This is a genomic window from Stenotrophomonas sp. YJH_SMC_64, assembly GCF_059371375.1.
The window spans coordinates 1-54655 of the sequence record NZ_JCAFUN010000017.1 but is presented as its reverse complement, the minus strand read 5'-3'; the positions used below and the strand labels follow the sequence as shown (position 1 = coordinate 54655).

54 protein-coding genes (1 of these 54 cut by a window edge) are annotated in these 54655 nt (G+C 67.6%); 32 read left to right on the top strand and 22 right to left on the bottom strand.

Annotated features, from left to right (window positions below; all coding sequences use genetic code 11):
- The 3 genes from aqpZ to AC5P9L_RS17900 form a co-directional block, all read right to left on the bottom strand.
- Positions 1-213, bottom strand: the start of a protein-coding gene (gene aqpZ, locus AC5P9L_RS17910) for an aquaporin Z (protein ID WP_005414195.1). Its footprint begins 507 nt before the window's first position; the window shows 213 of its 720 coding nt (coding positions 1-213); its start codon is at positions 211-213; the stop codon falls past the left edge of the window.
- A gap of 121 nt (positions 214-334) precedes the next feature.
- Positions 335-1198, bottom strand: coding sequence for a pirin family protein (locus AC5P9L_RS17905; protein ID WP_005410608.1), 864 nt, complete (start codon positions 1196-1198; stop codon positions 335-337).
- 635 nt (positions 1199-1833) lie between these two features.
- On the bottom strand, positions 1834-3897 hold the full coding sequence (locus tag AC5P9L_RS17900; RefSeq protein WP_024958698.1) for a 3-hydroxyacyl-CoA dehydrogenase NAD-binding domain-containing protein: 2064 nt from the start codon (positions 3895-3897) through the stop codon (positions 1834-1836).
- Between the two features lie 235 nt (positions 3898-4132).
- On the opposite strand from AC5P9L_RS17900, the gene rpoE reads away from it, so the two are divergent.
- From rpoE to recO, 9 genes are all read left to right on the top strand, one after another.
- Positions 4133-4753 (top strand): RNA polymerase sigma factor RpoE, encoded by a 621-nt coding sequence (gene rpoE / locus AC5P9L_RS17895; RefSeq protein ID WP_005414197.1) that lies wholly within the window; start codon positions 4133-4135, stop codon positions 4751-4753.
- Positions 4750-5631, top strand: coding sequence for a sigma-E factor negative regulatory protein (locus AC5P9L_RS17890; protein ID WP_005414198.1), 882 nt, complete (start codon positions 4750-4752; stop codon positions 5629-5631). The genes rpoE and AC5P9L_RS17890 overlap by 4 nt, the downstream gene beginning before the upstream one ends.
- Positions 5632-5705: 74 nt before the next feature.
- Entirely contained in the window at positions 5706-7241 is a 1536-nt protein-coding gene (locus AC5P9L_RS17885) for a DegQ family serine endoprotease (RefSeq protein ID WP_005410604.1), read from the top strand.
- Positions 7242-7421: 180 nt separating this feature from the next.
- Positions 7422-9215, top strand: a complete 1794-nt coding sequence (gene lepA / locus AC5P9L_RS17880) for a translation elongation factor 4 (protein WP_005410603.1) — start codon at positions 7422-7424, stop codon at positions 9213-9215.
- Between the two features lie 54 nt (positions 9216-9269).
- Positions 9270-10064, top strand: a complete 795-nt coding sequence (gene lepB, locus AC5P9L_RS17875) for a signal peptidase I (RefSeq protein WP_005410602.1) — start codon at positions 9270-9272, stop codon at positions 10062-10064.
- Positions 10065-10116: 52 nt separating this feature from the next.
- Positions 10117-10500, top strand: coding sequence for a DUF4845 domain-containing protein (locus AC5P9L_RS17870; protein WP_005410601.1), 384 nt, complete (start codon positions 10117-10119; stop codon positions 10498-10500).
- Entirely contained in the window at positions 10490-11170 is a 681-nt protein-coding gene (gene rnc, locus AC5P9L_RS17865) for a ribonuclease III (RefSeq protein WP_005410600.1), read from the top strand. The genes AC5P9L_RS17870 and rnc overlap by 11 nt, the downstream gene beginning before the upstream one ends.
- Positions 11167-12063 (top strand): GTPase Era, encoded by an 897-nt coding sequence (era, locus tag AC5P9L_RS17860; protein ID WP_005410599.1) that lies wholly within the window; start codon positions 11167-11169, stop codon positions 12061-12063. Before rnc ends, era begins: the two co-directional genes overlap by 4 nt.
- A gap of 18 nt (positions 12064-12081) precedes the next feature.
- On the top strand, positions 12082-12801 hold the full coding sequence (gene recO, locus AC5P9L_RS17855) for a DNA repair protein RecO (RefSeq protein WP_005410598.1): 720 nt from the start codon (positions 12082-12084) through the stop codon (positions 12799-12801).
- A gap of 679 nt (positions 12802-13480) precedes the next feature.
- Here the strand turns inward: recO and AC5P9L_RS17850 are convergent.
- On the bottom strand, positions 13481-14209 hold the full coding sequence (locus tag AC5P9L_RS17850) for a response regulator (protein WP_005410597.1): 729 nt from the start codon (positions 14207-14209) through the stop codon (positions 13481-13483).
- A 127-nt stretch (positions 14210-14336) separates the two neighbouring features.
- Here AC5P9L_RS17850 and rlmD point away from each other — a divergent pair, with 127 nt between their 5' ends.
- The 9 genes from rlmD (at position 14337) to AC5P9L_RS17805 (ending at position 21667) form a co-directional block, all read left to right on the top strand.
- Positions 14337-15671, top strand: a complete 1335-nt coding sequence (rlmD, locus tag AC5P9L_RS17845; protein ID WP_111198234.1) for a 23S rRNA (uracil(1939)-C(5))-methyltransferase RlmD — start codon at positions 14337-14339, stop codon at positions 15669-15671.
- 34 nt (positions 15672-15705) lie between these two features.
- A complete protein-coding gene (locus tag AC5P9L_RS17840) occupies positions 15706-16191 on the top strand; it encodes a CYTH domain-containing protein (RefSeq protein WP_012480971.1) in 486 nt (161 codons plus the stop codon).
- A gap of 113 nt (positions 16192-16304) precedes the next feature.
- Complete coding sequence (locus tag AC5P9L_RS17835) at positions 16305-17000, top strand: DsbA family oxidoreductase (protein WP_100438813.1); 696 nt, start codon at positions 16305-16307, stop codon at positions 16998-17000.
- Between the two features lie 160 nt (positions 17001-17160).
- The gene (gene nagZ / locus AC5P9L_RS17830; protein WP_005410593.1) at positions 17161-18168 is read left to right on the top strand and encodes a beta-N-acetylhexosaminidase; all 1008 of its coding nucleotides are present in this window, start codon (positions 17161-17163) and stop codon (positions 18166-18168) included.
- Positions 18168-18722: a hypoxanthine-guanine phosphoribosyltransferase gene (locus tag AC5P9L_RS17825; RefSeq protein ID WP_005410592.1), complete on the top strand. Its 555-nt coding sequence runs from the start codon at positions 18168-18170 to the stop codon at positions 18720-18722. Before nagZ ends, AC5P9L_RS17825 begins: the two co-directional genes overlap by 1 nt.
- An 82-nt stretch (positions 18723-18804) precedes the next feature.
- A complete protein-coding gene (locus AC5P9L_RS17820; protein WP_005410591.1) occupies positions 18805-19551 on the top strand; it encodes an S-methyl-5'-thioinosine phosphorylase in 747 nt (248 codons plus the stop codon).
- 88 nt (positions 19552-19639) lie between these two features.
- On the top strand, positions 19640-19846 hold the full coding sequence (locus AC5P9L_RS17815; RefSeq protein ID WP_005410590.1) for a cold-shock protein: 207 nt from the start codon (positions 19640-19642) through the stop codon (positions 19844-19846).
- A gap of 102 nt (positions 19847-19948) precedes the next feature.
- Positions 19949-21217 carry an FAD-dependent oxidoreductase gene (locus AC5P9L_RS17810; RefSeq protein WP_099527385.1) on the top strand — a complete coding sequence of 423 codons (1269 nt, stop codon included), beginning with the start codon at positions 19949-19951 and terminating at the stop codon, positions 21215-21217.
- Between the two features lie 180 nt (positions 21218-21397).
- Positions 21398-21667, top strand: a complete 270-nt coding sequence (locus tag AC5P9L_RS17805) for a hypothetical protein (RefSeq protein WP_024958257.1) — start codon at positions 21398-21400, stop codon at positions 21665-21667.
- A 1-nt stretch (position 21668) separates the two neighbouring features.
- Here the strand turns inward: AC5P9L_RS17805 and pdeM are convergent, their stop codons facing one another.
- Genes pdeM through AC5P9L_RS17785 form a run of 4 tightly spaced genes read right to left on the bottom strand, consistent with a single transcriptional unit; the run spans position 21669 to position 27358 of the window.
- Complete coding sequence (gene pdeM / locus AC5P9L_RS17800; protein ID WP_197613944.1) at positions 21669-22310, bottom strand: ligase-associated DNA damage response endonuclease PdeM; 642 nt, start codon at positions 22308-22310, stop codon at positions 21669-21671.
- The gene (locus tag AC5P9L_RS17795) at positions 22300-24759 is read right to left on the bottom strand and encodes a ligase-associated DNA damage response DEXH box helicase (RefSeq protein ID WP_279915758.1); all 2460 of its coding nucleotides are present in this window, start codon (positions 24757-24759) and stop codon (positions 22300-22302) included. Before AC5P9L_RS17795 ends, pdeM begins: the two co-directional genes overlap by 11 nt.
- Entirely contained in the window at positions 24756-26363 is a 1608-nt protein-coding gene (locus tag AC5P9L_RS17790; protein ID WP_279915757.1) for an ATP-dependent DNA ligase, read from the bottom strand. Before AC5P9L_RS17790 ends, AC5P9L_RS17795 begins: the two co-directional genes overlap by 4 nt.
- Complete coding sequence (locus AC5P9L_RS17785) at positions 26360-27358, bottom strand: ligase-associated DNA damage response exonuclease (RefSeq protein WP_262101769.1); 999 nt, start codon at positions 27356-27358, stop codon at positions 26360-26362. Before AC5P9L_RS17785 ends, AC5P9L_RS17790 begins: the two co-directional genes overlap by 4 nt.
- Before the next feature lie 113 nt (positions 27359-27471).
- On the opposite strand from AC5P9L_RS17785, the gene AC5P9L_RS17780 reads away from it, so the two are divergent.
- Positions 27472-29109, top strand: coding sequence for an acyl-CoA dehydrogenase family protein (locus AC5P9L_RS17780; RefSeq protein WP_262101770.1), 1638 nt, complete (start codon positions 27472-27474; stop codon positions 29107-29109).
- A 236-nt stretch (positions 29110-29345) separates the two neighbouring features.
- Here AC5P9L_RS17780 and AC5P9L_RS17775 read toward each other — a convergent pair whose 3' ends face one another.
- The 3 genes from AC5P9L_RS17775 to AC5P9L_RS17765 all read right to left on the bottom strand — a co-directional run bounded on the left by AC5P9L_RS17775 (position 29346) and on the right by AC5P9L_RS17765 (position 31554).
- On the bottom strand, positions 29346-29756 hold the full coding sequence (locus AC5P9L_RS17775; RefSeq protein ID WP_005410582.1) for a hypothetical protein: 411 nt from the start codon (positions 29754-29756) through the stop codon (positions 29346-29348).
- A gap of 156 nt (positions 29757-29912) precedes the next feature.
- Positions 29913-30254, bottom strand: coding sequence for a hypothetical protein (locus AC5P9L_RS17770; protein WP_005410581.1), 342 nt, complete (start codon positions 30252-30254; stop codon positions 29913-29915).
- Between the two features lie 124 nt (positions 30255-30378).
- Complete coding sequence (locus AC5P9L_RS17765) at positions 30379-31554, bottom strand: thiolase family protein (RefSeq protein ID WP_111189523.1); 1176 nt, start codon at positions 31552-31554, stop codon at positions 30379-30381.
- 183 nt (positions 31555-31737) lie between these two features.
- On the opposite strand from AC5P9L_RS17765, the gene AC5P9L_RS17760 reads away from it, so the two are divergent.
- Positions 31738-34584: an autotransporter serine protease gene (locus tag AC5P9L_RS17760; RefSeq protein WP_165710774.1), complete on the top strand. Its 2847-nt coding sequence runs from the start codon at positions 31738-31740 to the stop codon at positions 34582-34584.
- 45 nt (positions 34585-34629) lie between these two features.
- Here AC5P9L_RS17760 and AC5P9L_RS17755 read toward each other — a convergent pair whose 3' ends face one another.
- Positions 34630-35727 carry a Glu/Leu/Phe/Val dehydrogenase dimerization domain-containing protein gene (locus AC5P9L_RS17755; protein ID WP_100438806.1) on the bottom strand — a complete coding sequence of 366 codons (1098 nt, stop codon included), beginning with the start codon at positions 35725-35727 and terminating at the stop codon, positions 34630-34632.
- Between the two features lie 279 nt (positions 35728-36006).
- Here AC5P9L_RS17755 and AC5P9L_RS17750 point away from each other — a divergent pair, with 279 nt between their 5' ends.
- Positions 36007-37083 (top strand): HDOD domain-containing protein, encoded by a 1077-nt coding sequence (locus AC5P9L_RS17750; RefSeq protein ID WP_005410577.1) that lies wholly within the window; start codon positions 36007-36009, stop codon positions 37081-37083.
- Between the two features lie 3 nt (positions 37084-37086).
- Here AC5P9L_RS17750 and AC5P9L_RS17745 read toward each other — a convergent pair whose 3' ends face one another.
- The 3 genes from AC5P9L_RS17745 to AC5P9L_RS17735 form a co-directional block, all read right to left on the bottom strand.
- Entirely contained in the window at positions 37087-38679 is a 1593-nt protein-coding gene (locus AC5P9L_RS17745) for a phospholipase D family protein (RefSeq protein WP_262101771.1), read from the bottom strand.
- Between the two features lie 130 nt (positions 38680-38809).
- Entirely contained in the window at positions 38810-39508 is a 699-nt protein-coding gene (locus tag AC5P9L_RS17740; RefSeq protein ID WP_111117698.1) for an RNA pseudouridine synthase, read from the bottom strand.
- 47 nt (positions 39509-39555) lie between these two features.
- Complete coding sequence (locus tag AC5P9L_RS17735) at positions 39556-40056, bottom strand: M48 metallopeptidase family protein (protein ID WP_043035443.1); 501 nt, start codon at positions 40054-40056, stop codon at positions 39556-39558.
- Positions 40057-40118: 62 nt separating this feature from the next.
- Here AC5P9L_RS17735 and AC5P9L_RS17730 point away from each other — a divergent pair, with 62 nt between their 5' ends.
- Both AC5P9L_RS17730 and AC5P9L_RS17725 read left to right on the top strand, forming a co-directional pair.
- Positions 40119-40676, top strand: coding sequence for a DUF2058 domain-containing protein (locus AC5P9L_RS17730; protein WP_005414218.1), 558 nt, complete (start codon positions 40119-40121; stop codon positions 40674-40676).
- Between the two features lie 170 nt (positions 40677-40846).
- Complete coding sequence (locus AC5P9L_RS17725; protein WP_005414219.1) at positions 40847-41113, top strand: DksA/TraR family C4-type zinc finger protein; 267 nt, start codon at positions 40847-40849, stop codon at positions 41111-41113.
- Between the two features lie 262 nt (positions 41114-41375).
- Here the strand turns inward: AC5P9L_RS17725 and AC5P9L_RS17720 are convergent, their stop codons facing one another.
- Both AC5P9L_RS17720 and AC5P9L_RS17715 read right to left on the bottom strand, forming a co-directional pair.
- Positions 41376-41969, bottom strand: coding sequence for a mechanosensitive ion channel family protein (locus tag AC5P9L_RS17720; RefSeq protein WP_005410571.1), 594 nt, complete (start codon positions 41967-41969; stop codon positions 41376-41378).
- Between the two features lie 36 nt (positions 41970-42005).
- Complete coding sequence (locus tag AC5P9L_RS17715) at positions 42006-42185, bottom strand: hypothetical protein (RefSeq protein WP_024958248.1); 180 nt, start codon at positions 42183-42185, stop codon at positions 42006-42008.
- A gap of 126 nt (positions 42186-42311) precedes the next feature.
- Here AC5P9L_RS17715 and AC5P9L_RS17710 point away from each other — a divergent pair, with 126 nt between their 5' ends.
- Genes AC5P9L_RS17710 through AC5P9L_RS17700 form a run of 3 tightly spaced genes read left to right on the top strand, consistent with a single transcriptional unit; the run spans position 42312 to position 44312 of the window.
- The gene (locus tag AC5P9L_RS17710; protein ID WP_005414221.1) at positions 42312-42890 is read left to right on the top strand and encodes an RNA polymerase sigma factor; all 579 of its coding nucleotides are present in this window, start codon (positions 42312-42314) and stop codon (positions 42888-42890) included.
- Positions 42887-43420, top strand: coding sequence for a hypothetical protein (locus tag AC5P9L_RS17705; protein ID WP_005414222.1), 534 nt, complete (start codon positions 42887-42889; stop codon positions 43418-43420). The genes AC5P9L_RS17710 and AC5P9L_RS17705 overlap by 4 nt, the downstream gene beginning before the upstream one ends.
- Before the next feature lie 10 nt (positions 43421-43430).
- Positions 43431-44312 carry a DUF4097 family beta strand repeat-containing protein gene (locus AC5P9L_RS17700; protein WP_043035445.1) on the top strand — a complete coding sequence of 294 codons (882 nt, stop codon included), beginning with the start codon at positions 43431-43433 and terminating at the stop codon, positions 44310-44312.
- Between the two features lie 49 nt (positions 44313-44361).
- Here the strand turns inward: AC5P9L_RS17700 and AC5P9L_RS17695 are convergent, their stop codons facing one another.
- The 3 genes from AC5P9L_RS17695 to AC5P9L_RS17685 all read right to left on the bottom strand — a co-directional run bounded on the left by AC5P9L_RS17695 (position 44362) and on the right by AC5P9L_RS17685 (position 46440).
- Positions 44362-44544 carry a hypothetical protein gene (locus AC5P9L_RS17695; RefSeq protein WP_005410566.1) on the bottom strand — a complete coding sequence of 61 codons (183 nt, stop codon included), beginning with the start codon at positions 44542-44544 and terminating at the stop codon, positions 44362-44364.
- 11 nt (positions 44545-44555) lie between these two features.
- Positions 44556-44849 carry a YkgJ family cysteine cluster protein gene (locus tag AC5P9L_RS17690; RefSeq protein WP_053462562.1) on the bottom strand — a complete coding sequence of 98 codons (294 nt, stop codon included), beginning with the start codon at positions 44847-44849 and terminating at the stop codon, positions 44556-44558.
- A 229-nt stretch (positions 44850-45078) separates the two neighbouring features.
- On the bottom strand, positions 45079-46440 hold the full coding sequence (locus AC5P9L_RS17685; RefSeq protein ID WP_012480950.1) for an Hsp70 family protein: 1362 nt from the start codon (positions 46438-46440) through the stop codon (positions 45079-45081).
- A 182-nt stretch (positions 46441-46622) separates the two neighbouring features.
- On the opposite strand from AC5P9L_RS17685, the gene AC5P9L_RS17680 reads away from it, so the two are divergent.
- The gene (locus AC5P9L_RS17680; protein WP_005414225.1) at positions 46623-46958 is read left to right on the top strand and encodes a zinc ribbon domain-containing protein YjdM; all 336 of its coding nucleotides are present in this window, start codon (positions 46623-46625) and stop codon (positions 46956-46958) included.
- Positions 46959-46964: 6 nt separating this feature from the next.
- Here AC5P9L_RS17680 and AC5P9L_RS17675 read toward each other — a convergent pair whose 3' ends face one another.
- Positions 46965-48116, bottom strand: a complete 1152-nt coding sequence (locus tag AC5P9L_RS17675; protein WP_099485078.1) for a transglutaminase-like domain-containing protein — start codon at positions 48114-48116, stop codon at positions 46965-46967.
- A gap of 240 nt (positions 48117-48356) precedes the next feature.
- Here AC5P9L_RS17675 and AC5P9L_RS17670 point away from each other — a divergent pair, with 240 nt between their 5' ends.
- From AC5P9L_RS17670 to AC5P9L_RS17655, 4 genes are all read left to right on the top strand, one after another.
- Positions 48357-48959, top strand: a complete 603-nt coding sequence (locus tag AC5P9L_RS17670) for an HD domain-containing protein (protein ID WP_005410561.1) — start codon at positions 48357-48359, stop codon at positions 48957-48959.
- Between the two features lie 34 nt (positions 48960-48993).
- A complete protein-coding gene (locus AC5P9L_RS17665; protein WP_012480947.1) occupies positions 48994-49182 on the top strand; it encodes an oxidoreductase-like domain-containing protein in 189 nt (62 codons plus the stop codon).
- Entirely contained in the window at positions 49179-49796 is a 618-nt protein-coding gene (locus AC5P9L_RS17660; protein WP_099530202.1) for a DUF998 domain-containing protein, read from the top strand. Before AC5P9L_RS17665 ends, AC5P9L_RS17660 begins: the two co-directional genes overlap by 4 nt.
- A gap of 78 nt (positions 49797-49874) precedes the next feature.
- Positions 49875-51221, top strand: coding sequence for a virulence factor family protein (locus AC5P9L_RS17655; protein WP_262101788.1), 1347 nt, complete (start codon positions 49875-49877; stop codon positions 51219-51221).
- A 98-nt stretch (positions 51222-51319) separates the two neighbouring features.
- On the opposite strand, the gene mprF is transcribed toward AC5P9L_RS17655, so the two are convergent.
- A complete protein-coding gene (gene mprF / locus AC5P9L_RS17650) occupies positions 51320-53884 on the bottom strand; it encodes a bifunctional lysylphosphatidylglycerol flippase/synthetase MprF (RefSeq protein WP_279915851.1) in 2565 nt (854 codons plus the stop codon).
- A gap of 192 nt (positions 53885-54076) precedes the next feature.
- On the opposite strand from mprF, the gene AC5P9L_RS17645 reads away from it, so the two are divergent.
- Entirely contained in the window at positions 54077-54424 is a 348-nt protein-coding gene (locus AC5P9L_RS17645) for a RidA family protein (protein ID WP_005410556.1), read from the top strand.
- Positions 54425-54655 lie beyond the last annotated feature (231 nt).

The window sequence follows — 54655 nt, the reverse complement described above, 5'->3', positions numbered from 1 at the left end:
CGCCGGATTGAAGTGCGCGCCGGAGATATGGCCGAACGCATAGGCGCCGGTCACCACGGTCAGGCCGAAGGCGAGCGCCACGCCGAGGAACCCGATACCCAGCGGATTGCTGTCACCGCCGAACTTGGCGGCCAGCACCGCACTGCCGCAGCCACCCAGAACCAGCCAGAACGTGCCGAGGAATTCGGCGGACAAGCGTTTACCCATGCTCATGTGTTGCACTCCTTTGACGGTCGAAAATGTGATTTATGTCACATTTCAATGATCAGCGGGTGACTGTAGCGTCAACGCCGGGTGCAGGCATACACCTTCGGATGTGTGCAACACGCGATGTTCAGTACTGCGGCAGCGGGATGAATTCCTTGTCGTCGCCCGGAATGGTCCCGAAGCGGCCGGCCTCCCAATCGTGCTTGGCCTGCTCGATGCGTTCCTTCGAGCTGGACACGAAGTTCCACCACAGGTGACGCGGGCCATCCAGCGGCTCGCCACCGAACAGCATCGCCTTCACCGGCGTCTTCGCGCGCAGGCGGCCACGTGCGCCGGCTTCGGGAATCACCAGATGCTGTGCAGGGATGTCCACGCCATCCAGCTGTGCGTCGCCTTCGAGGATGTACAGCGCGCGCTCGCGGTGGCCGTCGTCGATATCGATTTCCGCATCCGGGTCGAGATCGATTGCCACGTTGAGGGTGTCGGCGAACACCTTCACCGGCGATTCCTCGCCATAGGCGCGGCCGGCGATGACGCGCAGCCAGGCACCGTTGCGGCGCTGCTCGGGCAGGGTGGCCGCGGCGTGGTGGTAGAACGCCGGCTCGATCTCTTCATGTGACTTCGGCAGCGCCACCCAGGTCTGCATGCCGTGGATCGGGTTGTCGTGATCGCGGTCCGGCTGCGGCGTGCGCTCGGAATGGGCGATGCCGCGGCCAGCGGTCATCCAGTTGACGTCTCCGGGTCGGATCACCTGGTCCGAACCGAGTGTGTCGCGATGGCCGATGGCGCCCGACCACAGATAGGTGACGGTGGCCAGGCCGATATGCGGATGCGGGCGCACGTCGATGGCCGTGCCGGGATGCATGAGCGCCGGGCCCATCTGGTCGACGAACACGAACGAGCCGATGCTGCGCGCCTGCAGGGTGGGGACGGCGCGACGGACTTCGAGTCCGCCGATGTCGTGCACGCGCGGGGCGATGATGGTGGTCATGCGGGCGTTCTCGCTGGCAGGGATCAGGCGGTCAGCATCGCATGCAGCTGTGACGGGCACATGCCCCGTATGGGTAACAGGGTGTTCCAGCCAACGGCGCAGCCCCTCGTGGCTGTGGGGGTGGTCGCGTAAAGCAAAAGCCGCGCTTGGCCGGGCGGGGTGGGTTCGCGGGGGACGCCGTGAATCCGTCCGTGGAGGCTTGGCCGCGGCATCCATGCCGCGGACACCCCCGCGAATCCACCCCGCCCGACCTCTGACAGTTTCCGTGTGCGTCCAGCCACGGAGAAGAAAAAAGAAAATCAAAGTCAAAATCAAACGCTGGTTGCTTCGCTCCTGGTGGCGGCCCAGGTAGCCACCCACCCGTTCGTAGTGATCCACACCGGAATCGAGATTCACCGACCGTCACCGGGAAACTGTCAGGGGTGGGGCGGTGTGGGCAGGCAGGACCGTTGGCGCCATGGATGGCGCCATCGAGCCCCCATGGATGGGTTTACGGCGTGTCCTGCCTGCCCACACCGCCCCGCCCAACAAACAGAAAAGCCAGAGCCGGCTGTTGCTCCGGCTCTGGCTTTTGAGGTTGCCGGCCAGCGGCCGGCACTACCGCGGGTGCCGGGCCGCAGGCCCGGCCGATAAACTCAAACCACTGGTTCGCGCAGGGTGGGGTTGTCCCAGCCCGGGCGCGGGGCGAAACGGTCGCCGTGACGCTGCTGCAGTGCCTTCAGCCGCTCGACGATCGCATCGGCACCGACCGCACGGATGTGCTGGATCGGACCGCCGCGGAACGGGGCAAAGCCGGTACCGAAGATCACGCCGGCATCCAGCAGGTCCGCATCGGCCACAACGCCTTCGTGCAGGCACGCCACCGCCTCGTTCAACAGCGGCAGGATCAGGCGGTCCTCAAGATCGGCCGGGGCCTGGTAATCGCTGGCCACGTCCGGCTTCTTCGGCTTGCCGTTTTCCCAGGTGTAGATGCCCTGGCCGTCCTTCTTGCCGCGCTTGTCCGGCTCCACCGTCTGCAAGGCTGCTGGAATCTGCAGGCCCAGGAACGGCGCCAGTTCGCGGCCGACGCCGGCGGCCACGTCCAGGCCGACGGTGTCGATCAGTTCGATCGGGCCCATCGGCATGCCGAACTTCACCGCGGCCCTGTCGATCACCGGGCCCGGAATGCCTTCGGCATATGCGGTGGCGGCTTCCAGCATGTACGGGAACAGCACGCGGTTGACCAGGAAGCCCGGGCTGCCGGCCACCGGTACCGGGAACTTGCCCAGCGCCTTGCAGAACGCGGCCAGGCGGCGCTCGGTCTCCGGCGCCATGCCGTCGTGGTGGATGATCTCCACCAGTGGCATCTGCGCCACCGGGTTGAAGTAGTGCAGGCCAGCGAACTGCGCCGGGCGCTGGATGTGGTCGCGCAGTTCCACCAGCGGAATCGACGAGGTGTTGGTGGTCAGCAGCGCGTCCAGCTTCATCTTCGGTTCCAGCGTCTGGTACAGCGCACGCTTGGCTTCCGGGTTCTCGATGATCGCTTCGATCACCAGGTCGGCCTCGGCCACGCCGTTGCCTTCCAGGTCGGCACGCAGGCGCGCGGCCACGGCGGGGCGCTTGCTCTCGTCGCGCACCTTCTTGGCGAACAGCGCCTGCGCGCGCTCCATGGCGGGGTCGATGAAGCGCTGCTCGCGGTCCTGGAGAGTCACTTCAAAGCCCTTGTAGGCGGCCCAGGCGGCGATGTCACCGCCCATCACGCCGGCGCCGACCACGTGCACGTGGCGGATGCCGGAATCACCACCACCGAGGCCCTTCAGGCGTTCGGTGAGGAAGAAAATGCGGATCAGGTTGCGCGCGGTCGGGGTGCTGGCCAGCTTCACCACCGCGCGGCGCTCGGCGTCCAGACGCGCCTGGATCGGCTTGCCGCCACTGCGCTGCCAGGTGCTGATCAGCGCGTAGGGCGCCGGATACTGGTCCTTCTTGGCCTTGCGTGCGACCTGCTTGACCATCTGCGGTGCCAGCAGCGTGCGTGCCAGCCAGGTGTTGGTGGCCCAGGCCGTTGCGCGCTGCTTGAACGGGCGCGTGGTGCCGGACAGCGCCAGCGCCACGGCGGTGTCGAGCACCACGGCCGGTGCCACCACCTTGTCGACCAGCCCGATGCCACGCGCGGCCGAGGCCGACAGCGTACGGCCGGTCAGCATCATGTCCATTGCCGCTGGCGCGCCGACCAGCTGCGGCAGGCGCGCGCTGCCGCCCCAGCCCGGGAAGATGCCCAGCTGGGTTTCCGGCAGGCCGATGCGGGTGCTGCTGTCATTGGAGGCCACGCGATAGCGGCAGGCCAGCGCCAGCTCGGTGCCGCCGCCCAGGCAATGGCCGTGGATGGCCGCCACGGTGGGGCAGGGCAGCTCGGCCAGCTTCTGGTAAGTAGCCTGGCCGCGGCGGATGGCGTCGTTGACGGTGCCGCGACGGTCGAACTCCTGGAACTCCTTCAGGTCCGCCCCGGCAATGAAGCCGGCTTTCTTCAGCGACTGGATCACCACGCCCTTGGGCGGGTCCAGTGCAATGCGCTCAAGCAGGTCACCCAGCTCCAGCAGCACATCCTGCGACATGGCATTGACGCTGCTGTCCTGGCGATCCAGGGAGAGGACCACCACGCCGTCGTCGCGGATCTCGGGGTGCCAGTGGCTGAAGCGGAGACCATCGAAGCCTGAGAGCATGGACGTTCCATCCGGTTGTGTATGGAGAAGCGGCTATGATCCAGAGGTTGTTTCCCCCGCGTCAAATCCCAATAGCAGGGGAGTGGCGACCCCGGATCCATGGCCGTGGACCGGAACGCTAACGGAACGGTGGTTAAAAGCTGGTGCGGCGCCGGGTGATCGGCGACTGAACTTTTCCCGGGATTGGCAGTCTCATTGCCCGACGTCGGTTGGGCTGACAGGAGTGCGGCCCCTCATGGCCGAGGTTGATACACCACAGGAGCTGGATCTGGAACTGGTCCGGCGCGTGCAGCACGGCGAGAGCGCCGCGTTCGATGTCCTGGTGCGCAAGTACCAGCATCGCGTGGTGGCCCTTGTCGGCCGCTACATCGCCGACTGGAGCGAATGTCAGGACGTCGCCCAGGACACTTTCATCCGCGCCTATCGCGCGATCGGAAGTTTCCGTGGCGACGCCCAGTTCTCAACCTGGTTGCATCGAATCGCCGTGAATACCGCCAAAAACTACCTGGCTTCACACAATCGACGGCCACCGACCGATGACATCGACATCGGCGATGCCGAACAGTTCGACAGTGGTACGCGCCTGCGCGACACCGACACGCCCGAACGCGAGTTGATGCGCCAGGAGCTGGAACAGACGGTGATGAAGGCCGTCAACGCGCTGCCGGAAGAGCTCCGGTCGGCGATCACCCTGCGCGAGGTGGAAGGCCTGAGCTACGAGGAAATCGCGCAGAAAATGGGGTGCCCGATCGGCACCGTGCGTTCACGGATCTTCCGGGCGCGCGAGGCGATCGACACCGAACTCCGGCCGCTGTTGGACATCGGCAGCGCCACCCGTGAGAAGAGCCGCGTATGACCAGTAACCCGTTCAACGAATCGCAGAACCATCAATCGCCCGCCGGGCAGCGCCTGGACCAGCGCCATCGCGAGCAGCTGTCGGCCCTGGTCGATGGCGAGCTGGGCGCCGATGAAGCGCGCTTCCTGCTGCGGCGGATGGAGCATGACCCCGAACTGGCCGGCTGCCAGGAGCGCTGGCAGCTGCTGGGCGACGTGATGCGTGGGCAGGCGTCGGCACTGGCCCCGGCCGGGTTCAGTTCCGCCGTGGCTGCTGCCATCGCCGCCGAGCCTGCGCCGCAGGCCGAGCCGCGCCGTCAGGTGCGTCGCAGTGGCTGGCGGGCCTGGGGCGGTGGTGCCGCACTGGCCGCTTCAGTGGCAGCGGTGGCGCTGTTCATGGGCGGTGAGAAGCTGAAGGAAGCCACCCCGGGCGAGCCGTTGGCACCTCAGGTGATCGCCAGCCAGGCGGAGCTGCCGACCGTGCCGACCGATCCTGCCCCGGTTACCGAAGCCTCTGCAGACACGGCCGCGATGGCTGTGGCGGCGGCTCCCGCCCTGGCGATGGCCACTGCCGGTCGCCGCCAGGACACCCGCCGCGCCAGTGCTACCCGCAGCCAGCAGGCCGCGCGTGCCGCCCAGCGTGAGGACGTGCCGCAACGCGCGGTGGCTGCTGCGCAGGCGCCGCTGACCCCGACCGTACCCGCCAATGGCAGCCGCAACATGCCGTTTGGCGAGGTCGGTGGGCTGCAGGCGCGGCCGTGGCCGCGTTCCAGCCTGGCGCCTGCCGCCGGCGGCGCGCTCAATGCCAGCTTCCCGGCCCATACCGGTGGCGCCGCGTTCTACCCGTTCGAGCCGCGCCTGCAGGACGACCTGCCGGTGCCGCCGCGCCCGCGCGACTGAGCCGGGCGCTTTCACGCCCCGCCGTCAGCGGGGCCCGTATTCCTCTTTCCATCCGATCCGGAGGTTGCCGTCCGATGACTCCCCGACTCCGCACGCAGGCCATGGGCCTGTTGGCCCTGACCCTGCCGCTGGTGGCCTGCGCGCAGGCACCGGCTCCGGCCGCCCCGACCCAGGCTGCTCCAGCCACCGCGCCAAGGGCACCGGCACAGCCGCTGGTTACCGGCCTGCCTGATTTCACCAACCTTGTTGAACAGGTCGGTCCGGGTGTGGTCAACGTCGACACCACCATCGTCCGCACCAACCGCCAGGCTTCGCGGGGCCCGATGGGCGGTGACGACGACATGCCGGAATTCTTCCGTCGCTTCTTCGGCCCGGACTTCCCGATGCCGGGGCAGGGCCCGGGCGGCCCGGACGGTGGCCCCAGCATCAAGGGCCGCGGCATGGGCTCGGGCTTCATCATTTCGCCCGATGGCTATGTGCTGACCAACTACCACGTGGTGGCCGATGCCAGCGACGTGAAGGTCAAGCTGGGCGACAGCCGTGAGTTCAACGCCAAGGTGGTGGGCAGCGACCAGCAGTACGACGTGGCGCTGCTGAAGATCGATGGCAAGAACCTGCCGACCGTGCGCGTGGGTGATTCCAATACGCTGAAGCCCGGCCAGTGGGTTGTCGCGATCGGCTCGCCGTTCGGTCTCGACCATTCGGTCACCGCCGGTATCGTCAGTGCACTGGGGCGTAGCACGGGTGGCGCCGACCAGCGCTACGTGCCGTTCATCCAGACCGACGTGGCGATCAACCAGGGCAACTCCGGCGGTCCGTTGTTGAACACCCGCGGCGAAGTGGTCGGCATCAACTCGCAGATCTTCTCCGCCTCCGGCGGCTACATGGGCATCAGCTTCGCGATCCCGATCGACCTGGCGATGAGCGCGGTCGAGCAGATCAAAAAGAGTGGCAAGGTCACCCGTGGCCAGCTGGGTGCGGTGGTCGAGCCGATCGATGCGCTGAAGGCGCAGGGCCTGGGCCTGCCCGACAGCCGTGGCGCGCTGGTCAACCAGATCGTCGCCGGCAGTGCCGCAGAGAAGGCCGGTGTGCAGATCGGCGACGTAGTGCGTTCGGTCAACGGCAGCCCGGTCAACAGCTGGTCCGACCTGCCGCCGCTGATCGGTGCGATGGCACCGGGCAGCCGGGTCACGCTGGGGGTGATCCGCGACGGCAAGCCGCGCGACCTCAGCGCCACGCTCACGGCGCTGAGCGAAGACGGTCAGGGCAATGCCCGTGCGGCGTCTGCCGCCAGGCCCGATGCGGCACCGCAGGCCGGCGCCAATGCCCTGCTGGGCCTGGACGTGAGCGACCTGACCGCACCGCAGCGCAAGCAGTTCGGCCTGGATGGCAACGAAGGCGTGCGCATCACCGGAGTCAAGGGCCAGGCGGCGCGTGATGCCGGCCTGTCCCCGGGCATGGTGATCCTGCAGGTCGGCCGTACCCCGGTCGGCAGCGTGGAGAGCCTGAACCGGGCGCTGTCCAGCTACAAGAAGGACGACGTGGTGATGCTGCTGGTGCGCACCGGCAACGGCAACAGCGCCTTCGTGGCGGTCAAGGCCGGCCAGTAAGGCCTGCCGGGGCCGCTTCGGCGGCCCCTGTGTCTCCCCTGAAGCCCCGCCCTGGCGGGGCTTCGGCCTTTCCGGGCGGGGCCCGAGCAGTCCGCTTTCGCGGTGGGGCGCCGGGCATGCGATAATCGACCGTTACCCTGACGACGCCGCGCGCCGCCGCCACCTATGTCTTCTGATTCGATGCGGAACATCCGCAACTTCTCCATCATCGCCCATGTCGACCACGGCAAGTCCACGCTGGCCGACCGCATCATCCAGCTCTGTGGTGGCCTGCAGGCCCGCGAGATGGAAGCGCAGGTGCTCGACTCCAACCCGATCGAGCGCGAGCGCGGCATCACGATCAAGGCGCAGTCGGTGTCGTTGCCGTACCTGGCCAAGGACGGGCAGACCTACCATCTGAACTTCATCGACACCCCCGGCCACGTCGACTTCTCCTATGAAGTCAGCCGCTCGCTGGCCGCCTGCGAAGGCGCGCTGCTGGTGGTCGATGCGGCCCAGGGCGTGGAAGCGCAGTCGGTGGCCAACTGCTACACCGCGGTGGAGCAGGGCCTGGAAGTGGTGCCCGTGATCAACAAGATCGACCTGCCGACCGCCGACATCGAGCGCGCCAAGGCCGAGATCGAGGCCGTGATCGGCATCGACGCCTCCGACGCCGTGCCGGTCAGTGCCAAGACCGGCCTGAACGTGCAGGACGTGCTGGAAGCGATCGTGCATCGCATCCCGCCGCCGACACCGCGCGACACCGAGAAGCTGCAGGCGCTGATCATCGACTCCTGGTTCGACAACTACCTGGGCGTGGTCTCGCTGGTACGCGTGATGCAGGGCGAGATCAAGGCCGGTGACAAGCTGCAGGTGATGTCCACCGGCCGCAACCACCAGGTCGACAACGTCGGCGTGTTCACGCCGAAGCGGAAAGTGCTGCCTGCGCTGCGTGCCGGTGAAGTGGGCTGGGTCACCGCCAGCATCAAGGACGTGCACGGTGCGCCGGTCGGCGACACCCTGACCCTGGCTGGCGACCCGGCACCGAAGCCGCTGCCGGGCTTCCAGGAAATGCAGCCGCGCGTGTTCGCCGGTCTGTTCCCGGTCGATGCCGAAGATTACCCGGACCTGCGCGAAGCGCTGGACAAGCTGCGCCTGAACGATGCCGCGCTGCGTTTCGAGCCGGAAAGCTCCGAGGCGATGGGCTTCGGCTTCCGCTGCGGCTTCCTGGGCATGCTGCACATGGAAATCGTGCAGGAACGCCTGGAGCGCGAGTACAACCTGGACCTGATCAGCACCGCGCCGACGGTGGTGTATGAAGTCCTGAAGACCGATGGCTCGATCATCAACATGGACAACCCGGCCAAGCTGCCGCCGGTGAACCAGGTCGAGGAGATCCGCGAGCCGATCATCCGTGCCAACGTGCTCACTCCCGAGGAGTACATCGGCAACATCATCAAGCTGTGCGAAGAAAAGCGGGGCAGCCAGATCGGCATCAACTACCTGGGCAGCCAGGTGCAGATCAGCTATGAGCTGCCGATGGCCGAGGTGGTGCTGGACTTCTTCGACAAGCTGAAGTCGGTCAGCCGTGGCTACGCCTCGCTGGACTATCACTTCGTGCGCTTCGACGCCGGCCCGTTCGTGCGCGTGGACGTGCTGATCAACGGCGACAAGGTCGATGCACTGTCGCTGATCGTGCACCGCAGCCATGCCGACCGTCGTGGCCGCGAGCTGTGCGAGAAGATGAAGGACCTGATTCCGCGCCAGATGTTCGACGTCGCCATCCAGGCTGCGGTCGGCTCGCAGATCATCGCCCGTACCACGGTCAAGGCCATGCGCAAGAACGTGCTGGCCAAGTGCTATGGTGGCGACGTTTCGCGCAAGAAGAAGCTTCTGGAAAAGCAGAAGGAAGGCAAGAAGCGCATGAAGCAGGTCGGCCGCGTGGAGATCCCGCAGGAAGCGTTCCTGGCCGTGCTGCAGATGGACAACAAGTAATCCCGCACCGGCCCTGCGGGGCCGGTCGTCCGGTGACGTTGCAAAGGACCCTGAATGAAACTGTTTGAGATCCTCCTGGTCGTGCTGACCCTGGCCTCGGGCCTGATCCTGCTTGCGGACAAGCTGTACCTCGCCAAGCGTCGCGCCCAGCGCGCCGGCCTGCTCGATTCCGAGCCGGTGCTGGTGGATTACTCGCGTGCGTTCTTCCCGGTGCTGGCGATCGTGCTGATCGTGCGCAGCTTCATTGCCGAACCGTACAAGATCCCGTCCAGCTCGATGATGCCGAACCTGCTGATCGGCGATTTCATCCTGGTCAACAAGTTCTCCTACGGCCTGCGCCTGCCGATCAGCAACACCAGGATCGTGCCGTTCGGCGAGCCCTCGCGTGGCGACGTGGTGGTATTCCACTTCCCCGGCCACAGCGACAACGACCCGGCCAAGGGCGAGAACTTCATCAAGCGCGTGATCGGCGTGCCGGGTGACACCGTGGTCTTCGAAGGCGACGGCGTGATCCTCAATGGCGAGCCGCTGAAGTACGACAACAAGGGCATCTACGCCGGCCACAAGGGCCAGGGCGAAGGCGCCAACCTGCTGGTCGAGCACCTGCCGGGCCGCACCCACACCGTGCTGGAGACCGACTACCCGCGCGGCCAGGGCCAGTGGACGGTGCCGGCCGGCAAGTACCTGGTGATGGGCGACAACCGCGACAACAGCGACGATGGCCGTTTCTGGGGCCTGCTGCCGGAAGAGAACCTGCGCGGCAAGGCCTTCCTGATCTGGCTGAACTGCCAGGGCTGGTTCTGCAAGGATGGCTTCGAGCCGTCGCGGATCGGCTCGAGCATCAACTGATCGGGCATCAACTGAGTACCTTCACATCCAACGCGTATCTGGGGAGAACGCAATGAAGACGATGAACACGCAGCGCGGCATGACCCTGACCTCGTTCCTGACGGTCCTGATCGTGGTCGGTTTCTTCCTCTACATCGGCATGAAGCTGTTCCCGATGTACCAGGAGTACTACGCCGTGCGCTCGGCGATGAAGAGCCTGGCCAACGAGCCGGGCGTGGGCAGCATGGAGCCGTCGCGGATCCAGGACCTGTTCTTCAAGCGCCTGTACATCAACTACTCGGACAATGTGAAGCCGGCCAACGTGAAGTTCGACCGTCGCGACAATGGCTGGACCCTCAAGGTCAACTACGAAGTGCGTCGCCAGCTGATCGGCAACCTCGATGTGGTTGGCAAATTCGATTCTTCCCAGGACCTGACACGAAGCGGTGCCCAGTAAATTCATCCAACGTGGCGACCTGATCGGTCATGCCTTCAGCGACCCGGCCCTGCTCAAGCAGGCGCTGACGCATCGCAGTGCTGGTGCGCCGCACAACGAGCGCCTGGAGTTCCTCGGCGACAGCATCGTCAACATGATGGCGGCCGAGGCGTTGTACCGACGCTGGCCCAAGGCTGACGAAGGGGCGATGACCCGTGCCCGTGCCGAACTGGTGCGCGAAGGCGCGTTGGCGGTGATCGCGCGCACCCTGCAGTTGGGCGAGCGGCTGACCCTGGGCCCGGGCGAAATGAAGTCCGGCGGTCATCGCCGCGACTCGATCCTGGCCGACGCAGTGGAAGCCGTGGTGGCTGCGATCTACCTGGATGCCGGCTTCGAGGCCTGCCGGGCGGTGGTACTGCCCTGGTTCAGCGCTTCGATCGAAGCGCTGCCGGCCTCCGGCCGTCCCGAGAAGGACCCCAAGACCCGCCTGCAGGAATGGCTGCAGGCCCGACAGAAGGCGTTGCCGCAGTATGAACTGGTGTCAGAATCCGGTGACGACCATGCCAAGCACTTCCGGGTACGCTGCAACGTAGCCGACCCGGCCGCCAGCACCGAGGGCGAAGGCGCCTCGCGGCGGCTTGCCGAACAACAGGCGGCTGCGGCCGTCCTAGAACAACTGGATTCCAAGTGAGCGAACAAACTCCTCATCATTGCGGCAGCGTGGCCGTCATCGGCCGCCCGAACGTGGGCAAGTCGACCCTGACCAATGCCCTGGTCGGTGCGAAGGTCAGCATCGTTTCCAACCGTCCGCAGACCACGCGCCATCGCCTGCTGGGCATCGCCACCTACCCGGAAGGCCAGCTGGTGCTGGTTGATACCCCCGGCCTGCACAAGGTGCAGAAGCGGGCGATGAACCGGGTGATGAACCGTGCCGCGCGCGGCTCGCTGGAGGGCGTCGATGCCGGCCTGCTGGTGATCGAGGCCGGTCGCTGGGATGAAGAAGACAGCCTGGCCTTCAATGTGCTGCGCGATGCCGGCATTCCGGTGGTGCTGGTGGTCAACAAGATCGATCGCCTGAAGGAAAAGGGCGCGCTGCTGCCGTTCCTGCAGCAGGTGACCGAAGGCCGTGATTTCGCTGCCGTGCATCCGATCTCGGCGCAGAAGCGCAATGGCCTGGAAGCGTTGGTGCGCGACGTGCTGAAGCTGCTTCCGGAAGCGCCGCCGATGTTCGGCGAGGACGAGATCACCGACCGCAGCCAGCGTTTCCTGGCCGGCGAGCTGGTACGCGAGCAGCTGATGCGCCAGCTCGGCGAAGAGCTGCCGTACGCCACCACCGTTGAGATCGAGCGCTTCACCGAGGACGGCAACCTGCTGCGCATCGGCGCGGTGATCTGGGTCGAGCGCGAAGGCCAGAAGGCCATCGTGATCGGCAAGGGCGGCGCCCGCCTCAAGGAGATCGGCGCCAAGTCCCGCCTGCAGATGGAGCGTCTGTTCGGGGCCAAGGTGTTCCTTGAGACCTGGGTGCGCGTGCGTGAAGGCTGGTCCGATGACGAGGCCGCGCTGAAGGCCTTCGGTTACGAGTAAGCCGTTGCGGTCGCTTCGATGATGATCGAGGACGACACCGGCTTCGTGCTGCATGCGCGGGCCTACCGCGAGACCAGCCTGCTGGTCGAGGTGTTGAGCGCGCAGCATGGCCGCGTTGGCCTGCTCGCGCGTGGTGTGTCAACCGCGAAGGGCCAGGTGCTGCGCGCTGCCCTGCAGCCATTGCAGTGGATCCGCTTCAGCGCCCAGCAGCGCGGTGAACTGGCCCAGTTGCGCGGCGCTGAAGCGCTGGATGCGGCCCCGCGCCTGGTCGGCCAGGCGATGCTGGCCGGCTTCTATCTGAGTGAACTGACCCTGCGCCTGGCACCTCGCCAGGATCCGTTGCCTGAGTTGTATCTGGCCTATGGCGAAGCGCGCGCACGGCTGGCGGTCGGTGCCGGCCTGGCCTGGACGCTGCGTCGTTTCGAGCGCGAGCTGCTGACCGCGCTGGGCCTGGGTTTCGAACTGGACAGTGCCAGCGACGGCCAGCCGATCGACCCGGCCGCGCGCTACGAGCTGGACCCACAGGAAGGCGCGCAGCGCCTGCTCAGTGAGCGCGGTGGGGAACGCCGGGCGGCGGCCACTGGCTCGGCGCTGCTGGCGTTGGCGGCCGACGAAGAGCCCGCTGCCGCCGACCTGGCCAGCCTGCGCCTGCCGATGCGGCGGGTGCTGGCCCATCACCTCGGGCCACGCGGCCTGAAGTCCTGGGAAATGCTCGAGCAGCTCGCGCCCCGCAGGTAGGGGGTGTTCGGCAGGGCTTGCAGCCCTGCACCTGCCGAGGCCAAAGCGACAGCAACAGCAACAGCATGCATTCCGTGGGATGGCGGGGTGGGTCCGGTTGAGGGGGGCGCTGCAAGTCCCCCTCCGGGGTCCGGCCCAGCCGCTGGCGGCTGTGCGTTCGGGCGCTTGCGAAGCAGTGCTTCGCAAGCAAAGCGCCCTCACCCATGTAAGCTCGGTCGCCGCTTGCTCGTGTGCGCTGTCCTGCGCACACGGCAAGACCGGGGTTGGGCGTCCTGCCCAACCCGCCCGAGGCATGCCTCGGGCCCATGCGGCTCACGCCTCCGCAACCGGACTCACCCCGCCTTCGACAGATTCTTGCGAGCTGTCGGAATGGCATGGGGTCGGATCCGTTTTCCACAGGAAAACGGATCCGACCCCAGATTGATTTGGATATCTGACAGAAATTCATCCACGCATGGCGTGGATCTACCCGATCGCGGAAAACTGTCAGAGGTGGGGCGGAGTCGGAGGGCGGGGTGTCAGCCGCATGGATGCGGCTGCCAAGCCCCCATGGACGGGTTTACGGCGTCCCCGCACTCCGATACCGCCCCGCCAACCTACGGAATGCCAGCTTTTGCTTTTGCTGTTGCCTTGGCCTGAAGCCTCTGCGGGTGCAGGGCGCAGCCCTGCCGACCAACCCTCAATGCAGCAGGGCCGCTACCGCGTCGCGGAACCCCGCCTGGGCCTGCCCGGACTCGGGCGCATGATGCAGCTGCCGCACCGCCCGTCCCAGCCGTGCCGCGCCGACAAACCCACAGCTCGCCTGCAACCGGTGCAGCTGGCTGCGCAGCTGGCGCTCGTCGTGCTGGTCCACCGCCTGCTCGACCGCGTCGCGTACGCCCGGCAACTCGGCCAGGAACAGCTCGCGCAGCGCGATCAAGTGGTTGCGCTGGCCATTGAGCGCGGCCAGTGCCGCGGTCTCGTCCCAGTCCTGCACCTGCAGCTCGACCGCTGCCGGAGCCGGGGCAACGGAGATCCCCGCCGGGCTGTTCACCAGTGCCCGGCGCACGGCCTTCAGCAACTGGTCGCGGCCCAGCGGCTTGACCAGCGTGTCGCTGAAGCCAGCTTCGCGCAGGCGGGCATGGATGGAGGTGTCGCCATCGGCGGTATGCGCCAACGCCGGGGTATCGGGGTGCGAACGGCGCAGTTCACGCAGCAGCTGCGCGCCGTTGCCGTCCGGCAGGTTGACGTCGATCAGCCACAGGTCATGCGCGCCGGGCTCGGCGCTGGCCAGCGCACTGGCCAATGAATCTGCGGTGTCCACGTCCGCCGGTAACGTTTCCAACGCCGCTTTGAAAAAACCGCGGCTGATGATGTCGTCCTCGACAAGCAGGAAGCGGGGCCGGCTGGCCCGCGGGGTCATCTGCATCAGGGCTGCCTCCATGTCAGCTGCTGCAATCATCAAGCACGGCGGCGGCGGGCGCAAGCGGGTCCGGACCCTGCCAGTCAGGATCTGCGACAATGTGCCCCCATTTTTGCCCGCAGCCTGTTGCCACGTGGCCCGATCCCGCTCCCGCATCGACCGTACCCCGTTCCAGACCGAGATCCTCGACCTCAGCCATGATGGTCGCGGCGTCGCCCGCCGTGAAGGCGAGGGCGGCAAGGTCACCTTCGTCAGCGGCGCCCTGCCGGGCGAGGTGGTCATGGCCGAACAGACCGCCCGCAGCCGCCATTTCGACGAGGCACGCACGGTGGAAGTGCTGCAGGCCTCGCCCCAGCGCGTGACCCCGAAGTGCCCGCATTTCGGTACCTGCGCCGGATGCGTGCTGCAGCACCTGGGCGAAGACCAGCAGATCGTCGCCAAGCAGCGCGTGCTGATGGACAACCTGGAGCGGATCGGCCATGTGAAGCCGGGCAAGGTGCTGGCGCCGCTGGTCGGCGAGAGCTGGGGTTATCGCCGCAAGGGCCGCTTCTCGGTGCGCCGGGTCGAGAAGAAGGACAAGACCCTGGTCGGTTTCCGTGAACAGGACCCGCGTTTCGTCGCCGACCTCAGCCAGTGCCTGACCGTGATCCCCGAGATCGGTACCAAGGTCGAGGCGCTGTCGACCTTCATCGAATCGCTCGATGGCAAGCGCGACATCCCGCAGATCGAGTTCATCGCCGGCGATCAGGCGGTGGTGCTGACCGTACGTCACCTGCAGCCGCTCAGCGATGCCGACCGCGCCGCCTGGGCCGCCTTTGGCCAGCAGCATGGTTTCGTGATCTACCTGCAATCCGGCGGCGTGGACACCGTGCAGCCGCTGGACGGGCAGGGCGTGCCGCTGTCGTTCCGGTTGGCGCCTTGGGACGTGGAACTGGCGTTCCGCCCGCTGGACTTCATCCAGGTCAACGCCAAGCTCAACGAAAAGATGATCGCCCACGCCCTGGACCTGCTTGAGCCGGGCGAGGACGAACGCGTGCTTGACCTGTTCTGCGGCCTGGGCAACTTCACCCTGCCGCTGGCCCGCCGAGTGCGCGAAGTGGTGGGTGTGGAAGGCGATGCCGGCCTGGTCGCGCGTGCCCGTGAGAATGCCGTGCGCAACGGGCTGGCCAACGCCCAGTTCTTCAGCGCCGACCTGACCCAGGACCAGCGCAGCACGCCGTGGATGCGCCAGGGCTTCGACAAGCTGCTGCTGGACCCGCCGCGCTCGGGCGCCATCGAAGTGCTGCAGCAGCTGCCGCTGAAGCAGTTCAAGCGCATCGTCTACGTCAGCTGCCACCCGGGTTCGCTGGCGCGCGATGCCGGCTATCTGGTCAACGAACAGGGCTTCACCCTGGTCAGTGCCGGTGCGATGGACATGTTCCCGCACACCGCGCACGTGGAAAGCATCGCGGTGTTCGAGAAGCGCTGAGCGGCTGTCATCACCCATGGCGCATAATCGCGCCATGGGCATTGAAATCGAACGCAAATTCCTGGTCATCAACGATGGCTGGCGATCCGCTGCGCACCGGGTGATCCCGATGGCGCAGGGCTACATCAACGACATGGGCGCGCTGGATCGCGGTACCCAGAACGCCTCGGTGCGCGTGCGTATCGAGGGCGACCATGCTGCGCTGAACCTGAAGTCGCGCACCATCGGCCACACCCGGCAGGAATTCGATTACCCGATTCCGGTGGAGGACGCGCGCGCGCTGCTGGCGCTGTGCGTGGGTGGCCTGATCGACAAGCGCCGCCATCTGGTCGAGCACGCCGGCCTGACCTGGGAAGTGGACGAGTTCCTCGGCGACAACGCCGGCCTGGTCGTGGCTGAGGTGGAACTGGACAGCGCCGACCAGGCCATCGAGCTGCCGGACTGGGCCGGCGCGGAAGTCACCGACGACGCCCGCTACTACAACGTCGCGCTCGCCAGTCATCCCTATTCACAGTGGTGAAACCCTGAAAAGGGGACGGAGGGGATTAAGTCGTCTTTACCCCACCTGTGCGGAAAGCGACTTAATCCCCTCCGTCCCCTTTTTTCGGCGGGGGCGGGCCCCATGTCGGTGGGATGAGAATCGACATCTACTCCGACGTGGTCTGTCCCTGGTGCTGGATCGGCAAGCATCGTTTCCAGCAGGGCGTGCAGTTGCTGGGCGCCGATGCGCCTGAACTCGATATCCACTGGCAGCCGTTCCAGCTGGACCCGGACGCGGACGACACCCCGGTGCCGCTGCGCGAGGCCTATGTGCGCAAGTTCGGTGGCGTCGAGCGCACCGAGCAGATCCTCGGCCAGACCCAGACCACGGCGCGTGCGGAAGGCCTGCCGATGGACTTCAGCCGGGGCCAGGTGCGGGTGACCACGCTGCCGGCACATCGGGTGCTGTGGCTGGCCGGCCAGCACGGCGTGCAGGACGCGGTCGGGGAGGCGCTGTTCCGCGCCCACTTCGAGCTTGGCCAGAACCTGGCGGACAGCGCGGTGCTGATCAAGGCCGGTGTGGCGGGCGGCCTGGACGGCGGCGAAATCGCGCAGATGCTGGCCTCCGACCGCGGCCTGGCCGAGGTCAAAGCCAAGCTGGCGGAGGCGCATGCGCTGGGCATCTCCTCGGTGCCGACCTTCGTCATCGATGGAAAGTGGGCCATTTCCGGGGCGCAGCCCCCCGAGGCCTTCGCCAACGCCCTGCGCCAGATTGCCGCCGAACAGGGCGCCCCGGCCACCCCGGCTGGCGACGACGAGGCCTGCGGCCCGGACGGCTGCAAGGTCTGAGCAGATCGGGGTCAGAGCCCCTGCGGGGATCCGGCCCCGGGGTCAGATCCCCGCAGGGGCTCTGACCGCACACTCCCCTTTTTCTGACCACTGCGCCTGTCGGCCGGTTCTGCGACAATGCGGCACTGCGCCATGCGGGCGCGCGTTGTGGAGATCGACCATGCTGCTGATCGGCGTTGCCGGCACCGAACTGACCGCCCAGGAACGTGACTGGCTGCAGCACGATGCCGTGGCCGGGGTGGTGCTGTTCAAGCGCAACTTCGCCTCCCGCCAGCAGGTGACCGATCTGAGCGCGGCGATCCGCGCCGCCGCGCCGCGCCCGCAGCTGATCTGCGTTGACCAGGAAGGTGGCCGCGTGCAGCGTTTCCGCGAGGGTTACAGCGATCTGCCGCCACTGCAGGACATTGGTGCCCTGTATGCCACCGACCCGCAGCAGGCCTTGGCATTGGCCGAACGGCACGCCTGGCTGATGGCCAGCGAAGTACGCGCCAGCGGCCTGGACCTGAGCTTCGCGCCGGTGGTCGACCTTGGCCGTGGCAACCGTGCCATCGGCAACCGCGCCTTCAGTGAAGACCCGCAGGTGGTGGCCGCGTTCACCGCCGCCTACGTGCGTGGCATGCACTCGGTCGGCATGGCCGCCACGCTCAAGCATTTCCCCGGCCACGGCACCGTGCTGGAAGACACCCACGTCGATACTGCGATCGATCCGCGCGCGCTGGACGAGCTGCGTGCGCAGGACCTGGTGCCGTTCCAGGCCGGCATCGCCGCCGGTGCCGATGCGGTGATGATGGCGCACGTGATCTACCCGCAGATTGCGCCTGAACCGGCAGGTTACTCGCCGCGCTGGATCCAGGACATCCTGCGCGGCGAGCTCGGCTTCCGTGGCGTGGTGTTCTCCGACGACATCGGCATGGCCGCCTCGCACAGCGCCGGCGGCGTGCCGGCGCGCGTGCACGCCCATCTGGACGCCGGCTGCGACGTGGTGCTGGTCTGCCACCCGGAGCTGGTCGATGAAGCCCTGCACGCGGTGCAGGGGCGCTCCCTCAATACCGCTGCGCTGCTGGGCCTGATCGGCCGCGGCGCGCTTGGCTGGGATGGCCTGCTGGCCGATGCCCGCCATGGCGACACCCAATCCCGTCTGCTTGAAACCCTTGGAAGAACCGTCTGATGCCCAACCTCACCATTTCCCAGGCCCTGGCCCAGGCTGACCTGCTGGTCGACCGCCCCACCATCGACAAGGCCATCGCTGGTATCGCCGACGCCATCGCGCGCGATTACAAGGGCGAGGTGCCGCTGTTCCTGTCCATCATGCACGGTGCGCTGCCGTTCGCCGGCCAGCTGGCGCTGGAACTGGGCGCGCGCGGCCAGGACGTGCAGTTTGATTACCTGCACGCCACCCGTTACCGCGGTGAAACCACCGGCGGCGACCTGGTCTGGAAGCACAAGCCGGCCACCTCGCTGTTCGGCCGCCGCGTGCTGCTGGTCGACGACATCCTTGACGAGGGCTACACCCTGCAGGGCGTGCGCACCTGGTGCCTGGAACAGGGCGCAACCGACGTGCGCATCGCCGCGATGACGGTGAAGAAGCACGACCGCGCGCTGCCGGACGTGACCGCCGACTACGCCGGCATCGAACTGCCGGACCGCTACGTGTTCGGCTTCGGCATGGACGTCAACGAAACCCTGCGCTGCGTGCCGGCCATCTACGCGATGAAGGAATAACGGCGCAGCCGCCCGCGGCGCGTCTTCTTCTGCCGCCGGCATCCTCGGGTGCCGGCGTTCGTCTTTTCATGGAGTGCTTCGAATGCAACAGATCGCCCTGGCCGTGATCGGCGGTACCGGTGTCTACAACCTGGCCAAGCTTGACGACGTGCAGACCCACGAGGTCGACACCCGCTTCGGCCGTCCGTCGGGCCCGGTGCGCGTCGGTACGCTGCTTGGCCATCGCGTGGCGTTCCTGGCGCGCCATGGTGAAGGCCACTCGCTGCCGCCGCACAAGATCAACTACCGCGCCAACCTGGCCGCGCTGCAGCAGCTGGGCGCGCAGCGCGTGTTGGCGTTGAACACGGTCGGTGGCATCACCGAGAACTTCGGCCCGCGCGTGCTGGCCTGCCCGGACCAGATCATCGACTACACCTGGGGCCGCATCAGCACCATCTGTGAAGAAGAGGGCACCGATGTGGTCCACGTCGATTTCGGCCACCCGTACACGCCGATGCTGCGCAGCAAGATCCTGGCGGCGGCCAAAGTGACCGGCGTCACGGTCCATGACGGTGGCTGCTACGGCGCAACGCAGGGCCCGCGCCTGGAGACCATCGCTGAAATCGCCCGCATGCGCCGCGACGGCTGCGACCTGGTGGGCATGACCGGCATGCCGGAAGCCGCGCTGGCACGCGAACTGGGGCTGGATTACGCCTGCCTGGCGATCATCGCCAACTGGGCTGCCGGCTGTGGTGATGGCGAGGAGATTACGATGGCCGAAGTGCTGGCCAATGTACAGGCGGCCAGCAACGGACTTCCGGAATTGGTGGGCGAATTGGCGCGGGGGTGATTGTCTTCCCCGAGCAAGCTTTGCATACTCAGCTTGTGCGCGGGTTCAGCGTACACCACCCATTCATTGCATAAGGTCTCGCATCACCATGCCGAACGGTACCGTCAAGTGGTTCAACGACGCCAAGGGATTTGGCTTCATCTCGCCGGAGGATGGCAGCGCCGACGTGTTCGCGCACTTCTCCGCCATCAACTCCAAGGGCTTCCGCAGCCTGCAGGAAGGCCAGCGTGTCACCTATGACGTGACCCAGGGCCCGAAGGGTGCCCAGGCTTCGAACATCACGCCGGCCGAGTGATCCACTCGACAGTGCGTTGAAAACCCCGCTTCGGCGGGGTTTTTTTTGCGTGGCGTGCCCGCGGCCGGTTCGCGATCCACCCGCCTCGGGCACAATGTGGCCATGACGGAACGACTGCGTATCGCCGTGATCGGCTACGGCACCGCTGGACAGGCGGTGTCCATCCTCCTCACCCGTGACGGCCACGAAGTGGAGATATTCGAACGCGTGCCGACGCCGGGACCGGTGGGTGCCGGTTTCCTGCTGCAGCCCAGCGGCCTGCAGGTGCTGTGGCAGATGGGCCTGCTGGATGCGGTGCGCGCGCATGCCGCGCCGGTGCACCGCCTGTATGGCGACACGCCATGCGAGCGCGCGGTGATGGACATGCGCTACGACGGTCTGGATGCGCGCCTGCATGGCCTGGGCATGCAGCGTGGGGCGTTGTTCTCGCTGTTGGACCTGGCGCGCGCGGGGGCAGGCAATCTGCATGCGGGCGTCACCATCGCCGCCGTGGATGCCGAGCAGGGCCGCCTGCGCGACAGCGAAGGGCGCCTGCATGGCCCGTTCGACCTGGTGGTGGCCGCCGATGGCGCGGCCTCTACGCTGCGCAGCACCATTGCCGGCGGTGCCGGGCTGGACCGCGTGTATCCGTGGGGAGCGCTGTGGTGCCTGTTGCCGGCCGAAGACTGGCCGCATGTGCAGGAGCTGCGGCAGCGCTACGTGGCCGCGCGCAAGATGATCGGCCTGTTGCCGGTCGGCACGCGCCCCGGCGATGACACGCCGCGCCTGAGTTTCTTCTGGAGCCTGCCACGCACCGACTTCGAGCGCTGGCAGGCCGATGGCATGACGCCCTGGCTGGACGAGCTGCATGCGCTGTGGCCGCAGGCCAGTGCGCGCTTCGCCCACCTGCGCGATGCCGGCCAGCTGGCGCGCGCGGTCTATCGCGATGCAGTGATGACGCGCTGGCACCAGGGCCGCATGGTGCTGGCAGGTGATGCGGCGCACGCGATGAGCCCGCAGCTGGGACAGGGGGTGAACATGGCGCTGCTCGATGCGCTGGCGCTGCGCGATGCGGTGCGCACGCATGGCGGTGGTGCCGCTGCATTGCAGGCCTACCAGGCGCAACGCAGGGCCCACGTGGCGGTCTACCAGCGCTGGAGTCGCTGGCTGACGCCGCTGTTCCAGTCCGATCGCGATGCCTGGGCGAAGACGCGCGACGTGCTGCTGGGCCCGATGGGGCGCCTGCCGGGAGGCCGTGGCCACATGCTGCGCGTGCTCAGCGGCACGCAGCAGGGGTGGTTCGGTTCGCTTACGCTGGATCCGGCCTTCATCGACGCATTGGCGACGACGATGGAAATACCTCGCAGCAACGCGATCACGGCCAGCGCGTGAAGCGTGCCGTCACGTGAATTAACGGTTGCCTCACCGCGGATGTGCGAGAAGTAGGTTGCACGCGACTGCGCGTCGCCCGTTTTCCTTTCCGTGATCAACATCGCGCGTGGCCCGGGCAGCGCTGCTGTTGCGGCCTGTTGCGGCCCGGACGTGCCGCTTGATGTTGAAGAGGAGGACGCCATGTTGTTCGCGGTCGAAGAGCTGGAATCGGAAATCTGCAAGCTGCGTGGACTGCTGCAGATGCTGCACGAGGACCAGCCCGACGTACTGGAGGATGTATTCGAGTTCCATGTTGGCAGCCTGGTCAGCCATGCGTCGCCGGAACACCACGCACGCATCCGGACCTGCGCGCAGGAGATGCTGGCGGCAATCCAGGCCTTGCCGCGGCGGCGTGAGAATGACACCCCTGATTTCCAGTTGATGCCGCAGCTGGGCATTGGCCCGGCCTGAGTCAGGCGACCGGCAGTTCCACCAGGCCGCTTTCCACGCAGGCGATCATCTGTTCGCCGCGGGCGGGGGCAGGCACGATGCCTGCAGTGAATGCGGAGAAGGCCGGCAGGACCGTCATCCGGTCACGCAGCCAGAACGCGGGGAAGCGCCGTCGCAGTGGCTTCAAGGCAACCTGCGGGTGCAGATGCCCGGCGATCACATGCAGCGCCGCATCGGGCATCGGCTCATGCCGAAGCAGGAACGGCCGCAGTCGTACTTCATCGTGGATCTGGACCTGCAACTGCGCATGCGGCAGCTGGCGGTCGTGATTACCGCGCAGGACATGCACGTCCAGCGAAGCATTGCGTTCACGCCATCCCAGCCATTGCTGGTACCACGCAGCGCGATGCGCCGGCCCATGCAGGATGTCGCCCAGGATCCACAGCTCGCGGCAGGCATGCAGGTCCAGAAGCCGCTGCAAGCGTTGCAGGTCTTCGCCGGTGCCGCCGCTGGGCAACGCGATGCCGGCGCGACGGAACACATCGGCCTTGCCCAGGTGGAGGTCTGCGATCAGCAGTGCCTGCCGCGCGGGCCAGTACAGCGCACGCGCGCCCACCAGGACCACGGACTCACCAGCAAGCAGCAGCGGTAATTCATTGGTCATGACGGCGCTCCAGTTGCTGGGCCGCGCGCTGCACGCGCATACGCCAGTCTTCATTGCTGAACTGACCGCGCAGGCGTTCGGCCCACAATGGAAAGCCCAGCGGCGTGAGTGATGACGGTCGCTGCAGCGACAGCTGCTGCGTGCCGATCCGCTCCAGTACCTGTTGCACCCCCGGCAGGTCGAGGCTGTCGTACAGCACTTCATGTTCCGCCAGCGCCAGCAGCAGGTGTTCCGGATCGTGCTCGCGCAGCACGTCGTACAGCAGGCCCGCGGACGCCTGCAGCTGGCGCAGCGACCGTGGCATGCCACCGGGCAGGCTGGGCACCAGCAGGCCTGCTACGCGTGCGATGCCCCGGAACTGACGTCGCGCCAGCTCGCCCAGGTTCACTGCGGCGCGCAGATCGTCCAGCAACCGGTCATTGCCGAACAACGCACGCCATTGCGCCTCATCCAGATCGATCGGCCGCGCCGGCGCCAGCACCAGGCCATGATCGTTCACCGCATAGCCAATGCTGTTGCGTTGCTGGCGGGTGCAGCGCAGCGCCAACAGCGCGGCCAGTGCCTCGTGTACGTGGCGGCCGGCAAAGGGGTAGACGAACATGAATTGGCCTTCGCGGCGCCGCACCTCTTCCACCAGCAGGTGCTCTGGGCCGGGAAGCGCCGACAGCTGTTGCTGCAGTGCCAGCAACGGTGACAACCAGCGGGATTCGGCACTGTCGTCGGCGCCGGACAGCACCCACTCCAGCTCACGGCCGAGTGGCATCGACAGTGGCAACTGGCCTCCCTGCCAGCGCGGCACCACACCATCGCCGCGCCCTCGTGCCAGCCGCACGAAAGCGGTCATGTCGCGCAGCTGCACCAGTTCCAGCAGGCGCCCGGCGAACTGGAAACGGTCGCCGCGACGCAGGCGGCTGGCGAACTGCTCCTCCACTGCACCAAGCCCGCCACCGCGCAGGAACTGCACGCGCACGCTGCCATCGCTGCTGATGGTGCCGATCGACAGGCGGTGCCGCAGCGCCTGGCGGCGATCGTGCATGCGGTAGCTGCCATCGGCATCGCGCACGACCTTGTGGAAATCGGGGTACTGCGCCAGCGCCTGCCCACCCTGCACGATGAAGTCCAGCACGGCCCGCCATTGTTCATCGCCCAGCGTGGCGAAGGCATGGGTGCGACGCACCTGCGCCAGCAGCGCATCACTGTCAAAGCCGCCAGCGAGGGCGCGGCTGACCGCATGCTGTGCCAGCACGTCCAGTGACAACGTCGGCGGTCGACGCGCTTCGACCACGCCTTCGTGCAGTGCGCGGCGCACCGCTGCATATTCGGCCAGTTCCAGTGCGTGGCTGGGTATGCAGACGATGGCCCCCCCGGCGCCGGGACAATGGCGTGCGCGCCCGGCGCGCTGGCGCAGCCGCGCCACGCCCTTGGGACTGCCCAGCTGCAGTACCTGTTCAACCTCCGGGAAATCCACGCCGAGGTCGAGGCTGGAGGTCGCCACCACGCAGCGCAACGCGCCTGCGCGCAGGCCGTCTTCCACCTGCTGGCGCAGTGCTGGATCCAGCGAGCCATGATGCAGTGCCAGCGTGTCCGCGTCTTCCGGCCATACCGCCGCCAGCGCCTGGTGCCACAGCTCGGCCTGCGCGCGGGTGTTGGTGAACAGCAGGCTGCTGCGTACGGCCATCAGCGCGTCCAGCACGCGCGGCAGCTGCGCCAGGCCGAGATGCCCCGCCCAAGGGAAACGTTCACCGGGTTCCGGCAGCAGGCTGCGCACGCTGATCGCGCGCGGACGAACGCCCTGTACGATCGGTGCATCCTGTTGGCCAGGCAACAGCACGTCGCGGGCCTGCGGCAGGTTGCCCAGCGTGGCCGACAGTCCCCAAAGCTGCAGGGAAGGAGCGGCGTCGCGCAGCACCGCCAGGTTCAGCTGCAGCAGGACGCCGCGCTTGTTGCCCAGCAGTTCATGCCATTCGTCCACCACCACGCAGCGCAGCTGGCGCATGCGTGGCAGTGTGTCGGGATAGCTCAGCAGCAGTGCCAGCGATTCCGGCGTGGTCACCAGTACGTCGACGCGGCCTTCGCGGGCCTGCCGGCGCTCGCGGTTGCTGGCATCGCCGCTGCGCAGGCCGACCCGCCAGCCCAAGCCCAGCCCGTCGACCACTGCCTGCAGCGCACGTGCGGTATCACTGGCCAATGCCCGCAGCGGCGTCACCCACAGCACCTGCAGCGGCCGCACCGCGCTGGCCCGGCGCGGTGCCGACGGTGGATCGAGCATCGCCTGCAGCAGCGGGCCGCCGAACATGGCCAGCGTCTTGCCGCTGCCGGTGGGGGTGTGCAGCAGCCCGGAGTCGCCCGCCAGATAGTGCCGCCACATCGCGCGCTGGAACGGCAGTGAGCGCCAGCCGCGCGCAGCGAACCAGTCTTCCAGCCGGCGCAACGCCTGGCGGCGGTTCATCGCGCCAGCGCCTGCAGCGTGGCCAGCTGGTCGGCTTCGGTGGCGGGCTTGTCGTGGCGCCAGCGCAGGATGCGGGGAAAGCGCACGGCGATGCCGGATTTGTGCCGGCTGCTGCGGTTGACTGCCTCGAAGCCCAGTTCAAACACCTGTTCGGCACGCACGCTGCGCACCGGGCCAAACCGTTCACGGGTGTTGGCGCGGATCCAGCGATCGAGGGCCAGGATTTCCTTGTCATCCAGGCCCGAATAGGCCTTGGCCACCGGCACCAGCGTATCGCCGTCCCAGACGCCGAAGGTGTAATCGGTGTACAGCGTGCTGCGCCGTCCATGGCCGGCCTGCGCGTACAGCAGCACGGCATCAATGGTCAGGGGGTCGACCTTCCATTTCCACCAGTCGCCGCGCCGTCGCCCTGACTGGTAGGCGGACGTCCGGCGTTTCAGCATCAACCCTTCGACGCCCCGCTCACGGGCGGCCTCCCGCAACGTGGCCGCCTGCAGCCAGTCTCCAGCGGGTACGTCGGGCGACAGCTGGATGCGTGTGTCGCCTAGGGCACCGATGACCTCGGCCAACTGTGCACGCCGTTGCTGCAGTGGCAGCCCGCGCAGATCCTCGCCGTCGCGTTCAAGCAGGTCGTAGGCAAGCACGCGTACCGGGGTGTTGCGCAAGGTCGCTGCACCGGGCTTGCGACGCTGGATGCGGGTCTGCAGCGCGGTGAAGGCGCGCGGCAGGTCGTCGCTCTCGTCCCAGGCCAGCAGTTCTCCGTCCAGCACGCAGCCGTCGGGCAGCGCCATCGCGGCCTGTTCAATTTCCGGGAAGCGGCCATCCAGCCGTTCCTCGCCACGTGACCACAGCGCCACTTCACCGCGTCGGCGCAGCAGCTGCAGACGGATTCCATCCCACTTCCACTCCAGCAGCCAGTCTTCGACCGGACCCAGCCGTTCGCCCGGTTCGCCCTCCAACGGTGAGGCCAGGAAGAACGGGTACGGCTGCTGCCGGTCCAGTGGCAGTTCATCCGGCGACAGCAGCTGCCCCAGCAACGCGGGAGAGGGCACCCACTCGCCGAGCATGCGCTGGGCGATGCGCGCGATGTCCAGGCCGGACCATTCTGCCAGCGCCTGCTGCACCAGCCGTTGCGAGACACCCACGCGCAGCGCGCCGGTGAGCAGCTTGTTGAACACCAGGCGCTCGCCGCTGCACAGCTGCCGCCAGCCGGCGACGACCGCCGCACGGCGCACCACTTCGGGCTGGTTGGCTACCGCCAGCAGATGCTGCTCGATCCAGTCCGACAACGGCCGGTCGGCGGCGGGATGCAAGGGGTCATCCAGCAGCAGTGTCAGTGTTTCGGCCAGATCGCCGACCTGAGCGTAGCTGTCTTCCACCAGCCAGGCGGGCAGTCCGGATTCCTCGGCAATCCAGCTGCGCAGCTCACCACTGGCGGCGATCCTGCGGCGTGCGCCGCCGACCTTGCCGCCGCTGAGCAGGTACAGCGCCCACGCCGCATCGTGCGCCGCTGCGTGGCGGAAGTAGTCGACCAGTGCGGCGCGCTTGTCCAGCGTCGCAGTACTGCGGTCCAGGCGCTGGTAGAGCGCGGCGAAGGCCTTCATTCCTCGCTCCCGAAGTCGGTGCGAAAGGCTTCAGCCGCCACGCCGCGCTCGCGCAGGAACGGAATCAATGCATCGGTATTGCCATGGGTGGCGATGACCCGCTGCGCGCCGGTCTGTTCGATGGTCTGCAGCAGCGCGGGCCAATCAGCGTGATCGGAAATGACGAAGCCCCGGTCGACGTTGCGGCGCCGCCGGTTGCCGCGCAGCTGCATCCACCCCGAGGCGAACCCCAGTTGATGCGGTCCGAATCGGCGCATCCATGGCGTGCCTGCGGCCGAGGGTGGGGCCAGGATCAACTGGCCGGTGGCGTCGGGTTGACGCCCCTGTTCGGCGACGGTGAGTGTCTCCAGCATCGGGATGTTGGCCTGCCGGTAGACCGACACGCCATTGGCGATGGCGCCGTGCAGCCACGCGGGGCGGTCGTCCAAGGGCAACAACTCGGCCAGCACCCGCTGCGCCTTGCCGAGTGCATAGCACAGCAGGATCGCCGCTTCGCCACGTTGTTCGCATTCGCGGCGCCACGCCACGATCTCTGCGGCGACCGCCGTGGTGTCCGGCCAGCGATAGATCGGCAGCGCGAACGTCGCTTCGGTGATGAACGTATCGCAGGGCACCACTTCGAAGGGCGTGCAGGTCGGGTCGGGTTGGCGCTTGTAGTCGCCGGACGCCACCCACACCCGTTCACCATCGTCGATGCGCACCTGGGACGAACCGAGCACATGACCGGCCGGATGCAGCGATACCTGCACCCGGCCCAAGCGGAACGGCACCCCCTCGGCGTGCGCCTGCACGCCAACATCGCCCAGCCGCCAGCGCAGGATCGGCAGGCTTCCTTCGCTGCAGTGGTATTCGCCCATGCCCGGGCGCGCGTGGTCGCCGTGGCCATGGGTGATGACCGCGCGCGGCACCGGGCGCCAGGGATCGATGTGGAAATCTCCCGCGGCGCAGTACAGCCCCTCCGGACGCAGCACCACCAGATCGTCATTGCCTTCCATGCGGCCACTGTGGCCTGCGCTTCGTGCAGGCGGTGAGAACCGGCCTGAACACGGGCTTGGCGGGGCATGCGGCACAATCGGACCGCATACCTCTTGCCGCCAGGATGGACCGGATGAGTGGACCCAGCTTCAGCAGCAACGCGCCGTTTGAAACCCATGTGGTGCTGAACCAGCCGCCACCGTTCGCGGGACGCCAGCTGTGGACCGACGATGTGGCGTTGGCGGAGGCGGTGCATCGCGAGGGTGCCGGTGCCTTAGCGCCACGCCTGGCCGTGTACGGAGCCTTGGCCGGCGACGAGCTGTACCGGCTCGGCTTCGATGCCAACCGTGATCGCCCGCGGCTGCGTACGCACGATGCGCAGGGCCACCGCATTGATACGGTCGAGTTCCACCCTGCGTACCACCAGCTGATGTCCGCAGCGAAGCAGCATGGCGTGGCGGGTCTGTCCTGGCACGAGCCGCAGCCCGGCGCACACGTCGCGCGTGCGGCGCTGAGCTACCTGCACCACCAGGCCGAAGCCGGCACCAGTTGCCCCTTGACCATGACCCATGCGGCGGTGGCAGTGCTGCAGTCGCAGCCGCACCTGGCCGACTGGGCGCGCAAGGCCGCCGCGCCGGTCTATGACCCGCGCGACGTGCCGGTGGCGGACAAAAACGGCATCACGCTGGGCATGGGCATGACCGAGAAGCAGGGCGGCTCGGATGTACGTGCGAACAGCACGCGCGCCGAGCCGATCGATGGCGAACGTTACCGCCTGGTCGGCCACAAGTGGTTCTTTTCCGCGCCGATGTGCGATGGCTTCCTGGTGCTGGCGCAGGCACCGGGCGGGCTGACCTGCCTGCTGATGCCGCGCCGGCTGGCCGACGGCGACCGCAATGCATTCAGGCTGATGCGGCTGAAGGACAAGCTGGGTGACTGGTCCAATGCGTCCAGCGAGGTCGAGTTCTGTGGCGCGCAGGCATGGCGCGTGGGCGAAGAAGGGCGTGGCGTGGCGACCATCATCGGCATGGTGATGATGACCCGTCTGGACTGCATGCTGGGTGCGGCCGCGGAGATGCGCATGGCGCTGGCGCAGGCGCTGCATCATGCACGCCATCGGCGCACCTTCGGCAAGCTGCTGGTGGAGCACTCGCTGATGACCAACGTGCTGGCTGATCTGGCGCTGGAGTCGGAAGCGGCCACGGTGTTGGCGATGCGCATCGCACGCGCGGTGGATCGTGCCGGTGTGGATGCCAATGAAGCGGCGATGGCGCGGTTGGGGACGGCGCTGGGCAAGTACTGGCTGTGCAAGCGTGCGCCGGCCTTCGTCAATGAAGCGCAGGAATGCCTGGGCGGTGCCGGCTACGTGGAGGAGTCGATGCTGCCCCGCCTGTACCGGCAGGCACCGTTGAATTCGATCTGGGAGGGCAGCGGCAACATCCAGTGCCTGGATGTGCTGCGTGCGCTGGCGCGTGAACCGGAGGCGATGGCGGCGTTGCGCGGTGAGCTGGCGTCGGTGGCCGACCGTGATGCGCGCTATGCAGCGGCATTGCAGCGTTGGGCAGCGGCGCCGCCACCGGAGGAAGCGCAGGCGCGGCTGTTCTGCGAGCGCACTGCGCTGCTGCTGCAGGCGGCGCTGCTGCTGCGTGCGCGCAGTCCGATGGCGGAGGCGTTCGTGCGTAGCCGGCTGGAAGGGGAGCATGGGCTGGCGTTCGGGACGCTGCCGGCGGGGCTGGAGCTGACGGCGATGCTGGCGCGCGCGCTGCCGTAGGGGCGGCCCACGCCGGCTCTCGACACCTACGCTGACAGATTTTCATCAGATAAGGCTCGGGCGCGCCATCCATGGCGCTTACGCCCCTGCGCAACCTACCCGCGCGTCCTTGGACACTTTCCGTGGGCGCACACCACGGAATCAACAGAAGAAGCAGGGAGCGAAAAGCAGAAAAGCCGCGGCGGTGCCGCGGCTTTTCCTGTGGAACCGAGCCGGTGCTCGGCTGCCGGTAGGGCTTAGTGCTTGGCTTCTTCCTTGGCGGCGTTGGCCTTGGCGTCATTGGCGACATCGCGGGCCTTGTCGGCGACCTTCTGCGCGGCGTCGGCGGTGGCGTCGCTGGCGTGCGCGGCGGCGTCGGTTGCGGCGTCCTTGGCCTTGTCGGCGGCGTTGGCAGTGGCGTCTGCGGCCTTGTCCAGCGCCTGCTGGGTATCGGCGGCGGCCTGCTCGGAAGCGGCGGCGGTCTTGTCGGCGGCTTCGCGGGTGGCGGCAGCAGCCTTGTCGACGGCGTCGCGGGCGGCAGCGCCGGCGCTGTCGGCCGCCTGCTGCGCGTCCTGCTTGGCCTGTTCGGCTTCCGGGCCCTTGCAGGCGGCCAGGGCCAGCAGCAGGGAGGCGGCCAGCAGGGTGGTGGTGATCGGACGAATCTTCATGGCGGTCTCCGGCACTGCAATGGATGGGGACGCCAGCCTATTCATGCCGTTGTGAAGACCGGGTCGCGATGCAGGGGCTTGATCGCCGGCATCCACGCAAAGAAAAAGCCGCTGGCGAACCAGCGGCTTTTCCAGAACAGCGTGAAGAAAGAAGTATTACTTCTTGGCTTCTTCAGCAGCGTCCTTGGCCTTCTCAGCGGTGCCTTCAGCAGCCTTGGCAGCGTCAGCAGCAGCGCCGGCAGCAGCGTCGGTGGCAGCACCGGCGGTCTGGGCAGCGGCGTCGGTGGCGGCGTCAGCAGCGGTGGCGGCGGTGTCAGCGGCCTGCTGGGCAGCGTCGGCGGTCTGGGCGCCAGCAGCGGCGGCCTGGTCGGCAGCAGCCTGGGCTTCGGTGGCGGCTTCGTTGGCCGAAGCAGCGGCGTCCTGGGCAGCTTCCTGCTTCGAGCAGGCGGCCAGGGCCAGAGCCAGGGACATCGCGACCAGCAGCTTGTTGATGCTCATTGTGTAAATCCTCGTCGTTAGAATTAGGCAACGCGCATGCTGCGCGCCGACAACATGATGACAAGCCAAGATTGGGTGTCAAGCGATCCCGCATTCATTTTTGCGAAATCATCGTTAAATCTTTTTAAATCAATTCGATGGCGATTGCCGTTGCTTCGCCGCCGCCGATGCAGAGGGTGGCAATGCCGCGCTTGCCACCACGCGTGCGCAGAGCGTTGACCAGGGTCACCACAAGACGTGCGCCGGAGGCCCCGATGGGGTGACCCAGTGCGCAGGCGCCGCCATTCACGTTGAGCTTGTCGTGAGGGATGCCCAGTTCGCGCATCGGGGCCATCGCCACCACAGCAAAGGCTTCGTTGATTTCGAACAGATCGACCTGGTCCAGCGACCAGCCGGTCTTGCCCAGCAGCTTGTGCAGCGCGCCGATCGGCGCGGTGGTGAACCACTCCGGTTCCTGCGAGTGGGTGGCGTGGCCGACGATGCGGGCCAGCGGGGTGATGCCACGTGCGGCCGCGTCTTCCTCGGTCAGCAGGACCACCGCGGCGGCGCCGTCGGAGATGCTGGAGGAACTGGCGGCGGTCACGCTGCCGTCCTTCTTGAAGGCCGGGCGCAGGGTCGGGATCTTGGCGATGTCCGAGCGCCCCGGCTGCTCGTCGATGGCGACCTCGACGTCACCCTTGCGGGTGGCTACCTTCACCGCGACGATCTCATCGGCAAACGCACCATTGGCCTGGGCAGCCTGCGCGCGCTTGACCGACTCGATCGCATAGGCGTCCTGCTCTTCGCGGCTGAACTGGTACTTGTCCACCGCGCACTCGGCGAATTCGCCCATGGCCTTGCCGTCATAGGCGTTGACCAGGCCATCGTGGGCCATGTGGTCGACCGCCTGGAAGTTGCCGAAACGGTTGCCGGTACGGGAGTTCGGCAGCATGTGCGGGGCGTTGGACATCGATTCCATGCCGCCGGCGACCACGATGCTGGCCGAGCCGGCCTTGATCAGGTCATGGCCGAGCATGATGGTCTTCATGCCCGAGCCGCACACCTTGTTCAGCGTGGTGGCACCGGCCGACAGCGGAATGCCGGCGGCGATCGCCGCCTGGCGGGCGGGCGCCTGGCCGAGGTTGGCCGGCAGCACGCAGCCCATCAGGACTTCGGAAACGTCGCTGGCCGGGACACCCGATTGTTCCAGCGCGGCGGCGATGGCTGCGGCGCCGAGGGTCGGGGTCGGCACGCCGTTGAACTGGCCGAGGAAGGAGCCGATGGCGGTACGCTTGGCGGCGGCGATGACGATGTTGGACATGGCAATCTCGTTGATGCGTAAGCAATGTTCGGAAAGGAGACCGGAGGCCGTTGGATGCGCCCCGGTTTCCCGGCAGACTGCGTGGGGGTCGGCCCAAGTATAGAGGGTCGGGGAGGGCTGCCGCTGTGCGGCGCCGAACGCCTGCCGGGATGAAGGCAGGCCAACGTTCACGGGAAGGAATCGATGGAGCGAACGATGATGGTGAGGTCTGTGCTGGCAACCGCGCTGGCGATGGCGCTGACGGCCTGTGGTGGAGGCGGCGGAGGCGGCAGCAACGTGCGCGTCGACCCGCCCCCGACCACGCCGACACCTCCAACCACGCCTCCGCCGACGACACCACCGCCGGCCAAGCCGCAGGAGCCGGCCTTTGATGCGCATCTTTCAGTCACCAACGCGCGCGCCGCACAGGCCGCCGGCCTGACCGGGCAGGGCGTGCGCATCGGCATCGTCGATTCGGGCGTGCAGCGCAACGCGGTGGCCTTGAATGGTCGCGTGCTGGCCAACTTCAATTACATCGATCCCGCCAGGAACAACCTGGCGGTTGATGACGTGGTCGGGCATGGCACCGCCGTGGCCAGCCTCGCTGCCGGCGCAGCAGTGGGGACCTGGCCGGGCGGTATCGCGCCAGGCGCCCAGATCGTCTCGGCAAGGATCATTTCCGACAAGCCGCCGACCGATGACGGCAGTGGCCAGGGCAATGCCTTCAGTGGGCCGCTGGGCGTGGCCCAGGTCCACCAGGACCTGATCAGCTACAACGTGAAGGTGATGAACAACTCGTGGGGCGGCCTGTACTGGACCGACCTGCCGACCACCGCGCAGGTAGCCGCCGAATACCGGCCGTTCGTGATCAACCACGGTGGCCTGGTGGTGTTCGCCGCCGGCAATGACGGCCGCAGCGAGCCGAGCAGCCTGGCCGCGCTGCCCAGCCAGAAGGGCGTGGCAGGCACGCTTCCGGCGGCCGATCTGGAGCGCGGCTGGCTGGTGGCCACGGCGGTGGACCCGTTTACGCCGGGCGCGCTGGCCAGCTATTCGAATGCCTGCGGCCAGGCGGCCCGCTACTGCCTGGCAGCGCCGGGCAGCGCGGTCTACCCGGATGCCAACGGTGGCAGCTACTACTGGAACTACGGCACCTCGTTCGCCGCGCCGCTGGTCTCCGGTGCGGCGGCGCTGGTCTGGCAGCGCTTCCCCTACTTCAACAACGATCTGGTGAGGCAGACCCTGCTGGGCACTGCCAAGGACATCGGTGCGCCCGGCGTGGATCCGGTGTTCGGCTATGGCCTGCTCGACATCGGTCGCGCGATCAACGGTCCCGGCCGCTTCGACTGGGGCGATGTGGTTGCCAACGTTGATGCCGGCTCGACCAACTCGATGTGGAGCAACGACATCACCGGCAGCGGTGGCCTGGTCAAGCAGGGCGGAGGCAAGCTGGTACTGGCCGGCAACAACAGCTATTCCGGCGCCACCCGCATCGAGCGCGGCATCCTGACGCTGCAGAACGGTGGCGTGATCCGTTCAAATGTGACGATCCTCGCCCAGCCCGACCCGGATTCCACCGGTCTGCAGTTCAACGGTGGCACGCCGCGGGTGATCGGCAATGTGGTCAACGGCGGCAGCGTGTTCCTCACCACCGGCAATACCACCGGCACCATCGAGGGCAACTACACCCAGCAGCCCGGCGCGCAGCTGATGATCGCGCTCGGTGCCAACGCACTTCAGGTCACCGGCAACGCAACGATCAATGGCGGTGTGCGTGTGCACGGCTTCGTCTCCGGCTATGTGCCGCAGAACGGAACGCGCCAGGACCTCATCCACGCCGCGGGTGGCCTGAACGGCACCTTCAGTACCCAAGCCACTTCCACCGGCCTGCAGGGGCTGACCCTGGTGGCACCCACGTATGGCTACGACAGCAACAACGCCTGGTTGAACGTGAACCAGGTCAGCGTCACCGCCGCAGCCAGTGGCCTGAGCGCCTCCGCACAGGCCGCAGCGCAGCGCCTGGAAGGCGCATTCGCAGTGCTCGACGGCAACACCGGCCTGCAGGGATCGCCCTTCGGTGCGGCAGCCGGTGCGCTGCAGTGGGCCGGAGGCGGCCAGCAGGGCCTGGCCGACAGCCTGCAGAGCTTGTCCGGCCAGGCGCATGCCCGCGCCGAGGCTGCCACCTTCGACAGCATCGACATGTCGCGGCGTGCGATTGCCGAGCGCTTCGATCGTGTACAGGCCACCCCGCGCCTGCGCGGGAGCTGGCAAAGCGCGCTGGGTGAGGCGGGGCAGGGCAGCTTCGCCGGCAACGCCGCCGACAGCCGGGGCTGGATGGCCGGCCAGGATCTGCCGCTGGGCGGCAACGGCCTGATGGGCGTCGCCTTCGGTGAGACCCGCAGCAATGGTGGCAGCAGTTTCGGCGGCGATCGCGGGCGTGATCGCCAGGCGCAGGCACAGTTGTACGCTGGCTGGAACCTGGGGCGTGGCTATGCGCTGGCCCAGTTCGGCAGTGGCCAGTTCACCCGCGCGCTGGATCGCCAGCTGCTGCTGGGTGCGGGCGCCTATGGTGTCTCGGCGCGTTACGGCGGGCGTTTCAGCAGCGCCAGCGTGGAAGGCGGATATCGCCTGGGCCGCGCAGGCGCTTCGTTGACGCCCTACCTCGGTGCCAGCACCACGCGTGTCGATACCGATGCGTTCAATGAGCTGGGCGGTTTCGGCTTCGGCCTGCGTGGTGATGCCACCCGCGCGCAGCGCAGCCAGATGCTGGCCGGCATCCGCGGCGAGCGGGGCTGGGGGCGTTGGAACCTGCGCGGACACGCCGAGTGGCAGCAGCGGCTGGACGGCGGTGACGCCGATTGGCAGGCCAGTTTTGTCGGCGTGGATGCCTGGGCGCCGCTGGCAGGCTGGAATGCGCCGCGCGGCAGTGCGCTGATCGGCGTCGCGCTGGAATCGTGGTGGGGCCGCAATGGCCGCTTGAGCCTGGGTTTCGACCAGCGTATCGGTGGCGAGGGCGCGCGGCAGGCTGCGTTGCGCTACAGCACCGGGTTCTGAGCAATCGGTCGCGCCGGGAAGGATCCCGGCGCGACGTCTGCAGCCTCAGCCGCCGCGCAGGTTGCCCAGGCGCGGAGTGCTGCGGCCCAGCGGCATCTTCAGCTTGCCGATCGACAGGATGCGGCTTTCCGCAATGCGATCGGCGGCCCGCTGCGGCGCGATGTTCTCGCGCTGCGACAGTTCGAAGATGCGGGTGAGGTTGTGGTAGATGCTGCGGATCAGGCGCATCGCGCGTTCGCGGTTGTAGCCGTCGATCTCCAGCGACACGTTCATCACACCGCCGGCGTTGACGGCGTAGTCGGGGGCGTAGAGGATGCCGCGCGCATGCAGTTCGTCGCCGATCTCCAGGCTCGACAGCTGGTTGTTGGCCGTGCCGCAGATGATCTTGGCCTTGATCCGCGGCAGCGTGTCGGCGTTGATCGCGCCTTCCAGCGCACACGGTGCGAACACATCGGCGTTCACTTCGTGGATCTCGTCCGGCTTGACCGCCTCGGCGCCGAAATCGCTGACTGCACGATCAACCAGCGCACTGTCCAGGTCGGTGACATACAGCTTGGCACCGCGGTCACGCAGCAGTTTCACCAGTTCCATGCCGATGTGGCCCAGACCCTGCACCGCGATGCTGGTCTTGCCTACTTCCTCATGGCCGAACTTGAAGCGCATCGCCGCCATCAGTGCCTGCAGTGCGCCGTAGGCCGTGAAAGGCGCCGGATCGCCGGAGCCACCATGGACCTGGTGCACGCCGGTCACGAACTGGCTCTCCAGGTAGATGTTCTCCATGTCGTTGACGTCGGTGCCAACGTCCTCGGCGGTGATGTAGCGGCCGCCCAGCGAATCGACGTAGCGGCCGAAGGCGCGGAACAGTACCTCGGTCTTGTCCGTCTTCGGGTCGCCGATGATCACCGCCTTGCCGCCGCCCACGTTGAGCCCGGCCAGCGCATTCTTGTAGGTCATCGTCCGGCTCAGCCGCAGCACATCGGCCAGCGCTTCGTCGGTGCTGGCGTAAGGGCGCATGCGCACGCCGCCCAGGGCGGGGCCCAGGGTGGTGTTGTGGATGGCGATGATCGCCTTCAGGCCGGCATCGTGGTTGTGGCAGAACACCACTTGTTCGTGGCCGGTGGTGGCGAGGGTTTCGAATAGCATGGCGTCTCCGATGGCGCGAACAGCGGCGAACTGCAGCGAACGGCCAGTGAACGGTAGGGTCCCAAAAACAAAAAAAGCGACGTCGTCAGTGCAGGGGGACGGGTCGCGCGGCGCCATTCTAGTCCATTCCCCCGGTCGCTGCCGTCGACATCGGCGCCCTTCCGGTTAAAGAAGATGAAAGTGCGGCCGATGCTGCGACGACGGCGGGTGGCCGGATTCGCGTGAAGAGGCAGGGCGGTCAGTGACGGCAAGGGCACCACAACGACAGGGCAGGCGGCGATGACGCCGGCCTGGTGGCGATCGCTGCGCGGCTGGCTGGCGCGCTCGACCGGGGCGGCTCCGTTGCGCCTGGCGGCCGTATCGCGACAGGCGGTCGCTGCTGCCGCAGCCAGCCTTCAGGGCGAGGCGCTGCAGGCCGGTGAGATCGCCGCCCACCTGCAGCGCGGCCTGCATGCACTTGCCCTGTACCCACGGCTGGCCGGCGAGCCTGCCCCCGTGCAGGATCCGGCACTGGGCGAAGCGGTGGCGCGCGCGCTGCAGGACCGTGACTGGGCCGCCCGGCACCTGCCGCGGCGCCCGCAACTGCTGCCGCAGCTGATCCAGACCGTCAACGACGATGCCGCCTCGGCACGGGTGATGGCGGCCATCATCGGCCAGGACCCGGTGCTGACCGGAAATCTGCTGCGCATCGCCAACAGCCCGGCCTACAAGGTGCATGAGCGGCCGGTGGAAAGCCTGCAGCGTGCGGTGACCCTGGTCGGTACCGAGGGCGTGCGCCAGATCATCAGCGCGGTGCTGGTGCAGCCGGTGATGCAGGTGCAGTGCGGCATGTTTCCGCAGTTCAGCACGATCATCTGGGAGCACGCACTGCTGGCTTCGCGTGCGGCCGCCGATCATGCGCGCACGGTCACCTTCGGTGATGCCTTCGCTGCGCAGTGGCTGGGCCTGGTGCAGGGGCTGGGGTCAGCGCTGGTGATGCGCCAGCTGCTGCAGGAAGCGCAGGCACGCGACGAAACCGTGGAGCCGGCGCTGGCCCTGCAACTGCTCCAGCAATGGTCGTTGCCGCTGGCACAACGCGTGGCTGCAGCCTGGGAGCTGCCCGAGCCCGTGCACCAGGCACTGGCGCCGGAGGCCGATGGCCCACTCGCCGACAGCCTGCGTCTGGCCAGCGCTGCGGCGGCAGCCAGCCTGCTGTGCCGGCATGGACATGCCAGCCAGAGCCGCATGCTGGCCCTGCTCGAACAGTTGCCTTCAGCGCCGCCGCATGCCCTGCGTTGGATCTGGCGGCGCCTGCATGGACGCAGCGTGGAAACACGTGATGAGGCCGGACAGGAAGAGGCGGGTCCAACACCCTGAGCGCTACAGCTGCGATTCGACCGGCAGCCAGCTGATCACCCGCGACAACCAGCGTTTGCGCGCCGCTGCCCCCGGCTCGGCCTCCACCCAGTGCGGTGGCGGTTCGCGCTCCAGCCAGCGCAACCGGCGACGGTCATCCAGCGCCAGCCACCAGCTGTGCCTGGGATCAGCCAGGCGCAGGTACTCGTCCCGCAGCTGTGCGCCCAGCACCGGATCGTCGAACAGCACGCCCATCTCGGTGTTCAGATAGGCCGAGCGCGGGTCGAGGTTGAACGAACCGACAAAACCGCGGCGGTCATCGACCAGGAACGCCTTGGTATGCAGGCTGGCGCCGCTGCTGCCGAACACGCCGGCATCGCCGGACTGCCCTTGTGCCTTCAGTTCGTAAAGGTGGACGCCGGCTTCGAGCAACGGCACGCGGTAGCCCATGTAGCCACCATGCACGGCGGCGACGTCATTGGCGGCCAGTGAGTTGGTGACCACGCCGACCTGCACGCCCCGCCCGGACATGGCCGAAAAGCCATCCAGGCCCTCGTTGCCGGGAACGAAGTAGGGCGAGATCAACAGGGCCTTGTGCCTGGCGGCCTGCAGCTCGCTGATCAGGGTCGACACCAGCCAGGCAGCGCGATCGTCCTTGCGGTGCTTCATCGGCGGGTCGGACACGATGCGCACTGCACCGCTCCAGCGCAGCGGCTCGGGGCTCGGGCGCTGCCGCTTGCGTGATTCGGCTACGCGCGCCAGGTACGGCCGGGCCACGTCCCGCTGCGCCTCATGGTCCGATTCGCGCACCAGCAGGCGAAGCTGTGCGTCGGTATGGAAGGCAAGCGCGGATACCGGAATGGCGGTTTCGCTGTTCCAGTAGTCGTCGAAGATGCGGTTGGCCTGCTCCACGGCGGGGCCGGCGACCAGCAGGTCCAGATCCTGGAAGTTCACATCGGTGCGCGCGCTGAAATACTCCTCGCCGATGTTGCGGCCACCGACGATCGAGACGCGGCCATCGGCGATCCAGCTCTTGTTGTGCATGCGGTGGTTCACGCTGAAGAAGCGCTGCACCATCTCCACCATGCGCAGGATGCCGGTCCGGTTGCGGAACGGGTTGTACAGGCGGATCTCGATGTTCGGATGCGCATCGAGCGCCATCATCAGCGCGTCCTTGTCCTTGGCATTCATGTCATCAAGCAGGATGCGCACGCGCACGCCGCGCTCGGCGGCGTCATACAGCGCCTTGGCCATCAGGTGGCCGATCAGGTCGTCGTGCCAGATGTAGTACTGCAGGTCCAGGCTGCGGCCTGCGTGCGTGGTGATCATCGCGCGTGCGGCGAAGGCATCCATGCCATCACTGAGGAAGGCCACGCCGGACTGGCCGGGATGGGCCTCCTGCAATGGCACGATCTGCTGGTCGATGCGGGTCTGCGCCGGCTGCAGTGGCAGCACATGCGAAGGCGTGCCCCGTGCCTGCGGCGTGAGGTGGTCGGCCAGCAGCAGGCCGGACAGCACCAGCAGCACCAGCACGGCGAGGATGATCGCAGCAACACGCAGCAGGCGTCGCCACAGCGGCTTGGGCAGGCTCATGCCCCGATGGTAGAGCCACGCCATGCGTGAAGGAATGCCTGCAGGATCGACAGGGGGTCAGAGCCCTTGCCTTCGGCACGGGATCCCACCCCGAGGGGGCGTCACCGATGGGGTCGGATCCCATTCCACAGGAAAGGGCTCTGACCCGCACACCTCAGAACCGCTCATCGCTGCCCAGGTAGCGCCACTGCCCCGGCGGCAGCGGCCCCAGCGCCACGCGTCCGATACGCAGGCGGCGCACCCCGGTCACCTGCAGCCCGGCGGCTGTCACCGCTGCACGCAGGCCCTTGGCGGTAAGCCCCTTGCCGGCAAAGCGCAGGCGTTGTTCGCTCTGCCAGCTGACCTTGCCGCCGCCGGCCTCCTGCTGCAGACGCGCCATCAGCCATGGCCCACGCTCCGGGCCGCCTTCGGCCACTTCGATCAGGTATTCCTGCTCGGTGCGGCCCAGATTGCGCTGCAGATGGGCCAGCGCGGCCGGATCCTGGCTGACCACCACCAGGCCGCTGTCGCTGGCCGGAAGCGAGGCGGCCAGCTGCAGGCCGTGGAAGTGGCGTTGCAGGGGGCGGATGCCGCTGGCATCGAGCTCGCTGCGACTGTCACTGCTGACCAGCGCGCAGAGAGTCTCGGCGGCAATGCCGGCCGGCTTGTGCAGGAGCATGCTGACCCGTTCGGCCTTTTCATCGCTGGCCTGCTCGGCGACCACGATCTGCGCGGCCTCGTCGACCGGGCGCTGCGGCTGTTCCACCACGTCGCCATTGACCGTGACCCAGCCGCCTTCGATGTAGCGTCGCGCTTCGCCGCGCGGGATGCCGAGCAGGGCGGACAGGCGTTTGTCGAGACGGATCGGTTCCATGGCGGCAAGGTCGGGCAGGGGGCGCGCAGTGTAGCTGCTGCGGCCGGTCAGCGCTGGCCGCGGTTGGCCAGCTCGGTCAGGTACAGGCGGGTATCGAACTCCAGCTGCAGGTAATCCGGCTCCATGTGCTGGCACAGCTGGTAGAAGGCCTTGTTGTGGTCGGCTTCCTTCAGGTGGGCCAGCTCATGTACCACGATCATGCGCAGGAACGCTGCTGGTGCCTGGCGGAACACGGTGGCGATGCGGATCTCGCGGCTGGCCTTGAGGCGGCCGCCGTGCACGCGGGAAATGGCGGTATGAGTGCCCAGCGCGTGCTTGATCACTTCCAGCGTGTTGTCGTAGCAGACCTTGTTGAGCGGCACCGACTTGCGCAGGTAGCGGTCCTTCAGCTCCTGGGTGTAGTCGTACAGCTGGCGGTCGCTGCGCACCTCGTGGGGGTCGGGATAGCGCTGCTGCAGCCAGGGGCCGAGCTTGCCTTGCGCCAGCAGTTCGCTGACCTGGGCGACCAGGGGTTCGGGATAGCCGGTGAGGTACTTCAGGACTGCCATGCAGGGGCGGCGGGGCGTCGGTAGAATGGGGCATCCAAGATTACACGCGGTACGCACCGACCATGGCAAAGCCCAACGCGCTGCAGGAACAATTGCTCAAGGCCGGCCTGGCCAAGAAGTCGCAGGCCAGCGCCGCCGCGCGCGAGCAGGCCAAGGCCCGCCAGGGCAAGGCCGAATCGACCTCGGCCGAGGTCCAGCGCGAGGCTGAACGCGTCCGCGCCGAGAAGATCGAGCGCGACCGCGCGCTGGCCGCCGAGCGCAATGCGCAGGCCAGGCAGGCTGAACAGAAGGCGCAGGCGAAGCAGATCATCGCGGCCCATGCCGTGCCCCACAAGGGCGATGACGAGTACCGCTTCAGCGATGGCACGGCGATCCGCACCCTGCTGATCGACCCCAAGCTGCGCAAGGCGCTGTCGGTCGGCGTGCTGGTCATCGTTGCCCACGGCGACGGTTACGCTCTGCTGCCACGTGCTGCTGCCGAGAAGGTGCGTGAGCGCGCCCCGGAAGCGATCATCGTCGACCACGGCCAGCCGGGCTCGACCGCTGAGATATCCACCGGCAATGCCGAGGACGACGCCTACTACGCCCAGTTCCAGGTGCCCGACGACCTGGTCTGGTAAGCGAAAAGGGGACGGAGGGGATTAAGTCGCGATCGACCTGATTGAAGCCCTCCACGTTCTGCTCAGATTGCTGAAGATCAGCCGGGCATGGCTCGGCTCAACACAGGTCTGCTCCTTTGTGCGCGGGTGTATCGTCCCCATTTCAGGCGACACACCTGCGGAGGATGGCCATGGCCACCGGTTGGGCGGGAGACGGCGCGGTCCAGGATCAGATCGACGCCACCGTCGACGATGCGATTGCCCGCGCGCGGCGCCAGCTGCGGCAGGGCCCTGGTCTGGAACACTGTGAGGAATGCGACGCGCCGATTCCGTTGGCGCGGCGCCAGGCCGTGCCCGGGGTACGGCTGTGCGTGGCGTGCCAGCAGGCGCACGACGACGAAGAGCAGGCGCATGCCGGGTACAACCGGCGTGGCAGCAAGGACAGCCAGCTGAGGTAAGGGGTGTTTTATTGCAGGGCTGCGCCCTGCACCTGCAGAAGCAACGTCAACATCAAAGGCTGGCATTCCGTGGGTTGGCAGGGCGGTGTGGGTGGGCAGGACCGTTGGCGCCATGGATGGCGCCATCGAGCCCCCATGGACGGGTTTACGGCGTGTCCTGACCACCCACACCGCCCCGCCATCCCACGGAATGCCGCTCTTGATCTTGCTTCGGCTTCGGCCTCTGCAGGTGCAGGGCGCAGCCCTGCAAGGGCCCCCCCCCTCAGCCGTCGCCCTGGATGCCGCCGGGGGCCTGTGCCGGGTCACGCCAGCGCCGCACCGTGCGCTGGAAGAACAGGTTGTTCGGCAGCTGCAGCACCGTGCCCTCGTGGCCGTCGCCGGTCTCCTGCAGCGTGGTGTAGATCAGGTTCACGTCGATCACCCGCCCCTTCAGGCCCGGTTTCTCGCCGTTCTCCAGCACCTCGATGTAGTCATGCAGGCGGAACGGGCGCGTGGTGAAGATCAGCAGCGTGCAGAAGATGTTGGAGAGCACGCTCCAGGCCGCGAAGAAGGCCACCGCACCCACCGCCGCGAAGCCGGTGAACGCGGTCCACAGTACCGACGGCGACGCGCCGAGCAGGCTGAGGATGTACAGCACTGCGCTGAAATAGACCACGAAACTGGTGATCCGGCGCGCGCCCATCACCATTTCCGGTGGCAGCGTGTAGTGCTCGGCGAAGCGGCGGATCAAGCGCCGTGCCAGCACCCGCAGCAGCCACGCGGCCAGCAGGGTGAGCAGGATCTTCACGGCGATACCCGCGTCGTGGAGCCAAGGGTAGGTCCAGGCCGGCAGGTGATCCTTCAGCGACAACATCATGGGGGCGACGACGGGTGGCAATAACGGCCCTCGATGTTACCCGGCGCGTGCGGGGGATTCGACCGCCGGGGTCCAGGCCAGGCAGACCAGCTCCTGGCGGTGCTGATGCAGGCAGGCGCGGCCGTTGTCGGGGCGCAGCTGCAGTGACAGGCCCAGCGCCTGCAGCAGGACGCAGGCAGCGATCACCAGCAGGGCGGCGCAGGAAGGGCTGGACATGGCAGGACTCCCGGACGGCAGATTCGCGAAGGACCTTCCATGGATGCAGCAGCCGTCGAAAAGGTTGCATGGCATCGGCCGTCGATCGGCTCTAAACCTTTTCCCGGGTCGCCGCATCCAAGCGATATGCTCGACACCACCATGCCCGCGCTGCCTGCCGCCAACGACGCCGTCGACGAACCCGCCCTGGTGCGGGCGGCGGCCGCCGGCGACACCGCTGCCTACGAACTGCTGTACCGGCGTCACGCGCCGCGTGTATTCGCTGTCCTGTGGCGGTTGTGTGGCGGCCAGCAGGCACGTGCCGAGGATGCGCTGCAGGAGGCCTTCCTGCAGGCCTGGAAAGCCCTGCCAGGGTTCCGTTTCGAGAGCAGCCTGTCCACCTGGCTGCATCGGCTGGGGGTCAACGCCGCACTGATGGAACTGCGCGGTCGCGCCGCAGGGCAGGATCACGACAGTCTGGAGGATGTCGATGGCGGCCTGCAGGAACTGGCGGTGCATGACCGTTGCGCGGGTACCGAGCGTGACCTGGAGCGCGCATTGTCGACACTGCCACCACGGGCGCGTGCGGTACTGGTGCTGCACGATATCGAAGGCTGGAAACACCAGGAAATCGCCGAGCAGCTGCAGATGGCTGTCGGCAGTTCCAAGGCACAGCTGCATCGTGCGCGCGGCCTGTTGCGCGCACGGCTGGGAGACATGACATGAGTACACACGAACACGATTCCGATCACGACCTGCTGGCCCGGCTGCGCGCGCTGCCGAACGAGCGCGATGTACCCGCCGATGGCTGGGCACGCCTGTCCGCCCGGCTGCCGCCGCGTGAATCGCAGGCAGCACCCGCGCCAACGGACAACGTGGTGGTCCTGCCGGTGCGTTCGCGGCGCCGCTGGTGGTGGCCGGCCGGCGCCGCCCTGGCTGCCAGCCTGGCACTGTATGCGGTGGCGCCGTGGCGGCATGCGCAGCCGGATACGCCGGCGCCGTCCGCCCTGCAGCTGCAGGCCGCGGCGATGACCGAGCAGTACCAGCAGGCCGTGGCCGCGCTGCCCGATGGACGGGCGCCGGAATGGCAGCCGGCCCTGCATGAACTGGATGAAAGCGCGGCGCAGATCCGTGCCGCCCTGGCGCAGGACCCGCGTGCGCCGCACCTGCTTGGCCAGCTCAAGCGCACCTATGCGCTGCGGCTGGAACTGACCCGGCAGGCGGCCTATGCCGCCGAGTCCGGCTTGACGACCTGAGGAGACCCCCATGACCCGAACCCTGATTTCCTGTTGCGTCGCGCTGCTGTTGGCCCCTGCCGTGGCGCTGGCCGACACCCGCATCGACGAGCGCCACACCTTGGCTGCGGGGGGGCGCATCGAGCTGAGCAACGTGGCCGGCAAGGTGACCGTGCGTGGCTGGGACCGCAATGACGTGCAGCTCACAGGCACGCTCAGCGACGGCCTGCAGTTGCGTCAGGAAAAAAGCGCCAACCGTGTGCGCTGGGAGATCGAATATCCGCGCCGCAGCAACAACGGCGGTGCAACGCTGGTGCTGAACGTGCCGCGATCTGTGGAGCTGCTGCTGAGCACGGTCAGCGCCAGCCAGGACATCAGTGGTATCGATGTGCGACGGCTGCAGGCCGACACGGTCAGCGGCAGCCTGAGCGCGGCTGGCCGCAGTGGCGACAGCAAGCTCAACACGGTCAGTGGCAGCGTCAGCGCACGCCTGCAGACGCCGAAGCTGGATGTGAACACCGTCAGTGGCCGCATCGAGGCCGGCGGCGGCGTGTCCGGTGATATCGGTGCGCAGACGGTGTCCGGACGGGTCCAGGTCGACGCCGGGCGCGTGCAGCGACTGGCGGTGGAAACCGTCTCTGGCAGCATCGATCTGGCAGCGGCCGGGCTGGCGCCCGGCGGCCGCATCAATGTCGAATCGGTCAGTGCCTCGGTCACGCTGAGCCTGCCACGCACGGTGTCGGCACAGCTGTCGGTGAACAGCTTCAGCGGCTCGATCAACAGCGACGCCGGTCAGGTGGAGCGGCCGCGCTATGGGCCGGGCAGCCATCTCGATACGCGTCTGGGGGGCGGTGATGGAGACATCCGCATCCAGTCGCATTCGGGCAGTGTGCGGGTACGCCTGGATCGCTGAGCACGGTCCGGCAGGCCGCGGCGGCAGCGCCGCCGCGGTCGGTACTGGGTCAGCTGGCTTTCTTCAGCGCCCAGGTGGTGCCGAGGACTTCGATCTTGCCACCGGCCTTGCGGAACGCTGCCAGGTCCGAAGCGATCGAATCGCTGCTGACCACGGTGCTGGCGGCCGCGCCCTTGCGTTCGCTGCGGATGCTGTTGCTGGCCTTCGCGGGGGTCTTTGCCTTGCGGGGCATGGTTGCTCCTGTCAGGTGGAAGGGGAGGAAAGCGCCCAGGCGTCGGCCTGGCGCAGGTAGTCCTGCCGCTCGCGGCGGCAGTCATCGCCGCCCATCGAAAACTGGCGGCAGATCGCCGGGCGCTGCGAATAGATCGTGCAGCGCAGGTGATAGGGATCGATCGCCGCGCACCAGCCTTCCTCGTTGCGCGCCATCACGGCACGGCCGTGGGTGTCGCGTGACAGGAACTGGCCAGGCACGTGGTCGCCGGGCTGCAGCAGCACGGGCAGCCGGCAACAGACCGCGTCACAACGGCGGCAGTCGATGGGTGCAGGTGCTGCGTCAGGTTGTAAGGCCACAGGGGCCTGGCGGGTGCCCAAAGCGGGTCTCGATGGCGGCTCAGGTGCTGCGCGGACCATGAACGAGCCAGGAAGGCATGGCCGCTAGGCCCGCAGGGCGGGCCAGGCTGCACCGTGGACACACACCGGCGTGGCCGGTGGAAGGTGCAGCGGGGTTCTAGCCGACCAAGAGTAACTTAGATCGCGTAACGTTTTGTTAATCCTGGCTGGCTGCCGCCAACGCCAGGCCCTGGACCACGCCCAGCGAGGGCTCGCCGTGGACCATGCGGGCCCCCGGGAAGGCCTCGGCCACGGCCTGGCGCAGGTAGCCGGCACGGGACATGCCGCCGGTCAGGAACACCGCATCCGGGTCGCCCCCGATGTCGCTGCGGACCTGGGCCAGCAGTTCCCGGATCTGCTCCAGGTAGCCGTGGGCGGCGGCGGCCAGGCCATCGGCGCTACTGTCGGCATGCAGGTCGCGGGCGATGTAGTCCAGCGTGCTGCGGTGCTCGCTGGCGGCGCTGAGGGCGATCTTGGCGCGTTCGACATCGCGGTACAGGCGGGCGGTATTGCCGGTGTCCTGCAGGGCCTGCAGGCGCCCGCCCCACGGCTCGTCGACGTGATCGTATTTGTGCTGGCGGAAGTCGCGCTGGCGCGTCATGTCCTGCACGGTGGCTGCTTCCACATAGTGGTGGGCGGGCACGCGGGTGATGCCGCGGCCGAACAGCGGCATGTAGCTGGACAGGCTCAGCGCCAGATCAATGTCGGTACCGCCGCGGGCGATACCCCACGCGCGGTGGATACGCGGGGCGTCGTCGCCGCCGACTTCGGCATGCGCGATATCGGTGGTACCGCCGCCGATGTCGACGATCACCGCCTGGTGCCGCTCGCGGCTTTCGGCGTGGTAGTGCATGGCCGCCGCGGCGGGTTCTTCGAGGAAATCGATCTGGTCGAAGCCGGCCTGGGTGGCGGCCTCGCGCAGGATATCCAGTGCCTGGTCATTGCCGGCCGCGCCGATCGAGCTGCGGAACTGCACCGGGCGGCCGAGCAGAGCGGCACGCAGCGGCTGGCCAAGCTGGGCGCTGGCGGTCAGGCGGATGTGTTCGAGGATGTGCGCGGCGATGCCGGTGATGGTCTGCTTCGCGCGTGGGTGCAGGTTGTAGCCCAGCATCGACTTCGGGCTCTGCACCAGGTTGCCTTCGTGTTCCTCGAAATAGGCTTCCAGCGCGTCGTCGCCGTAGACCGCGTTCTGCAGCAGGTCGCTGGCACTGCGTTCCTTGCCGGCGCGGGCTTCCATCCATTCCCGGCGCAGGGCGCGCAGGGCTTCACGGCGCAGCGCCTGCGGCGTGCGTTCCTGGCCGGCGGCACGGGCTGCACGCGCGGCGCTGTCGATCATCTGCTGCAGCTGGTGTTCCTGGCCGTCGTCGAGCTGGAAGTCGTCCGGGTCGGGCACCACGCCGGGGAAGTACACGCTGGTGCGGAACTGTTCGGCGTCACCGAAACGGATCGGCAGCAGTTTCCCCTCATGCACGATGGCGGCGGCGGAGTTGCTGGTACCGAAGTCGATGCCGAGGCGCATGGGGAGTTCCGGGGGCGGTCAGGGGCCGCGCACTCTGCTGCAGTTCGCCGCCGACTGCAAGTTCCAGCGTCACGGCTGCTCCAGCCGCGGTCATGGCGGCGGCCGGGCACCTGCCAGGGAGCCGGGGCCCCAGACCGGGCGGTTACAATGGCGGCTGTTGATTCACTTTGAGGTACTTGCCGATGTCGTCTGTTCCCGCCTGCCCGCAGTGCACCCTGGAAAACACCTATGCCGATGGCGCGCTGTGGATCTGCGCCGATTGCGGTTTCGAATGGACCGCCGAGGAAAGTGCCGGTTCGACCCTGGTCGTGCGTGACAGCAACGGCAATACCCTGCAGGCCGGCGACACCGTCACCGTGATCAAGGACCTGAAGGTGAAGGGGTCTTCGATCCCGCTGAAGCAGGGCACCGTGATCCGCAACATCCGCCTGGTCGAAGATGATGCCGAGCACATCGAAGGCAACTCGGACAAGATCAAGGGCCTGGTCCTGAAGACCTGCTTCCTCAAGAAGGCCTGATCGGTCTCAGCGCCTGGCCTGCTGCTGCGCGCGCCAGCGGGCCAGGCTGTCGAGCTTGGCCTGGTAGCGTGCCTGCTCCGGTGCACCACCCAGAAGCTGCGCGCGGGTCAGTTCACGGTCGGCGCGTTCAAGCTGCCCGGACAGGAAATACACGCGCGCCAGCCCGAAGTGGAACTGGTGCGCGGTGTCATACAGGCGTACGGCCTGCCGGTAATAGCGGATGGCTTCGGCCAGCTTTCCGGCCTGCTCGGCCTGCGTGCCCAGCATGTACTGCGCGAACGGGTCCTCACGCTGCACCGACTTCAAGCGTCGCTCCAGGGCCTTGGCCTGCGCATCCAGCCCAAGCTGCCGATACAGCGCGCTGGCATTGGTCAGCGCCGCATCCTGGCGGCCGTCCAGGCGCAGGGCGCGGTCCAGTGCCTCCCGCGCCGCACCGGTGTTGCCCTCACGGTTGTCGAGCACACCCAGGTTGTTCCAGACCGAGGGGAACGCGCGGTCCTGCACGACCGAGGCATCGAAGAACGCGCGGGCGCCGAGGAGGTCTCCTTCGGCCATGCGTTCGGCACCTCGATTGTTGTAGAAATGCGCCAGTGCACGCGCGCGGCTGACCGGCTGCGGGCCGCGGCGGTCGTAGAGTACGTTGCGATCGAGGTCGACCGTGGCGTAACGCCCCGCGATCTCCACGCCCGCGTTGACGTGGCCCACACTGTAGACCACGCCGGCGTCCTGGTCCTGGTACCAGGACACGACCTGGCCGACTTCCTGGACGCGGGCCTGGATGCCAGCCTCGCGCGCCAGTGCCACGAACATCAGCGTGAAGGCGAGGCAGTTGGCGCGGCGCTGCTGCCAGACTTCGTCCACGGTATAGGTCGCGTTCGCGTCGTACTGCAGGTCCAGCCCCTGGCGGCCGAAGATCATTTCCACCAGTGCCTGCAGCCGCTGCTCGCGCGATGAACTGCGGTCGATCACCTGCGCCTGCAGCATCGCGCGCATTGCGGGAGGAATCGCGAAGACCTGTTCCGGTGAGGGGACCTCCACCGGGGGGACGCTGCCGATGGGCGGGAGTGCATCGGTGCGCGGGTGGTTCTGTGCGCAGAGCGGCGCGGCCATCAAAGCGGCCAGGACCACGACGAAGATGCGGGCGGCAGGGCGGTACATGACAGTTCCCGGCAGCGGCGGGCGCTCCCGCCTGCGGCGAGTGTAGACCCGGCGGCGCCGCGCTGCAGTGACCGTTGGTCGGCGCGTGGCCGGTACGGCGTTTCATCCACAACCGATGTGGACCAGCGCTCGACAAAGCTGTGGACAACCGCGTCCAGGCCTCACCGGGCAAGCGTTGTGAGTATGTGGTGAAAAAACCATCAGCTTGCCGCGGGGCTGCGCAGGCGGGATGATCCGGGTATGGATTTCTCTCCGCTGACGCTGGCTCCTGCGCAGTGGCAGGCGCTGCAGGACAGCTACGCAACGCCGCCCCGCGCCTACCACCACTTCGGACACGTACGCGCGGTGCTGCAGCACTGCCAGGACGTGGCTGACGGCCCGGGCTGGCAGAGGCCCGCCGAGGTGTACCTGGCCGTGCTCTACCACGACGCGATCTATGTGGCGGGCCGCAAGGATAACGAAGCGCGTTCGGCGGCGCTGGCCCTGCAGGCAATCGCACGGGCCCCGGAACTGGCCGGCGTCGACGCCGCGCGGGTCGAGCAGTTGATCCTGCTGACAGCCCGCCATGGCGATCTGGGCCCGGACGACGTTGATGCCGAGGCCGCGCTGTTCCTGGACTGCGACATGGCGATCCTGGCCGCGCCCGAGCCGGTGTTCGCCGCCTACGATCGTGGCGTGGCCGAAGAGTACAAAGGGGTCGTGCCGGGCTTCCTGTACCGCGCCGGGCGTCGCCGTTTCCTGCAGGGGCTGCTGCGGGCGCCGCGCATCTTCCTCAGTGACTTCTTCCACCAGCGCCTGGATGCGGCGGCTCGGGAAAACCTGCGTCGACAGCTGGCCCGCTGAGCTGGACCGGTACACTTGGGCCTGCTCTCACCGATTGTCGCTTCCCACTGTGTCCGTCCCTGATCCCGACCCCCGCCCGCTGCCCCCCGAAGAGCCCGGTCCCAACGAGTGCTGTGGCAGCGGCTGTCCGTTGTGCGTGCTGGATCTGTATGCCGATGAGCTGCAGCGCTATCGCAAGGCGCTGGCCGAGTGGAAGACGCGGCATCCGGAGGCAACGCCATGAGCCGTGCGCGTCCGGCGGCGGTGCTGGCACTGGTGGCGCTGCTGCTGTTCGTGACCACCGCGCTGTGGACCCAGGTCGCGCGCAGTGATCTGGACTGGGTGCGGGCAACCTTGAGCCTGTACCTGCACGGGCCGTGGGGCCTGGCATTGCGCGCTGCCTACTGCCTGCTGGCGCTGGCCATTGCGGCGCTTGGCATTGCGCTGTATCGCGGCAGCATCGGGCCGCGCCGCAGTGCGGCGGCGCCGCTGTTGTTCACTGTCTCTGCGCTGGGGCTGGCGACGGTCGCCATCGGTGACAGCTGGCTGCCTGAAGCGACCCCGCTGCTTGCACCGTTCATCCATGGACTGGCAGCCAACACCGCGTTCCTGTGTGCCAGCGTCGGCATGCTGCTGCAGGCCTGGTACCTGCGCCGCGAACCGGGTTGGCAGTCCGCCGCGGGCCTGCTCTGGGGCTGGGCATGGCTGGCCTTCGTGCTGCTGTGGCTGCATGTGCTGTGGCGTGGTGGACCACCGCGTGGGCTGGGACAGAAAGTGGTGATCGCGGTGATCGTTGGCTGGCTGCTGTATCTGGCGATGGCCCTGTACCGGCGCAGCCGTCGGGCCGCAGCCCACTGAATCCCCAACGGCCTGCGCCGGTACGTGCCGTGCACGCGGCGGCGGCGTATCGTGTGCGCATTCCATCGGGGATGCGACATGAAGCGTGCAGGGCTGGGCAGGGCAATGGGTGTGGTTCTGGCGTTGGCAGCACTGCCGGCAATGGCGGCGGCCAACGTGCAGCAGTTCAGCCACGGGCGGTTCGAGCAGATTCCGGTGCACATGCCGGCTGGCACGCCGCAGCGTGTGGTGATCTGGTTCCATGAATCCACCGCCGGTGGTGATACCAGCCGCCTTCCGATCGAAGCCCTGCGTGCCGATGGCGCGATGGTCGCTGCCGTGGACATCGCGCATCTGCGCAGCGTGCTCAAGCGCGAGGGGAATCCGACCTGTTCGTTCGGTTCCGGCGACGTCGAGAACTTCTCGCGCTGGTTGCAGGCCTCCCTGCACCTACCTGGCTACCACCTGCCGCTGGTCGGTGGTGATGGTGAAGGCGCCGAGATGGCCTACACGCTGGCCGCACAGGCCGACACCCAGGTATTCGCCGGCCTGCTGACCACCGGCTTCTGCCCGGATCACAGCCACGAGCGCATGGTCTGCGGCGATGGTGTGAAGCACAACAAGCTGCAGCCTGCCGAGTTGAATTCCCCGTGGCTGAGCGCCGCCGGCGACCATGGCTGCAAGGTTGGCGAGGCCAGCCGCTTCGTGCAGCAGGTGGCGATGGCACGCGAGTTCAAGCGCACCGCGCGCGGCGATGCTTCACCCGGCCTGGTGGCGGCGGCGCGGGTGATCGGCGCGCAGGCCGGCGTCAGCCTGGCACCGCCACCAGCCGCGCTGAAGGGCCTGCCGATAGTGGAAGTACCGGCGACCGGCAGCGGCGACACGCTGGCCGTGTTCGTTTCCGGCGATGGCGGCTGGGCCGGCCTGGACAAGGACGTGGCATCGTCGCTCAACGAACATGGCGTGGCCGTGGTCGGCATCGACTCACTGCGCTACTTCTGGAGCGAACGCACGCCGAAGGGATTTGCCGCTGACCTGCAGAAGATCATCGATCACTACCGCCAGCAGTGGCATCGCGACAAGGTGATGCTGATCGGTTTCTCGCAGGGTGCCGACGTGCTGCCGGCCACCATCAACCAGCTTGATGCCGGCACCCGTGAGGCGCTGGACCGTATCGTGCTGCTGTCGGTGGGCAGGAAGGCTGACTTCGAATTCCATGTCAGCAACTGGCTGGGGGGCGGCGGTGACGGACTGCCGATCGCGCCGGAAGTGGCGAAGCTGCCGGCGGCGAAGACCCTCTGCGTGTATGGCGACAAGGATGACGACGCGCTGTGCCCCGGCCTGCCGGCCAACGACGGCGTGCAGAAGGTGAAGCTTCCGGGCGACCATCACTTCAATGGTGATTACGACCGATTGGCCGAAGTGATCCTCAAGGGCGGGGCGTAGCGCCGGGCCACGCCCGAACGCTGTCGCCGCCGTGTCGACCAAGGTCGATACCTACCGGGTGGTTTGCAGCGCCGGGCCATGCCCGGCGGCTCAGGGCTTCAGTTACGCCGCGGGTCCAGCGAGATCAGGCGCGTGGCATCCAGCAACGCGGCCGGCAGATGCATGCCGCCGGGTGCTGCCAGATAGCGCGGTCGCCACTGCGGGTCGAACTTCGACTTGAAGCGGCGCAGGCCACTGAAGCCATAGAAGCGTTCGCCATGCCGCGCCAGCAGGCCGGCCAGTCGGTTCCAGCGCCCAGCAAGGCGATGCTGGGCCAGCCCGGACAGCGGCGCCATGCCCAGCGAGAAGCGCGCATAGCCCTGAGCGCGGCCCCACAGGAACAGCTCGATGAACAGGAAGTCCATCGTGCCCTTCGGTGCCTCGTTGACATGGCGCATGAGGTCCACCGACAGCTCGGCACCGGCCGGTGCCTGCCACAGGTTGGCGAATGCCACGATCTGGCCCTCGGCTTCGACCAGTGCCACCGGGAAGCGCGCCAGGTAATCCGGATCGTAGCTGCCCAGCGAGAAACCCTTCTCGTCGCCGGCCTTGTCTTCCAGCCACGCGTTGGAGATCGCGTGCAGGCGGGGAAGCAGGCTGGGAATCTCTTCCACCGGTGCCACGCGGAACGAAAGGCCCCCGCGCTTCCCACGGTTCCAGGCCTGGCGCAGATCGGCGCGTTCGCGGCCTTCCAGGCCGAAGTCGTGCAAGGGCACGATCGCTTCCTCGCCCAGCTTGACCAGGCCCAGGCCCAGGTCGAGATAGGTCTGCCAGTAGGTCTCGCCCACCTGGTAGAACACCGGGCGCAGGCCGAGCCGGTCAGCTTCCTCGCGGAAGCGCCATATCAGCGCGCGCGCCACATCAGGCGGGCCGACCGGATCGCCCATCGCGATCAGCGAACCGCCGTAGCGCTGCATCATCACAAAGCCCTGTTTCGCATCATCGCGCAGCACCGCCTTGTCGGCGGTCAGTACCAGGCAGGCCTGGGTATCGGTGGCACCGGCCAGTACCGGCGCCAATGATTGCAGCGTGGCCTCGTCGGCGGCTGGCAGCGGGCTGCGCGTACTGTGCAGCAGCCGCGCCAGGCCGAACATCACAAGCGCGATCGCCACCACCAGCAGCGCACGCAGCGCACGCGGTGCGTTGCCGGATATCGCAAACTGCCACCATAGTTCGTTCTGGTACTCGACATGGCTGTAGGTGAAGAACAACAGCCAAGTGACCGCCACCAGTACCAGGCCGAGGTTGCGCAGCCATGGCCACGACCATGCTTCATCGAGCAGCGCGCCCTGGCGGTAGAACTCGCGGCGTGCGGCCCACAGCGCCATCGCCACCAGCAGGGCGGAGACCGCGATCAACGGTTGGCCACCGCGCAGCCACAGTGGCAACGGGGTGATCACGCACACGGCCATCGCCAGCATCCATGCGGCATGGCTGCGCCGGGCCAGGCCCTGGCCGATCAGCAGCAGGGCGACGCCGCTGAGGCTGCCGATCAGATGGGACGTTTCCAGGATCGGCAGTGATGCGTTGACCAGGTGACGGCGCGGCGTGGGCAATGTGCCGTCGATGACCAGCGCAGCACCGATGCTGAACACCGCCAGCGCGATGATCTGCGGCAACCATGGGCGCAGCGCGTTCCAGCCGGCACGGGTTGCCCCGGCACTGGCCTGCAGCGGCTGGCGCAGCGCGGGCGCAAGCGCGAGCAGGGTGGCCAGCAGCAGGGGCAGTACGTAGTAGGTGACGCGGTAGATCAACGCCGCCGCCAGCACCGCAGCCGGTGCCACCTGTGGCAGCAGCTTCAGCAGGCTCCATTCGAACACGCCGAGGCCGGCGGGCACGGTCGAAACCAGGCCGGCCAGCACCGCGACCAGGTACAGGCCGACGAAGCCGGGCAGGCCGGTCGGCGTCGAGTCCGGAAGCAGCACATAGAACGCGGCACTGGCCAGCACCAGCTCGATCACGCTGAGCACGGTCACCCCGATCATCGTGCGCCGGTCGGGCAGCCACAGCACATGGCCGAACACGCTGAACTGGCGTCCATCGCGGCCGACCAGCAGCAGGGTGGCCGCATAGGCCAGCAGCGCGACGATGCCGACCACGCGCACCGCATCCGGGTCCAGCGGCAGGGCAAGCGCCGCTGCCGCCGGTTCCATGCACAGCGCCACGCTGATCAGCAGCCACGCACCGAACACGAAGCCGAGCGTGCTCATCAGCACGACCTGGCCGATCTGCGCCAGGTCGAGGCCGGCGGTACGGTAGCCGCGCAGGCGCACCGCACCGCCGGTGAGCGCGGCAAAGCCCACGGTCTGGCCGAGCGTGTGTGCCAGGAACGCGGTGATGCCGATGCGCGCCGGATGCACGCGGATGCCGCTGCGGCGCAGGCCGATGGCATCAAAGCCGATCAGGCAGGCATAGCTGGCCAGGCCCAGCAAGACAGTAAGCGCGATCTGCGTGCCACTGAGCTGGTGGAAGGCATGGCGGATGGCGCGGTAGCCGTTCTCATCGAACTCGTTGGCCAGGCCGTGCAGCGCCAACGCAAGGATCAGCAGCGGGATGACGATGGTGAGGACCCGCTTCCATGCCGGGGTGGAGGGAGCGGTGGCGGGGTCGGTGGTTTCGGTCATCGGCGCAAGGGTGCGTCAGGGAGGGCGAGGGCGGTGTCAATGCAGCCGTGGCGCATCGTGCGCCTGTCGCTGGCATTTGACCAGCGTCGCTGTCGGAAGCCGGTAGTGACCGTGTGTGAATGGCTGCCCTGCACCCATCGTTGACCGGTTTGGAGGACAATGCAGGCCTGATCACCCGCAGGAGCCACGCCCATGATGGAGCGTTACGACGTCGGACCGCGCATGTCCGAAATGACCGTGTACAACAAGGTCGCCTACCTTTCCGGCCAGATTCCGGAAGACACCAGCCAGGACATCACCGGGCAGACCCGGCAGGTGCTGGCCGAGATCGACAAGCTGCTGGCGCTGGTGGCCAGTGATCGCCAGCACGTGCTGCGCGCCGAAGTGTTCCTGGCCGACATGGCCGATTTCGACGGCATGAACAAGGCATGGGATGAGTGGGTGGTGGAGGGTGCGACCCCGGCGCGCGCCACGGTCGAGGCCAAGCTGGCCCACGCCGACTGGAAGGTCGAGATCGTGGTGACGGCGGCAGTGCCGTAACGGCAAGGTCACCTCCCAGCAGTGGAGGGGGGGTAGAGTCGACTGTTAGTCGACTGTCGCGCGCAGCGCGGGGTTTTGCGCCGCCGGAACGAAGAGCAGTCGACTAACTGTGATCTCTCTGTACGTTGTTCATCCGGGACATCTTTGGAAAATGGTGGTTACCACACCTCTCCAGACCCCAAAGAGCCCGGATGAACCACCATAAAAATGCCCGTTTGACCGTCCATAGTC

What these genes read in the sequence shown, in the direction of transcription:
- AC5P9L_RS17725 (WP_005414219.1), top strand. Translation starts at nt 40,847, where the DNA reads ATGGCCACCGGTTGGGCGGGAGACGGCGCGGTCCAGGATCAGATCGAC.
- AC5P9L_RS17645 (WP_005410556.1), top strand. Translation starts at nt 54,077, where the DNA reads ATGATGGAGCGTTACGACGTCGGACCGCGCATGTCCGAAATGACCGTG.
- AC5P9L_RS17795 (WP_279915758.1), bottom strand. Translation starts at nt 24,759, where the DNA reads ATGAACCGCCGCCAGGCGTTGCGCCGGCTGGAAGACTGGTTCGCTGCG.
- mprF (WP_279915851.1), bottom strand. Translation starts at nt 53,884, where the DNA reads ATGACCGAAACCACCGACCCCGCCACCGCTCCCTCCACCCCGGCATGG.
- AC5P9L_RS17825 (WP_005410592.1), top strand. Translation starts at nt 18,168, where the DNA reads ATGCCCAACCTCACCATTTCCCAGGCCCTGGCCCAGGCTGACCTGCTG.
- AC5P9L_RS17710 (WP_005414221.1), top strand. Translation starts at nt 42,312, where the DNA reads ATGCTCGACACCACCATGCCCGCGCTGCCTGCCGCCAACGACGCCGTC.
- rpoE (WP_005414197.1), top strand. Translation starts at nt 4,133, where the DNA reads ATGGCCGAGGTTGATACACCACAGGAGCTGGATCTGGAACTGGTCCGG.
- AC5P9L_RS17700 (WP_043035445.1), top strand. Translation starts at nt 43,431, where the DNA reads ATGACCCGAACCCTGATTTCCTGTTGCGTCGCGCTGCTGTTGGCCCCT.
- AC5P9L_RS17770 (WP_005410581.1), bottom strand. Translation starts at nt 30,254, where the DNA reads ATGAGCATCAACAAGCTGCTGGTCGCGATGTCCCTGGCTCTGGCCCTG.
- AC5P9L_RS17715 (WP_024958248.1), bottom strand. Translation starts at nt 42,185, where the DNA reads ATGTCCAGCCCTTCCTGCGCCGCCCTGCTGGTGATCGCTGCCTGCGTC.
- AC5P9L_RS17660 (WP_099530202.1), top strand. Translation starts at nt 49,179, where the DNA reads ATGAGCCGTGCGCGTCCGGCGGCGGTGCTGGCACTGGTGGCGCTGCTG.
- pdeM (WP_197613944.1), bottom strand. Translation starts at nt 22,310, where the DNA reads ATGACCAATGAATTACCGCTGCTGCTTGCTGGTGAGTCCGTGGTCCTG.
- AC5P9L_RS17760 (WP_165710774.1), top strand. Translation starts at nt 31,738, where the DNA reads ATGGAGCGAACGATGATGGTGAGGTCTGTGCTGGCAACCGCGCTGGCG.
- AC5P9L_RS17670 (WP_005410561.1), top strand. Translation starts at nt 48,357, where the DNA reads ATGGATTTCTCTCCGCTGACGCTGGCTCCTGCGCAGTGGCAGGCGCTG.
- AC5P9L_RS17745 (WP_262101771.1), bottom strand. Translation starts at nt 38,679, where the DNA reads ATGGCGTGGCTCTACCATCGGGGCATGAGCCTGCCCAAGCCGCTGTGG.
- AC5P9L_RS17755 (WP_100438806.1), bottom strand. Translation starts at nt 35,727, where the DNA reads ATGCTATTCGAAACCCTCGCCACCACCGGCCACGAACAAGTGGTGTTC.
- AC5P9L_RS17815 (WP_005410590.1), top strand. Translation starts at nt 19,640, where the DNA reads ATGCCGAACGGTACCGTCAAGTGGTTCAACGACGCCAAGGGATTTGGC.
- AC5P9L_RS17850 (WP_005410597.1), bottom strand. Translation starts at nt 14,209, where the DNA reads ATGCAGATGACCCCGCGGGCCAGCCGGCCCCGCTTCCTGCTTGTCGAG.
- AC5P9L_RS17695 (WP_005410566.1), bottom strand. Translation starts at nt 44,544, where the DNA reads ATGCCCCGCAAGGCAAAGACCCCCGCGAAGGCCAGCAACAGCATCCGC.
- AC5P9L_RS17720 (WP_005410571.1), bottom strand. Translation starts at nt 41,969, where the DNA reads ATGATGTTGTCGCTGAAGGATCACCTGCCGGCCTGGACCTACCCTTGG.
- AC5P9L_RS17675 (WP_099485078.1), bottom strand. Translation starts at nt 48,116, where the DNA reads ATGTACCGCCCTGCCGCCCGCATCTTCGTCGTGGTCCTGGCCGCTTTG.
- AC5P9L_RS17655 (WP_262101788.1), top strand. Translation starts at nt 49,875, where the DNA reads ATGAAGCGTGCAGGGCTGGGCAGGGCAATGGGTGTGGTTCTGGCGTTG.
- AC5P9L_RS17900 (WP_024958698.1), bottom strand. Translation starts at nt 3,897, where the DNA reads ATGCTCTCAGGCTTCGATGGTCTCCGCTTCAGCCACTGGCACCCCGAG.
- AC5P9L_RS17810 (WP_099527385.1), top strand. Translation starts at nt 19,949, where the DNA reads ATGACGGAACGACTGCGTATCGCCGTGATCGGCTACGGCACCGCTGGA.
- AC5P9L_RS17885 (WP_005410604.1), top strand. Translation starts at nt 5,706, where the DNA reads ATGACTCCCCGACTCCGCACGCAGGCCATGGGCCTGTTGGCCCTGACC.
- AC5P9L_RS17805 (WP_024958257.1), top strand. Translation starts at nt 21,398, where the DNA reads ATGTTGTTCGCGGTCGAAGAGCTGGAATCGGAAATCTGCAAGCTGCGT.
- lepA (WP_005410603.1), top strand. Translation starts at nt 7,422, where the DNA reads ATGCGGAACATCCGCAACTTCTCCATCATCGCCCATGTCGACCACGGC.
- AC5P9L_RS17730 (WP_005414218.1), top strand. Translation starts at nt 40,119, where the DNA reads ATGGCAAAGCCCAACGCGCTGCAGGAACAATTGCTCAAGGCCGGCCTG.
- AC5P9L_RS17680 (WP_005414225.1), top strand. Translation starts at nt 46,623, where the DNA reads ATGTCGTCTGTTCCCGCCTGCCCGCAGTGCACCCTGGAAAACACCTAT.
- AC5P9L_RS17705 (WP_005414222.1), top strand. Translation starts at nt 42,887, where the DNA reads ATGAGTACACACGAACACGATTCCGATCACGACCTGCTGGCCCGGCTG.
- AC5P9L_RS17905 (WP_005410608.1), bottom strand. Translation starts at nt 1,198, where the DNA reads ATGACCACCATCATCGCCCCGCGCGTGCACGACATCGGCGGACTCGAA.
- AC5P9L_RS17685 (WP_012480950.1), bottom strand. Translation starts at nt 46,440, where the DNA reads ATGCGCCTCGGCATCGACTTCGGTACCAGCAACTCCGCCGCCGCCATC.
- nagZ (WP_005410593.1), top strand. Translation starts at nt 17,161, where the DNA reads ATGCTGCTGATCGGCGTTGCCGGCACCGAACTGACCGCCCAGGAACGT.
- AC5P9L_RS17835 (WP_100438813.1), top strand. Translation starts at nt 16,305, where the DNA reads ATGAGAATCGACATCTACTCCGACGTGGTCTGTCCCTGGTGCTGGATC.
- AC5P9L_RS17840 (WP_012480971.1), top strand. Translation starts at nt 15,706, where the DNA reads ATGGGCATTGAAATCGAACGCAAATTCCTGGTCATCAACGATGGCTGG.
- recO (WP_005410598.1), top strand. Translation starts at nt 12,082, where the DNA reads ATGATGATCGAGGACGACACCGGCTTCGTGCTGCATGCGCGGGCCTAC.
- lepB (WP_005410602.1), top strand. Translation starts at nt 9,270, where the DNA reads ATGAAACTGTTTGAGATCCTCCTGGTCGTGCTGACCCTGGCCTCGGGC.
- AC5P9L_RS17750 (WP_005410577.1), top strand. Translation starts at nt 36,007, where the DNA reads ATGACGCCGGCCTGGTGGCGATCGCTGCGCGGCTGGCTGGCGCGCTCG.
- AC5P9L_RS17890 (WP_005414198.1), top strand. Translation starts at nt 4,750, where the DNA reads ATGACCAGTAACCCGTTCAACGAATCGCAGAACCATCAATCGCCCGCC.
- AC5P9L_RS17740 (WP_111117698.1), bottom strand. Translation starts at nt 39,508, where the DNA reads ATGGAACCGATCCGTCTCGACAAACGCCTGTCCGCCCTGCTCGGCATC.
- AC5P9L_RS17870 (WP_005410601.1), top strand. Translation starts at nt 10,117, where the DNA reads ATGAAGACGATGAACACGCAGCGCGGCATGACCCTGACCTCGTTCCTG.
- AC5P9L_RS17785 (WP_262101769.1), bottom strand. Translation starts at nt 27,358, where the DNA reads ATGGAAGGCAATGACGATCTGGTGGTGCTGCGTCCGGAGGGGCTGTAC.
- AC5P9L_RS17820 (WP_005410591.1), top strand. Translation starts at nt 18,805, where the DNA reads ATGCAACAGATCGCCCTGGCCGTGATCGGCGGTACCGGTGTCTACAAC.
- AC5P9L_RS17775 (WP_005410582.1), bottom strand. Translation starts at nt 29,756, where the DNA reads ATGAAGATTCGTCCGATCACCACCACCCTGCTGGCCGCCTCCCTGCTG.
- AC5P9L_RS17780 (WP_262101770.1), top strand. Translation starts at nt 27,472, where the DNA reads ATGAGTGGACCCAGCTTCAGCAGCAACGCGCCGTTTGAAACCCATGTG.
- AC5P9L_RS17735 (WP_043035443.1), bottom strand. Translation starts at nt 40,056, where the DNA reads ATGGCAGTCCTGAAGTACCTCACCGGCTATCCCGAACCCCTGGTCGCC.
- AC5P9L_RS17765 (WP_111189523.1), bottom strand. Translation starts at nt 31,554, where the DNA reads ATGTCCAACATCGTCATCGCCGCCGCCAAGCGTACCGCCATCGGCTCC.
- AC5P9L_RS17790 (WP_279915757.1), bottom strand. Translation starts at nt 26,363, where the DNA reads ATGAAGGCCTTCGCCGCGCTCTACCAGCGCCTGGACCGCAGTACTGCG.